Source organism: Rhodococcus sp. 06-462-5 (assembly GCF_002258315.1).
In the GTDB taxonomy this organism is placed as follows: Bacteria; Actinomycetota; Actinomycetes; order Mycobacteriales; family Mycobacteriaceae; genus Rhodococcoides.
Genome location: NZ_NOYD01000059.1, coordinates 1 through 47,679 on the forward strand (window position 1 = coordinate 1; position 47,679 = coordinate 47,679).

Below are 47,679 nucleotides of genomic sequence, written 5' to 3' on the forward strand. Positions count from 1 at the left end.
TCATCATCGTCACGTCAGCGCTGCTGCCGCTCTACCTCAAACTCGGTGTCAGCCCGGTCATTCTGACGGTCGTCGCCGGTCTCGCCAACGGCACGATGAACATCATTCCGTGGGGCGGCCCGACGGTTCGCGCCGCATCCGCTCTCGGAATCTCCCCGTCCGACGTCTTCGTTCCGATGGTTCCCTCGATGATCGTCGGCCTGATCATCGTGCTGCTCTTCGCCGTTCACCTGGGCATCATGGAGCGTCGACGCATCGGCAAGCTGATCTACGAGCCCGAATTGGTGGCTTCCGGTGGCGGCGGCAGTATCCGCAAGGGCGGCAAGGCAACCGGCGGAGCAGGCACCGGCGGATCGGACGACGGCGAATCGGGCCAGTTCTTCGACGGTCTCGACCCCAACCGCGACACCCTGCGCCCGAAGCTGCTGTGGTTCAACGCTGCTCTGACGGTCATCCTCCTCGTCATCCTCGTCATGGACATCCTGCCCATCCCGGTGCTGTTCATGATCGCTGCCTCGATTGCCCTGACGGTCAACTTCCCCAAGGTCAAGGAGCAGGGCGACGCGATCGCACGGCACTCGTCGTCCATCGTCTCCGTCGTCGCCATGGTGCTGGCAGCAGCAATTCTGACCGGCGTCTTCCAGGGCACCGGCATGGTCGAGGCCATGGCCGAGTGGCTGCTCAACGTCATCCCGGCGGGCATGGGACCGTACCTGGCCGTCATCACCGGCATCCTGAGCATCCCGCTGACGTTCTTCATGACCAACGACGCCTTCTACTTCGGCATCCTGCCGGTGCTGACCGAAACGGCAGGCAAGTACGGCATCGACCCGGTCGAGATGGCCCGTGCATCGATCACCGGTCAGCCCGTCCACCTGCAGAGCCCGCTGGTTCCGGCCATCCTGCTGCTCGTCACCCTCGCCGGAGTGTCGCTGGCCGATCACCACAAGAAGGTGTTGTGGCGAGCGGTGGTCGTCTCCCTCGCGATGCTGGCCGTCGGCATCGTCCTCGGCCAGATCCCGTTCGGCTGATCCCCCAACCCATCTCGCGTAGGAGAAACCGTCATGACTGTTGGCGTACTGCACAACAATTCACCCGAGGGCCGCGCAGCACTGGCGGCAGCCGTTCGAGAAGCACGCATCCGCGAGACGGACCTGGTCGTCCTGCACGCACTCTCCGGATCGGCCGAACCGTCCGCCGAGGCCGCCGAGACGCAGGCCGTGTCCACTTCGGTGGAGACCGCTCTGGCCGACATCGACCACGCCGACGCGGTCTCCTGGACCGTGGCAGTGGGTAGGCCCGACCCCGACGCCGTCAACACACTGCTGACACTGGTGGAGGAGCAGAAGTCGGAGATCCTGGTGGTGGGCTCGCGGCACCGCTCGGCGGTCGGAAAGTTTCTGATGGGACAGACGATTCAGCGTCTGCTCCTCGAGATTCCGGTCCCGGTTCTGCTGGTCAAGTCCGGAGCGTGAGTGCTCGCAATCGCGTGACGACAGTACTCGGGTACAGCCTCCGATGGATCGGCCTCGCGGCCGTATCCGTCGGGGGCTGGGCCCTTTTCGCGGCTCTGGGTCTGACGGCACCGTCGCTGTTCGCCGCACTTGTCGTCGCGGTGGTCTTCGCACTGACCGGCATCGGTCCTGCTGCCGTCCCCCGTCCGGCGTCGATGGCTGCGCAGGGCACACTGGCCGTCACCATCGGGTTGATGCTCGACACCGACACACTGGGCGCGTTGGGCGAGAACTGGATTCCCGCAGTTCTCGTCGGTGCGGGGACACTGGTCGTCAGTGCAGGCTGCGGCGCGCTGCTCGCCCTGCATCGCGACGTCGACCCGGTCACCGGAGCGCTGTCCCTGATTGCCGGTGGCGCAACGGGTCTGGTGTCCATCGCCCGAGAACTCGGCGGGGACGAGCGCATCGTCGCGGTGGTCCAGTACCTCCGCGTCGCACTCGTGGTGGTCACGATGCCGCTGATCGTCACGTTCGCCTTCCACACCGACACCGGCGGTGGGGCAGGGGCGTCCGAGCAGTCGACGACACCCTGGTACATCGGTACGGCTTTTCTGATCGCCGTCGTCATCGCCGGAATCGTTCTCGCTCGGCTGATCCGACTGCCCGCGCCCGCCACCCTCGGACCACTGATCATCGCCGGTGCCTGCGAACTGCTCGGCTGGCCCGTCGACATCTCGGTGCCCGCCGTGCTGCTGCCGGTGGCGTTCATCGTCATCGGATGGCAAGCGGGGCTCGCCTTCACCGTTTCCAGCCTGCGGGCCATCGGTCGGATCTTCCCCTGGGCCGCACTGCTGGTTCTCTCGATCGGGTTGATCTGCGCCCTGTTCGGCTGGGCACTGTCTGCGATCACCGGAGTCAGCATGCTCACCGGCTACCTCGCGACCACACCCGGCGGATTGGCAGCCGTACTCGCCGTGTCCGCGACGACAGGATCGGACGTCACCTTCGTCGCGTGCGTCCAGGTGATCCGGCTGGTGTCGATGCTCGTCGCCGCGCCGCTCGCCGCAGCCGCGTACACCAAGCTGGCCGAACGCAAGAAGGCCAGGACGGCGAGCGAATCAACCGTCGGCGCGGGGTAACTCGACTCGGAAGGTCGCGCCCTGCCCCGGGGCGCTCTGCACACGCACCGTGCCGTTGTGCGCCGCCACCAGGGCCGCCACGATCGACAGACCGAGCCCGCTGCCACCGCTCTCACGTGTGCGCGAGGAGTCGGCTCGATAGAAGCGCTCGAAGACGTGTGCGGCCTCGTCCTCGGCCAGACCCGGTCCGGTGTCCTGTACTTCGAGCAGTACCGACGACTGGGTGGTCCCGACGCAGACGATGATGGACGCGGATTCGGGGGTGTGCCGTACGGCGTTTCCGACGAGGTTCGCGAGCACCTGACGCAGCCGCGCGTCGTCGCCGCTGACTTCGGGTATTCCCGGCCCTGCCAACACTTTCAGCGAGATGTCCCGCGCAGGCGAGACCGCCTTGGCGTCGTGCACGGCGTCGGCGGCGACGGTCAGAAGATCGACGCGCCGCATGTCCAGAGGCCGTTGCGCGTCGAGGCGCGCGAGCATCAACAGGTCTTCGACGAGCAGGCCCATGCGCGCCGACTCGCCCTCGATTCGGTTCATCAGCAACGAGATATCGCTCATCGCACCCTGTCGGTACAGCTCGGCGAACCCGCGGATGGTCGTCAGCGGTGTTCGTAATTCGTGGCTGGCGTCGGCGACGAAGCGGCGCATCCGATCCTCGGATGCGCGAGCCGCCTCCTCGGAGGCCGCAGTGGCCGCGAACGCGCGCTGAATCTGCGAGAGCATCCCGTTCAGGGCCGCCGACAACCGGCCGACCTCCGTCTTCTCACTCCACTCGGGTACTCGACGGTGTAGGTCCCCGGCAGCGATGGCCGCGGCAGTGGTCTCCACCTCACGTAACGGTCGCAGACTGCGCCGCACCACGAAGTAGGCGATCACGGCCAGGGCCAGCAACACGGCTGCGCCGATGTAGAACTGAAGTACCACCAGTCTGCTGACGGTCTGCTGATTGGCGCTGAGCGACATTCCCACGGTGGTGGAGCCCTCGTTGTTGGTCACCGTGATCACCCGCCACTCCTTCGACGGGTCGCCCTCGGAACCGACGGTTTTCGGGGCCGCCGACGGCGTGCCCGACAGATCCGGAACATCCTCTGTCACATCGTTGATCGGGCCGCGCACGGTACCGTCGTCGGCGACGAAACGAACGTAGAAGTTGGACGGCGGGCGACTTGGATTGGGCTCGTCGACCGGGAAGGGCGGGCGTTCGTTACCCGGCCTGGCCCAGCCCACGGACGCCTCGATCAGTTGTTGATCGAGGCGACGCATCAGTGACGTCTCGAGCGAGGAGGTCACCGCCACTCCCGACGCCAACAGACCGAGACCGACCAGGAGCAGCAGCGCTGCGACCAGGGTGAAACGCAGCGGCAGACTCCGAATCCGACCTCGAATGCCCGTCACCGTGGCTGGCGCATGACGTAGCCGACGCCCCGCAACGTGTGGATCAATCGGGTGTCGCCCGTATCGACCTTGCGGCGCAGATACGACACGTACGACTCCACCACTCCCACTTCTCCGCCGAAGTCGTAGTGCCACACGTGATCGAGAATCCGCGGCTTGCTCAGTACGGTTCCCGCGTTGACCATGAAGTACCGCAACAGTGTGAACTCGGTGGGCGAGAGCGAGACCGGCTCGCCCGCCTTCCACACCTCGTGGGTGTCGTCGTCGAGTTCGATGTCCGCGAACGCAACTCGGGATGGCTGCGCGTCCTCGCTCTTGCCCGATCGGCGCAGGATCACCCGGAGTCGGGCCACGACCTCCTCGAGCGAGAACGGCTTGGTGACATAGTCGTCCGCACCGAGGGTCAGCCCGGTCACCTTGTCCTCCACAGAATCTCGTGCGGTCAGGAACAGGGCGGGCGCATCGATTCCGTCCGCTCGCAGCCGACGCAGCAGACCGAAGCCGTCCATGCCGGGCATCATCACGTCGAGAATGAGCGCCTCGGGCCTGAAGTTGCGGGCCTTGTCCAATGCCTCGGGCCCGGACGCCGCCGTCGCGACCTCGAATCCCTGGTACCTGAGGCTGACCGACAGCAGTTCGACGATCGTCGGTTCGTCGTCGACGATCAGGACTCGGGCCTCGGGTGTCTCGCTCACGGTGTCCATCATCGCGCGAGATGCTGCTCGTTCGCTGGACTCTCGCTGTGAGGTTGCTGTGAGCCACCTCCGGCACAGCCGGACCCCGAGGAGGCATGATGGCACCACCATGGTCGACGCGAACACCGACACCCGCACCAGGGTTCGGTCTCCCGTGTCATCCATGCACGTATTCGCAACTCTGCTCGTGTTGGGCATCGCGTTCGGTGCCGACGTGGCCCGGTGGGTCGACTCGTCCCCTGCACTGAGGACCGGAGCGACGGTGTACACCGGGATCTTCGTGCAGGCGACGCCGTTCCTGGTGCTCGGAGTGCTCGTCAGCGGAGGCATCGCCGCGTTCGTCTCGCCCGCTGTCCTGCAGAAGGTGGTGCCGAAGAACGCCACCGCTGCCGTCGGAGTGAGCGGACTTGCGGGAATGGCGTTGCCCGGTTGTGAGTGCGGTGCCGTTCCCGTTTCGCGCCGGCTGATGGATCAGGGTGTTCCGACGTCTGCAGCCTTGGCGTTTCTGCTCTCGGCACCGGCGATCAACCCCGTCGTCCTGGTCTCCACTGCGGTGGCCTTCCCCGGCGAGCCGGCGATGGTTCTCGCGCGGTTCTTCGGCTCACTCGCCACCGCTCTGGTGATGGGCTGGCTGTGGACCAGGTTCGGCAAGGCCGAGTGGATCACCGCTCGGCTCGCCGATCGTGAACACCGCCACGGAAACTCGAAGTGGGAGACGTTCCGCGAGTCGGCGCGCGCGGACCTGCTCCAGGCCGGAGCTTTTCTCGTGTTCGGAGCAGCGGCCGCCGCCTTGCTGCATCTGGTGGTTCCGGACTGGGTGTTCGACCATCTCGCCGGTCAGTTGCTGCTGTCGATCCTGGTGATGGCCGTGCTCGCGGTGATTCTCGCGCTGTGCTCGGAGGCCGACGCATTCGTCGCGGCGAGCATGTCGATGCTGCCGCTGCTGCCTCGGCTGGTCTTCCTGGTGGTGGGACCTGCGGTCGACGTGAAGTTGATGGCGATGCAGGCCGGAAGCTTCGGACGCGGCTTCGTGGCTCGCTTCGCCCCGCTGACGTTCGTCGTCGCGATCGTGTGCGCCTCGGTGAGCGGCTACGCGTTCCTGGGGGCCCGATGAAACGCGAGGTGCAGAATCTGCTGCTCCTGCTTCTCGGCGGAGCCACGCTCAAGATCTCGGTGGACGGCACCTTTGTGCGATACGTCAAACCGTCGCTGCATCCGTATCTGCTGACCGCCGGGGTGTTGATCGTCGCCCTGGCGATCGCGTCGATCGTCGCCGACATCCGCCGCGGTGGGCCCGCGGGCGACGGACACGATCATGATTCGCGTCCGTACTGGCTGCTCCTGGTCCCACTCGCGGTCATCCTGTTCATCGCACCGCCCGCGCTGGGAGTCTCGGCCGTCGGCGAGCGATCCGTCACCTCGTCGGCCGATCGTCAGAGGACAGCGTTTCCACCGTTGCCGAACGAGCGCGCGCCCGAGGTTCCTCTGCTCGACGTCGTGCAACGCGCGGTCAGGGACACCGAAGGCAGCCTCGACGGACGGGAGATTCGCGTCACCGGATTCGCCGTCGCCACCGCGAACGGAGGCTCGCCGCGCGCCGACGGAACGAGAGAAGGCCTCGACCTCGCCCGCATTCTCATCATCTGTTGCGCGGCCGACGCCAGGTCCGTTCGCATCCACCTCGATGCAGGTAGCGCAGCTCTCGACGACATTCCTGACGGCACCTGGCTGCAGATTTCGGGAACCGTGGACGCTGCAACGGCGACGGAGGACACCGCGTTCACACCCACGATGACGGTGTCGACGGTCGAGCGAATCGAAGCTCCGGCGAACACGTACGCCTACTGACGCCATGGCCACCGTCCACACGAATTGGTACGATCGTACAAGTCACTTCCGACAATCGGACGAGCGCACCGTACCCGAACAGCGACAAGACGGTGCAAGGAGTGATTTCTCATGGCTTGGCTGATTCTCGTCGTCTCCGGCGTCCTCGAAGCGATCTGGGCGACCGCACTCGGCAAGTCCGAGGGCTTCACCAAACTCGGACCGTCCATCGTCTTCGGCATCGCGGTGGTGCTCAGCATGATCGGACTCGCGATCGCGATGCGATCGTTGCCCACCGGCACCGCCTACGCCGTCTGGGTGGGAATCGGTGCCACCCTCACCGTCGCGTACGCCATGATCACCGGTGCCGAATCCGCCTCGCTGCTCAAGGTTGCGCTTCTGGTCGGCATCGTCGGATGCGTCGTGGGACTGAAGGTTCTTCACTGATTTTCCGGGCTACGAGCAGTTACAGTAAAACGATGAACTGGGTGTCAGCGATCACACTGCCCGCGCGCGCCGGAATTGCCATCGCCGAGCAGGCGATCGGCGTCGCGGAGGTCGCGCTGGCGACCACCAGGATGGCCTTGGCCACCGGTGCGTCGGGCACCGCAGGTGTCGCCTCGCTCGCCAACCCGCGCGGCGGCACGATGCAACTGCTCGCCCAGCTCGGCCAGCTCACCTCCGACGACCGCGCCCTGGGCAACGCCCTCAAGGAAGGCGGGCCACTCGACCGCCTTCTCGCCCAGGGTGGCGTCGTCGACCGCCTCACCTCCGAGGACGGCACCCTCGAGCGACTGCTGTCCCCGGGCGGCCCGGTCGAGCGAATCCTGGCTCCCGGCGGACCCTTGGACCGGCTGCTCGCCGAGGACGGACCGCTCGAACGACTGCTCGCCGAAGGCGGTCTGCTGGACCGCATCACCGCCACCAACGGACCGCTCGAACGACTGACGGCCAAGGACGGCCCGCTCGAAGTGCTCACGCGTCAGGACGGCCTCATCGAGCGGGCCATCGCCGAGGAGGGCATCCTCGAAACGCTTCTCGCCGAGGACGGTGCCGTCGAGCGGCTGACGGCCAAGGGCGGTCCGCTCGATCAGTTGGTCAAGCTTTCGGAAACGCTGACGTCGGTGGCCCCGAACATCGAGCGGATGAGCATCTCGATCGACATCCTGCAGGATTCCGTGGAGATCCTCTCGGCCGCGGTTCACCCGCTGGGAGAGCTGGTCGGCCGACTCCCGAGTCGCTGGCTCAAGAGCGGCAAGCAGTCGGTGCACGAACTGCACTGACCCGTCCGACGGGTACGTCCCGGGCATTCTCGAGTCGGCCGATGTTAGCGCTCACACTGGTCACGCGGGTGCGAAAAAGAAATCTTTGACAATGCCGATGTTATCGCTCACACTTTCGTCTTGATGTGATGCGAACCACACGGGACACCCCGACGGACCCCGCTTCACGGTCTACTCCACTACGCAGGGAGAAACGATGAAGTTTCGACACCTATCCATCGCCGCAGCCGCGGTGGCGCTCACCCTCACGCTCGGCGCGTGTGGATCGAGCACCAAGACCGCGGACCAGGCTCCGGCCGAAGGCGGCAGCACGGCAGGCGCGCTGATCGGCGTGACGATGCCGACGAAGTCCTCGGCTCGATGGATCGCCGACGGCGACAATCTCAAGAGCGCGCTCGAGGGCCAGGGCTACAAGGTCGATCTGCAGTACGCCGAGAACGACATTCCCACCCAGGTGAACCAGATCGAGAACCAGATCACCCAGGGCGCAAAGCTTCTCATCGTTGCCTCGGTGGACGGCACGGCCATCACCACGCAGTTGCAGGAAGCCAAGGACAACGGCATCGGCGTCATCGCCTACGACCGCCTCATTCGCAACTCCCCCAACGTCGACTACTACGCGACGTTCGACAACTACAAGGTCGGCGTCGACCAGGCCACGTCGCTTCTCGTCGGTCTCGGCCTGAAGAACGAGGACGGCACCGACAAGGCCGATGCCCCGGCCGGCCCGTTGAACATCGAGGTCTTCGCCGGTTCGCCCGACGACAACAACGCCACCTTCTTCTTCGACGGTGCCATGGACACCCTGAAGCCGTACCTGGACAAGGGAACTCTGAAGATCGGTAGCGGCGAGTCCGATTTCGAGACGGCTGCGACACTGCGCTGGGATCCGGCCACCGCCCAGAAGCGCATGGAGGATCTGCTCACCAAGACGTATTCCTCCGGCCAGAAGGTGCAGGGCGTGCTCTCGCCGTACGACGGCTTGTCCATCGGCATCCTCTCCGCACTCAAGAGCAACGGATACGGAACAGCAGGGCAGCCGTACCCGATCGTCACCGGACAGGACGCCGAAGTGCCGTCGGTGAAGTCCATCATCGCCGACGAGCAGTACTCCACCATCTACAAGGACACCCGCGAACTGGCCGAGGTCACCATTCAGATGGCACAGTCCATGCTCGACGGTCAGACGCCCGAGACGAACAACACCACGGACTACGACAACGGTGAGAAGGTCGTTCCCGCTTACCTTTTGCAGCCCGAGATCGTCAACAAGGGCAACTACGAGCAGGTTCTGGTCGAAGGCGGCTACTACACCCAGGACCAGTTGAAGTGAGTTCGGAGATGACGAGCCCGATCCTGGAGATGCGTGGCATCACCAAGACCTTTCCCGGCGTCAAGGCTCTACAGGACGTCACTCTCTCGGTGAATCGCGGCGAAATCCACGCGATCTGCGGCGAGAACGGCGCAGGCAAGTCGACGCTCATGAAGGTGTTGTCGGGTGTGTACCCACACGACACCTTCGACGGCGACATCGTGTTCGACGGTAAGCCGTGCGAGTTCTCCGACATCCGGGGCAGCGAGGCCGAGGGCATCGTCATCATCCATCAGGAACTCGCGCTGAGTCCGTACCTCTCGATCGCCGAGAACATCTTTCTCGGCAACGAGCGGTCCAAGCGCGGGTTCATCGACTGGAACCGCACCAATTCCGAGGCCGCAGCCCTACTGAACCGGGTAGGGCTGCGGGAGAACCCCGTCAGCGTCGTCAGCGACCTCGGTGTCGGCAAGCAGCAGCTCGTCGAGATCGCCAAGGCGTTGTCCAAGGATGTGACGCTACTGATTCTCGACGAACCGACTGCGGCACTGAACGATTCGGATTCCGCTCACCTCCTCGACCTGCTACGCGGTCTGCGAGACGAGGGCATCACGTGCGTGATCATCTCGCACAAGCTCAACGAGATCGCGGCCATCGCAGACCGGACGACGATCATCCGTGACGGCCGGACCATCAAGACCCTGGATATGCGAGACCCGGACGTCACCGAGGATCGCATCATCTCGCTCATGGTCGGCCGCGATCTCGAGCACCGGTTTCCGCCGCACGAATCGACCGTGGGAGAGGAAGTTCTGCGTATCGAGGACTGGACCGTCCACAGTCCGACGCAGCACGGCCGGACCGTTGTCGACAAGGCGAATCTCAGTCTGCGCCGCGGGGAGATCGTCGGTCTTGCCGGCTTGATGGGTGCCGGACGCACCGAGTTGGCCATGAGCGTCTTCGGCCGAAGTTACGGCATCGACATCTCGGGGCGACTGTACAAGTACGGCGAGGAAATTCACGTCAAGTCGGTCAACGATGCCATCCATCACGGGATCGCCTACGCCACCGAGGACCGAAAGCGGTACGGCCTCAATCTGATCGACGACATCAAGCGAAACATCTCCACCGCCGCCCTGGACAAGCTGGTGACGGGAGGCTTCGTCGACGACAACCAGGAGTTCAAGGTCGCCGAGGGTTTCCGCAAGAGCATGAACATCAAGGCACCGAACGTCGCCGCCGTGGTCGGCAAACTCTCCGGCGGCAATCAGCAGAAGGTCGTGTTGAGCAAATGGATCTTCAGCGATCCCGATGTGCTCATTCTCGACGAACCGACACGAGGAATCGACGTCGGCGCGAAGTTCGAAATCTATTCGATCATCAATGATCTCGCCGACGCCGGGAAGGCGGTCCTGGTGATCTCCTCCGAGCTCCCCGAACTGCTCGGGCTGTGCGACCGGATCTACGCACTGTCGGCAGGCCGTATCACCGGTGAGGTCACTCGCGAGGACGCGACCCAGGAATCGCTCATGCATCTCATGACCCGTGGAACAGGAGTACTTCGATGAATCAGTTGTCGACCGTGCGGGGGTTGCTCACGCGCAACCTTCGCCAGAGCGGAATCTTCATCGCCTTCGCGCTGATCATCGTGCTGTTCACCGTGCTGACGGGCGGTCAGCTTCTGGTGCCGCAGAACATCAGCAACATGGTGGTGCAGAACTCGTATATCCTCATCCTGGCCATCGGCATGGTCGTGATCATCATCGCGGGCCACATCGACCTGTCCGTCGGCTCGGTCGTCGCGGCCACCGGTGCCATCGCCGGTGTCCTCATGGTTCAACAGAACGTGCCGTGGCCCCTGGCGGTGCTGATCACGTTGATCGTCGGCGGCCTGATCGGTGCCTGGCAGGGCTATTGGGTCGCGTACTTCGGCATACCGGCGTTCATCGTGACGCTGGCAGGCATGCTCGTCTTCCGCGCAGTCACTCTCATCGTTCTCGGCAACCAGGGCATCGGGCCGTTCCCCGGGCCGGTGCGCACACTGTCCAACGGCTTCCTGCCCGGCTTCCTCGGCAACGTGGGACTCGGACCACTGGGTGGGGCTGACATCTTCACGTTGCTCGTCGCCATTGTGGCGGTCGTCGGAATCGTGTTCAGCCAGTGGCGATCTCGCACGGGTCGGCAGAAATACGGCCAGACCGTGGACGCACTGCCGCTGTTCCTGATCAAGATGGCCTTCGCTGCCGCTCTCGTACTCGCGATCGCGGTTCAGCTGGCGCGGTTCAAGAACCTGCCGTACGTACTGATCCTGCTCGCCGTGCTGGTGATGGGCTACTCCACCCTCGCGGGCAAGACGGTGTTCGGTCGGCACGTGTACGCGATCGGCGGCAACATCCACGCCGCCTCGCTGTCCGGCATCAAGGTCAAGCCGGTCACCTTCTGGATCTTCGTCAACATGGGTGTGCTCTCGGCCCTGGCCGGAATCATCTTCGCCGGTCGACTCAACCAGGCCGGACCCACCGCGGGCAACGGCTTCGAGCTCGACGCCATCGCGGCGGCCTTCATCGGCGGCGCGGCAGTGCAGGGCGGCGTCGGCCGCATCGTCGGCGCACTCACCGGCGGGCTGATCATCGCCGTGATCAACAGTGGAATGTCGCTCATCGGCTCGCCGAGTGAGCGCGTTCAGCTGGTCAAGGGCCTGGTACTGCTCGCGGCGGTTGCGTTCGACATCTGGACCAAGCGTCGAGCAGCGAGCGGTAAGGGCAACAAGGGCGACAAAGCCGCGCCCCCGAGCAGCTATCTCGGTGTGCCCGTGCCCGCCGAGATGTTCACCGGAGCCGAGCCGGGCAAGCCTGCGCCCACCACGGCGGTGAACACACCCACCTGACGTGCATGTTCGCGGGCGCCGAAGGACCCGGCATGCTGTGATTGACTTCGACGACGCGAGAGGAGCTGCACGACGATGACGCCGACACGCGGACCCGCCATGACCGACGTAGCCCGGCTCGCAGGCGTGTCCCATCAGACCGTCTCCCGCGTCATCAACGGTCACCCCAACGTGACCGAAGCGACGAGAAACAAGGTGGACCGAGCGATCTCGGAACTCGGCTACCGGCCGAACACCGCTGCTCGCGCTCTGGTCACCGGCCGCAGCAAGACCATCGGAATCGTGGGAACCGGAAACGCACTCTACGGTCCGGTGTCGACGCTCTACAGCGTCGAATACGCAGCCCGCCACGCCGGCTACTCCGTGGTGGTCGGCGTACCCACCTCGTTCGACGAGTCGGCCATCATCACCTGTGTGCGCCGGTTGCAGAAGCAGGGTGTCGACGGCGTCGTCGTCATCGCACCCCTGCGAACCGACGGCGGCGACATCGCCGATCTGGCCGGGGAGCTGCCACTGGTGGCCGTCGAGGGTTCGCCTGCCGGTGATCTGGCCGTCGTCTCGGTGGATCAGATCGCCGGAGCCAGGGCTGCAACCGCACACCTGCTCTCGCTCGGGCACAGCGCCGTGTGGCACGTTGCCGGCCCGCTGGGGTGGTACGAGGCCGGCGACCGCGTCACCGGATGGCGGATGGCCCACGAGGATGCCGGCATAGAACCGCCGGCCACCCTCAGCGGCGACTGGACCGCGAAATCGGGGTTCCGGGCCGGCAGCGAACTGGCCGGGAAAGCCGACGTCACCGCAGTGTTCGCAGGCAACGACTCCATGGCGCTCGGGGTGCTGCGCGCACTGGACGTCCACGGCCGACGAGTACCGCAGGACGTCAGCGTGGTCGGCTTCGACGACGTTCCCGACGCCGAATTCTTCTCGCCGCCCCTGACCACCATCCGCCAGGAATTCACCGACGTCGGCGTCCGAAGCGTCGAAATTCTGCTCGACCAGATCGACACCGGCAACCGGAGCACCAGACGTTCGAGCATCGAGCCGACCCTGGTGCTCCGAGCGAGCACCGGTGCCGCACGTGCATGAAACTTCGTAGCCTGCTACGAATTTCTGTGCACATGGGCCGCAGGCCCCTTACATGCGCAGCTGCAGTTCCACCAGCAAGCGCGCATCGGAGTCGCCGAGATCGAGGTCCAGAATCTGCTCGACGCGTCGAATGCGGTAGCGCAGGGTGTTCGGATGAATGTGCAGTCGCTCGGCGGCAGCCCGAACGTCGCCGAAGCACCCCAGGTACGACACGAGACTCTCGCGCATTCTGGAGTCGTTGGTCGCGTCGTATCGGTCGAGGGCGGCGATGCGCGGGTCCCGCAGCTGTTCGTGATTGGCGATCAGTTCCAGGATTTCGCCCAGCAACACAGACGTTCTCGACTCCTCGAGCGTCGTGACGCGCACTTCGCCGGTGGTGCCGTCGAGCACTCGGTCGACCTCGAATCTGGCCACGGCAACCCCGTCGAGATCGGCGATCGGTGCGGCGACCGCGGCGCGCAACGCCAGCGAGGTACGCGTCTCGATCCGCCCCACGGCATCGGCGGTCCACGCCGCGATCCCGGTGCCCGACGCCACCCCGGGAAACAGTGCGTAGATTCTCTCACCGATGGTGGTGACCAACGAGTCACGGCGAAAAGCGCTGGCGTGCAATCGGACAGACGGTGCCAGGGCGCTGATCTCGAATTCCCCGCAGGCAGCGAATCCGACGACCGCCGCCGATCCCGAGGTGGGGATCGACAGTGCCGACGCGAGCGACGGGACGTCGACACCGCCGCCCCTGGCCCCGAGCAGGCGCTGAATCTGCAGGGCCTCGTTGGTCGGGGCGTTCGCGATGCGGGTGATCAGTCGAGCCGCGACGGCCGAGGCACCGCGCAGTACCGCGTCCGCGTCGGCGGCGAGAGGGGTGGCACCCTCCTGCACCCAGATCGTCCCGAGAGTCGTTGGGCTGCCGGATATCCGACGGATTCCGACGGCGAGGCGTCGACGAATTCCCAGCTCGGTATCGGCCGGTACGTCGATCACGTCGTCGGTGCGGCGGAGTCGGTCGAACACGCCTCGCTCGTGCAGTCTGCGCAGGTAGTCGGCCGGCCCTTCGCGGCCGAGGATCGACAGGGTCCGCAGTTCGTCGGCCGCGTCGTCGGATGCCGAGTACGCCAACACATGTGAGCGCTCGTCCTCGATGCTCACCATGCCCTTCGTCAGCGACGCCACCGTCTGCGCGAGTTCGTAGAGGTCCGTGTCGGCTCCGAATGTTCCGTCGTCGGGACCGTGCGACCGCACCTGATCGAGCACTCCCCGCATCATCGACAGCAGCAGCTCCCATCGTGTCTGCTGGTGCACCGCGACCAATGCGATACCTGTCTCCCGCGCTCCGTGGGACAGCGCAGTCGAGCCGGCAACCTTGGTCAGCACCGCGAGCGGTCGGTCTGCGACCGGGCGCAACGCGAGATCGTCGAACCACCGCACCACATCGGCCTCGGTCACGCCCACCAGCAGCGTCAGATCGGAGGACGTTCCCGGAGGCAGCCGCAGGTCGTCGGCGTCGAGCAGCGCGACGGACTCGACTGCCATGTCCGTTCCGGCCGGTGCGAGGACCAGTTCGACGACGGCGCTGTGTAGCGAGGTCAGCATCGAACGCAGCGACACCGTATTGGCCATACGGACAAGTAGATCACGAATTCTTTGGCCGACGGGCTGATTGAACGACGTGCGGATCGGACTTCAATGAGCAGCACACACCGAAGACGAGGAGCAGCCATGGACGCCGTCACATCCGTCCCCACCCCCACCAACGAGCCGGTCAACACCTACGCCCCGGGGAGCCCGGAACGGGCCCGCTTGCGCAGCCGTCTGGACGAGCTCCGTAGTTCCCCCGTGGAGATCCGTCAGGTCATCGGCGGCGTTCACCGACAGGCCGACGGCCCGGTCGAGAACGTCGTCGAACCGCACAAGCACTCGTCGATCATCGGCAGCTTCACCGGTGCCACCCACCAGGATGTGCGCGACGCCGTCGACGCCGCGACGGCAGCGGCCCCCGCGTGGCGCGAGCTTCCCTTCGACGAGCGCGCCGCGGTGTTCCTGCGGGCCGCCGATCTGCTGTCCGGTCCGTGGCGCGAAAGGATCGCTGCGGCAACGATGCTCGGTCAGTCCAAGTCCGCCTACCAGGCGGAGATCGACGCACCCTGCGAGCTGATCGACTTCTGGCGGTTCAATGTCGCGTTCGCCCGGCAGATTCTCGCCGAGCAGCCGGTCTCGGCTCCGGGAGTGTGGAATCGCGTCGAATACCGTCCGCTCGAGGGCTTCGTCTACGCCATCACCCCGTTCAACTTCACCGCCATCGCAGGCAACCTCCCCACCGCACCTGCCTTGATGGGTAACACCGTGCTGTGGAAGCCCTCGCCCACCCAGGCAGTGGCCGCGTATCTGACGCTCCAGTTGCTCGAAGCCGCAGGTTTGCCACCGGGGGTGATCAACCTGGTTCTGGGCGACGGGCCGATGGTGTCCGAGGTGGCCCTTGCCGATCCGCGTCTGGCCGGAATCCATTTTACCGGGTCCACGGCGACCTTCCAGACGCTGTGGCGCGAGGTGGGCAACAACATCTCGAACTACCACTCGTATCCACGGCTCGTGGGCGAGACCGGCGGCAAGGACTTCATCGTCGCGCACAGTTCAGCGGATCCGGATGTGCTGACCACCGCCATGATTCGCGGTGCCTTCGACTTCCAGGGTCAGAAATGCTCGGCAGCGTCGAGGGCCTTCGTTCCCAAATCGCTGTGGGCTTCGATGGGCGATTCGTTCATCGAGCAGGTCTCGGCACTGAAGTACGGCGACGTGACCGACCTGTCCAACTACGGCGGAGCCGTCATCGATCGAAAGGCGTTCGACCGCAACGCAGCTGCTCTCGACCGAGCGAAGTCCGTCGCCGGCCTGACCATGGCCGCCGGTGGTACCTGCGACGACTCGGAGGGGTACTTCGTCTCCCCCACGGTGCTTCTCGGCGACGACCCCACCGACGAGGCCTTCACCACCGAGTACTTCGGGCCGATCCTCGCCGTCCACGTGTACGACGACGCCAAGCCCGACGCCTATGCCGAGACACTGCGCACCGTCGACTCCGGATCGAAGTACGCACTGACCGGAGCGGTCATCGCCACCGATCGCACCGCCGTCGAACAGGCCCATGCGGCATTGCGATTCGCCGCAGGAAACTTCTACGTCAACGACAAGCCGACCGGCGCAGTGGTGGGACAGCAACCGTTCGGCGGAGCCCGCGCGTCGGGAACCAACGACAAGGCCGGCTCGCCGCAGAACCTGCTGCGGTGGGCCTCGGCCCGCACCGTGAAGGAAACGTTCGTCCCGCCGACCACTCACGGTTACCCGCATCAGGAAGGCGAGGGCACGCGATGACCACGCTGCTGAGCAATCCGCTGCGGCCTGCTCTGCTGGCGGCGGCGCGTTCGCCGAAGCTGCAGGCGACGGTGACACGTCTACGCGCCACCCGGTCCCTCGTCGACCGCTTCGTGGCGGGCGAATCCGAGCCCGCAGCCGTCAGCGCAGTCGATGCCCTGTTGGCGTCGGGCCGGTTCGTTTCGGTGGACTACCTCGGTGAGGACACCACCGACCGAGGCCAGGCGATGGCAACGGTGGACGCGTACCTCTCACTGATACAACGCTTTTCGACGCGAGATGCCGATTCAACCGCACTGGAGATATCGCTCAAGCTGTCCGCGCTCGGCCAGGGAATCGACCGAACTCTGGCGCTGGAGAACGCGCGGACGATCTGTACTGCCGCCGCCGCGGCCGGGGTGTGGGTGACGGTGGACGCCGAGGACCACACCACCACCGATTCGACCCTGTCGATCGTCGGCGAACTGCGCGTGGACTTTCCCGAGCTGGGCACGGTGTTGCAGGCGTACCTGCGGCGCACCGAGGCCGACTGCCGCGACCTGTCCGGACCGAGATCTCGTATCCGACTGTGCAAAGGTGCGTACAACGAACCGTCGTCGGTGGCGTTTCAGAGCGCACGCGAGGTGTCCGACTCCTACCTCCGGTGTCTGCAGGTTCTGATGGACGGCCGCGGCTACCCCATGGTGGCCTCGCACGACCCGGAGATGATCGACGCGGCAGATCGGCTGGCGTCGGCTGCAGGACGGTCGTCCGAGGAGTTCGAGTTCCAGATGCTGTACGGAATCCGCGATCCCGAGCAGCGGCGACTCGTGGACGCGGGACGCAACGTACGCGTGTACGTCCCGTACGGGTCTCAGTGGTACGGCTACTTCATGCGCAGACTGGCCGAGCGTCCGGCGAACCTGATGTTCTTCGCGCGGTCGGTGCTCTCGCGCACGTAGGCGGGTGCACCGCGCCACCCGGTCGCCGCACCGCTCGCTCACCGCACCACCCGGTCACCGCAAACGCGCGCGCGTTTGCCAGATGCGCGCAGAATCTCAACGTTTCGGAGGCGATTCTGCGCGCATTCGACGAATGCGCGCGCGTTTGCGGATCCCAGGAGTCGGCCGCCGCGTTCCACCGTGGATTAGGTTCTGCGACATCGGGGCACCCTGGCTGCATGGCAAATTACAGAGTTATCGATCCGCACGGAACCGTCGTCGCGACCAAGGACATCTCCAGTTCCGAGGACGCGCACGCCTGGTTCAAGGACAGCCGCGCCGACAACGAGGAGTTGGGGTGGCGGCTCGAGGTCGAGCACGACGGCGACTGGGCGTTCTTCAGCGATTCCGAAGGAACCAAAGACTAGTTCGCCTGTGCTGCAACACTTTCGGACGATCCTGAGCTTCGGTCACACCGTCGATCAGGGTCGTCCGTTCTGTTCATCGGGGTCAAGTGAATGGGCACCCGACGAACAGTGGGCAGCCCCTGTACTGGAGCTGCCCACCTCTTGTCGCGGCGATGATCGCCGGAGTATTACCGGTCGTTCGAGGGACGAGCCGTCGGAATCGTGGACTCGAGGTCGGCGACCTGGATCAGACGTGAGACCGAGCGTCCTGCGACGATCGACCATGATGCACCGATGCCTGCCGTGTACTCACGGACTGCATCGAAAACGGTGAGACCTGCGATGCCGAAGAATTCGACATTGGACAGATCGAGGGTGACATGCCTTTTGCTGGACACGCGGCTGCAGACGAAATCGGAGAACATCGGCGCGCTGCGCATGTCGATGTCGCCGTGGACGGCGACGACGAGTGAGCCGTCGGGGCCGTCGTGCGCGGTGAAGATTGCTCCGGTTGCTGCGACGGACACGGACTTCTCCGCGACAGTCACCGGGGTGGTTCGAACTTTGTTGCCTGAAGATTCAACACTCATGGCAGATCCCATCGATCGGTCGAACTGAGGGGGAAACCGATTGACGCAGCGGGAGCAGAATGTTGCCTGACCCGGACGCCGACTTCGCTGCGTTTCCCCGTGACCGGCTGTTAGCTCAACCAGCGCCAACCCTACGGCACTCGCACGCTCGGAGTCCAGCATCTTCTCGAGCAGGCCGCCCACCAGCGGTTCGAACATCGCGCTCAGGCGCGGCCCCTACGCGCGACGGCTGTTTCCCAGGTCGGCGTGGTGTTCTCGCATGGCTCCGATGAGCGCTTCGAACACCCGGTGCGCGGCAGCGAGATCGGCGTCGGGGAGGTCGGCCAACGCGGCGCTCGTGCGCCTGCCGAGGGGGCCGAAGAACCCGCGAGCGACCTCCATCCCGTGCTCGTCGTATCGCAGAATGACTTTGCGTCGATCGGATGCGTCGGATTCGCGGCGAATGTGACCGGAGGTGATCATGCGCTCGACGAGGTAGGTCATCGCCGCCGACGACAGCCCCAGCATCGTGCCCAGTTCTCCCGCGGTCAGCGGCGCACCCTCGACATCGGCGACCATGACGTGGAGAAGCGCTCGAAAGTCGTTGGGCCGCAGGCTGTGCAGAGCACCGAACACTTGGCCGATCTGTTCGGAGACCGACGACAGCGCTCGTAGATCCGCGGAAATCGCGGATTCGAGGTGGTTTCGGTCGGCCATGTCGATGGTAACTCCTTCGCTGCGGTCATCGTCAGACTACTGCCCGCAAGAGATTCAGTTGCTTAATATCTAAGTAAATGAGATTGTTTGACCGTGGACAGCACTCGAACCGTGAACAAGACCGTCTGGGACCGCGTCGCCGCAGCCGTGACGCACCGTAGATCGTGGGTGATCGCGCTCGCCGTCCTCGTCCTCTCCATCGCCGTGATGGGTCTGGTCGGCAGCAACGACTCCGCCGGCCAGTCACCGAACTCGTTGCCGACGTCGGCCGAGTCATACCAGGTGGACGAGCTCCTCTCCCAGTTCCCGGACTCCGACTCCGCACCCGTCATTCTGGTGCTGAGCCGCACCGACGGCGGTGACCTCACACCGGCCGACATCGAGGACGCCGCGGCCGCACAGAATCGCCTGATCGCCGTGGATCGCTCGGTACCGGACGAGCCCGGCCCGCCCCCGATCGTCGCACCCGACGGCAAAGCCGCGATTGCGCTGGTCCAGGTCGATTCCGAGTTGTCGGGCTTCACGCTCAACGAACTGATCACCGAACTGCGGTCCGCTGCAGCCGACGGCCTGTCGCCCGATCTGACCGCTCAGGTCACCGGCGGACCGGCCTTCGGAGCCGACATCGCCAACTCGTTCTCCGGTGCCAACTTCACGCTTCTCGCCGTCACCGCGCTCGTGGTCGCCGTACTCCTCATCGTCACCTACCGGTCGCCCATCCTGTGGTTGGTGCCGTTGGCCGTCATCGGTTTCGCCGACCGATTCGCCACCACCGTCGGCACCGCCCTGGCCGAGGTCACCGGCCTGTCCTTCGACGGGTCCACCTCGGGAATCACCAGCGTGCTGGTCTTCGGTGCGGGCACCAACTATGCGTTGCTGCTCATCTCTCGGTACCGCGAGGAACTGCGACGCGAACCCGATCATCGCCTCGCCCTGCGCCACGCCGTCCGCCAGGCCGGGCCCGCCATTCTCGCCAGCAACGCCACCGTCGTCCTGGCCTTGCTGACCTTGCTCCTGGCAATTCTGCCCAGCACCCGCAGCCTGGGAGCCCTGGCCGCCGCCGGCCTCGTCGTCGCAGCGGTGTTCGTGCTGTTCGTACTGCCGCCCCTGCTGGCACTGTGTGGCCCGAAGCTGTTCTGGCCCTTCGTTCCCAAGGAATCCGACCGTGACACCACCACCGATGGCGTCTGGCATTCGATCGCGGCAGGCGTTGCCCGACGCCCCGTGGCGACGGCCTCGGTGACCATCGTCGCGCTGCTGGCCTGCTGCGCGGCCTTGTTCGGGACGCAGATCGGACTCTCGCAAACCGAGCAGTTCCGCGTCACCGCCGAGTCCGTGGAGGGCTTCGACACTCTCTCGCAACACTTTCCGGCCGGATCCGCCGATCCGATGACGGTCATCGCTCCCACCGCGGACATCGACGCAGTCATCGGTACCGCCGAGGGTATCGACGGAGTCGTCTCGGTCGATCGCGTCGCAGACTCCGACACCGGACTCACCCGCCTCTCGGTGGTCACCGATGCGGCCCCCGCATCCGACGAGTCGTTCGCCGTGGTCGAGAACCTTCGCTCGGCACTCGGCAACGTCGACGGAGCCCGAGTGGGTGGCAGCGACGCCAAGGCACTCGACACCTCCGACGCAGCCGCCCGTGACCGCCTCGTGGTGATTCCCGCGATCCTGGCGGTCGTGCTCGCCGTGCTCCTGGTATTGCTGCGCGCCCTCGTCGCACCCGTGATCCTGGTTGCCACAACGGTATTGAGTGCAGTGGCCGCGATCGGGATCGGCAGCTGGGTGAGCCTGCACGTCTTCGGATTCCCCGCCCTCGACGACAACACTCCGCTGTTCGCGTTCCTGTTCCTGGTCGCGCTCGGCGTGGACTACACCATCTTCCTGGTCACTCGCACCCGCGAGGAGACGCCTCGGCACGGCACCGGATCTGCCATCGTGCGGGCAGTGTCGGCCACCGGAGGTGTCATCACGAGCGCGGGAATCGTTCTGGCAGCCGTCTTCTGCGTGCTCGGCGTCCTACCGCTGATTACCCTGACTCAACTCGGCATCATCGTCGGACTCGGCATTCTGCTCGATACCTTCGTGGTACGCACCGTCGTCATTCCCGCCCTGTTCACCCTCATCGGCCCGGGGATCTGGTGGCCGAACAGGATCGACTCGAGCAAGAACACAACACAAGGAGCGAATTCATGAAGATCCGCAACGCATTCGGCCGCACCGCACTTGTCGCCGCCCTCGCTGCAGGCGCACTGTTGACCGCGGCCCCGGCTCAGGCTCAGCCGGTCGGACCCCTGGGATCGGTCGGCCTGGAGCCGCTGGCTCCGATCCCGTCACTCGATGTCGAGCGCTACCTGGGCACCTGGAACCAGGTTGCCGCGGTGCCGCAGCCGTTCAACCTGATCTGCGCTCGGGACACCCAGGCGAACTATCAGATGATCGACGCATCCAACATTCGCGTCGAGAACACCTGCACCACCTGGACCGGTGGCGAGAACCGCATCGTCGGCAACGCCCGCGTCAACGACACCGTCACCAATGCCCAACTGCACGTGAGCTTCCCGGGAGTGCCGACCCAGGAGAGCCTCGACGGACCGACCAACTACATCGTCGCCTACATCGCCGACGACTACTCGTGGGCATTCGTCGGAAGCCCCAACCGCACGTCCGGATTCGTGCTCAAGCGCACGCCCGACGTCAGCGTCGAGCAGTTCCGCGAGATCCGCAGCGTCGTCGAATCGCTCGGTTACGACTCGAACTTCATCACCACGACGCCCACCCCGGGCGGCGCGACGACGATTCAGCAGCTCTCGACCGTGTAAGTGCGGCGGAGCCGCAGTGGTGCGGTCATGTGCCGTAGCGGGCACATAACCGCACCACTGCCGGAGGCACTCAGCTCGCGCTGAGGATCGAGATCGCGAAGATCAAGCTGTCTCCCGGCTCGATTCCGGCCGCCGGATTGCCGCTCGCATATCCGTCGGCCGAGGTGACCGCCACGGCGACGGTCGAGCCGACGGTCTGTCCGGCGATGGCCTTCTGGAAGCCGGCGACGACTCCGCCCAGTGGGAAGTCGACCGGTGCACCCCGCTCGAAGCTGCTGTCGAACGTCTCCCCGGTGCGTCCGTTGACGCCCATGTAGCAGACGGACACCTCGGCGTCGTCTGCGATGACCGGCCCGTCCCCCACTGTCAGTGTTTCGACCTGCGTCTCGGCGACGCTGAACGGGGTGTCGACGGTGACCGCAGGCGCGGCCGTGTCGGTGGATCCGACGACGGAGATGCTGCCCGAGTCCCCGTCGAGCGTCCACTCGGGGGTGGCTGCGGCGTCGGGTGTCGCCGTGGGGCAAGTGCTCGAGGCGGCCGGGGCACCCGCTTCGGACGAAGCCGAGGACGCAGAGGTCGTCGCCGGGGACGAGGCGTCCGAGTCCGAGCTGCACGCACCTGTGAGCAGGACGAGCGAGATGGAGGCGGCCAGGAACATGGTGCGGGTGTAGGAATGATTCACCGCGCCCACGCTACAAGTACCGCCCCCGATGCCCGTCAGACCGCGGCGCGGAGTACTTCTGCGACCGGGGTGGATGCTCGACCGATCAGGGCCTGCAGGTCCCCGGAATCGGTGTCGAGCTCTCCGCGAGCGATTCCCGCATCTGCGCTGGCCAACATGGTTGCCACGAAGTCGGGCAGTCCTGCGCCCTGCAGAATCGCGGCGTACTCGGACTCGGAAACGTCCTTGTAGACGATGGACTTGCCGGAGATCTCACTGATGACGGCCGCGAGCTCGGCGTAGGTGAGGCGTTCGTCGCCACCGAGCTCGTAGATCTTTCCGCCCTGATCGTCGAGTGTCAGCACGGCGGCGGCCGCGTGCGCGAAGTCGACGCGGGACGCGGCGGCCAGCTTGCCGTTTTCTGCCGCGCCGAGGAGCACTCCGCCCTCGATGGTCTGTGCGAGCGAGCCGAGGTAGTTCTCCCAATACCAGCCGTTGCGCAGGAACACCGCGGGAATGCTGGACGCGGCGAGCCGTTCCTCGGTGGCCTTGTGCTCGGGCGCGAGGCTCACTCCCGACGTGTCGGCGGCGAGCAGGCTGGTGTAGGCGATGAGGCCGACTCCGGCGGCCTCCGCTGCCTCGATCACGTTGGTGTGCTGCGCAATTCGCTGGCCTACCTCCGAACCGGAGACGAGCAGCAGCTTGTCGACGCCTGCGAGAGCCGCCGTCATCGCGGCGGAATCGGAGTAGTCGGCGACCCGAACCACGACGCCACGTTCGGCGAGCGGCGCGGCCTTGTCTGCGTTTCGGACGATCGCCACGATCTCGGCGGGTGCCACGCCACGCTCGATGAGTGCGTCGACGGCGAGTCCGCCGAGGTTGCCCGTTGCTCCGGTTACCGCTGTGGTCATGATCGAGCTCCTGAGGTTGAGGTTTCAAGTACTCACTCACTATGCACTTACTTTTCGTGCAGTGCAACCCCTGAGGTCATCACTCACTTTTTCGCATGCGCTAGCATGGCACCATGCCCGAGGCCACAGAATCACTCGAAGCGTCCGTCTTCGCGCGGGATTGTGCGTCGAGGCAGACATTGCAGAACGCCACCAGCAGGTGGGGCGTGCTGGCGCTCGCGGCGCTCACCGAGGGCGACTACCGATTCAACGCGTTGCGCCGACGAGTCGACGGCGTGAGCGAACGCATGCTCTCGCAGACCCTGCAGACCCTCGAGCGGGACGGCCTCGTGATTCGCACCGTGCAGGGGACCATCCCACCGAAAGTGGAGTACAGCCTCACCCCGCTGGGACGCGACGTCGGTACCCGACTGAGCGATCTCATCGAACTCATCGAGGGCAACATGCCTGCCGTCCTCGAATCACGCGCCGAACACGACGCCCGCTGATCGACCGAGCTCACCCGGGTGGAGTCACCAGGCACCACTCGTTGCCCTCGGGGTCGAGGAGCACCTGAAAGGTTCCGGCCGCGTCGGAGTGCCGGTCGCCTACAACCTTCGCGCCCAGTGCTACTGCCTGCCCGACGGCGTGGTCGATACTCGAGACAGCGACGTCGAGGTGGAGTCGGTTCTTGCCCGACTTGCCCTCTGGGACGCGCTGAAACGCCAGCCGCGTGAACCCGGGGACGTCGACGAAATGCCAGCGGTCGTCGCGCACCGTCGGTTCTCCGCCCAGCACCCCGGCCCAGAACTTCGCCAGCAGTGCCGGCTCCGCACAGTCGAAGACGACCTCGTCCATCCGTCCGATCACGGTCCGATCCTAGAGGCCGCGAGCACCCCAGAGTGCGTTATCTCAGCGTGATACTACCGAGACGCTTCCGTGATGACGCCGAACCCGCGCTGCGTTCGGACCCGTCGAGACTCGATGCCAGGACGTGAGGGTCGTGCGCAACATCGGCCCGGCGACCGACACGCTCGGCACACCGGTGTCGACGCACCGATCTGGGGAGGCATTCACCATGTTCAACACCAAGAGGATTGTCGGCGGGGCGGCAGCATTCGGATTCGCCTGTGCGTTCGCGGCACTGGTACCCGGCACCGCATCAGCAGCGCCGGTCGCCTGCACCACCGCCCCGGGAGGGGCAGATATCGCTGCGATCCTCGGAGGATCGCAGTGCGACAGCTCCGCAGACGTCGCAAGCGCGGCAGCAGGCCTCGGCCTCGAGGGGTGGGGTTCGGCCGAGGCAATGAACAACGCAGCAGCCCTGGCACTCGGACTGAACGGTGGAACCGCCGTCAGCAACGGCAGTTTCGGTGGAGCGCCTGCCGCGATCGCCTTCGGCCCCGGTGCCGTCGCACAGAACACCGCAGCCGGCCTCGGACTCTCCATCGCGGTGGCAGCACCGGGCTCGACCATCACCCTCACCCCGATCGGCGCAGTCTGCGACGGTGCCGGAATTGCCGGCAGCTTCACCACCCTGCAGGGCTGCATCGGCTGACGTGCGCCACGGGGGCGCGAGTGGGCGATATGGATGCCACCGAAGGCCGCGTGATCTACAGTCTGAATGACCTACAGTCTCGGTCACCCACAGTCTCGGAACGCGAGTCGGCAACGACCCGCTGAACAAGGAGTTCGACGGCAATGATGTCCTACCTGCTCTACGACGTTCTGCTCCCCCAACTCGGCCACGACGTCGCGTCGTACTGGGCACACCTGTTGGTTGTCGCCCCGGTCTGACATCCACGACCCGACACGACAAAGGCATCCCCGCTCGGCCACGCAGGCCGGGCGGGGATGCCTCGTTCGAAAGCCGAATCGAATCAGACGGGCTGGGGCAACAGCCGGGTCAGCACATCGGACAGTGTCACGACGCCGACGCTGCGCGCCGGATCGTCCGCCGCCGCCGAACCGTCGACCACCAGTGCCAGGTGATGCCGGGTCTCGCGCATCGACTGCAGGGCAACGTATACCGGCGTCGTCGCCTCCAGCGTGTATGCCGGACGCGTGATCTCGGCGAGGGTCTGCGGAGAGGTCAACGTATCGCGCACGTGCACCACGCCCTTGACCACGTCCGCGTCGCTGACCAGGATCCGCAGATGCCCCGAGCGACGCGAGGCCTCGCGCACGTCGTCGATGGTCGCCGTCGACGGTACCGACGTGGGCTTGCCGAACTGGCGCACCAGGTCACCGACTGTGAGTTCCTGCAGTTCGAGCGCACTCGAGATCTGCGCCTGGTAGCTGGCATCGAGAGCACCGACGTTCACCGAATGCTCCACCAGCTGACGCAGATCGTCCGCGTTCTGGCCCGTACCCACGGTGTCGGCCGGCTCGACGCCGACCCGTCGCAGGCACCAGTTGGCCATGTTGTTCAGCGCCGTCAGCACCGGACGGGTGAGAAACATGAACCCGCGCATCGGGATTGCGAGCATCGTCGCCGACTTCTCCGGATGGGCGATGGCCCAGGACTTGGGAGCCATCTCACCGACCACCAGGTGCAGGAAGGTGACGACGATCAGCGCGAGCACGAAGCCGAGTACGTCGGCGAACCAGTACGGCAGGCCACCGCTCTCGAACAGCGGCGTGAGCCAGTAGTGCACGGCCGGTTTGGTCGTCGCACCGAGACCGAGGGTGCAGACGGTGATACCGAGCTGGGAGCCGGCGAGCAGGACGGTCAGCTCGGACGAGCTGCGCAGAGCTGCCCGCGCAGAGCGTGAATTGGGAGCGGCGTCCTCGAGCCGATGCCGCTTGGCGGCCAACAGCGCGAACTCGACGGCGACGAAGAAGGCACTGGCAGCGATGAGGCCGATCGTGACGGCCAGGAAGACCCAGATGTTGCTCATCGGTGCACACTTTCCTTCGTCTCGGCCGACTCGTCGTCGTGCTCGGGGTCACGCTCGCCGAGCGTCAGGGTCAGCAGGGACGGGACGTGGCTGTCGATCTCCTCGATCTCTAGGATCACGAAGCGAATGGGACTCTCCTCGTCGTTCGCCAGGTCGGCGTTGTCCGGTGGAAGGTCCACTTCGATCCGTTCCCCGACGTCGGGGAGAGATCCGTTGTGCGCGATGGCGAAACCGGCGATGGTCTCGTAATCGCCCTCGGGCAGATCGATACCGATGGCGCGTTCGACCTCGTCGACGTGCACCTCTCCGGCCATGGTCCAGCTGCCGTCGTCGGCACTGACCGGGCTCGGGTCGGACAGGTCGTCGTCGTGCTCGTCGGTGATCTCGCCGACGAGTTCCTCGGCCAGGTCCTCGATCGTGATGACGCCGGTCAGACCGCCGTATTCGTCGATCACACAAGCCAATTGGTTCTTCGTCGAGCGCAACTCACGCATCGCGTCGGGCAGGCTCTGGATCTCCGGGAGGATCAGAGCGTCACGCGTGAGCTCGGAGATCGGGGTCGAACCCGGCACCGTCGCGGAGAGGACGTCCGCGAGATGGACGACGCCGACGATGCCGTCGTCCTCGTCGAGCACCGGGTACCGGGAATGCTCCTGACCCATCAGGGCAGCGACCTCGGCGAGGGTGTCGGTATCGCGGACCGTCGCCGAGCGCGAACGCGGAATCATCGCGTGTTCGACTGTGCGAGTGGGGAAGTCGAGGATGCGGTCGAGCAGCGTCGACAGCTCGTCGGGCAGATCCCCGGTCTCGCGCGAGTCCGAGACGATGTGCTCGAGGTCGCGCAGACTCGCCGAATGCTCCACGTCGTGCACCGGCTCGATCTTGAGCGCCTTGAGCAGCAGGTTCGACGACTGGTCGAAGATGGTGATCAACCAGCCGAAGAGCTTGAGGTAGATGGTGGTCGAGAGCGACAGCCAGCGAGCCACCGGCTCGGGCCGCGCGATGGCGAAGTTCTTCGGGAACAGTTCACCGAAGAGCATCTGCACGAACGTCGCGAACGTGATTGCCAGAACGGCACCGAGTCCGACACCGACAGCCGTCGGCACGCCGACGCCGCCCAGAATTGCGCCGAACGATTGACCGATCAGCGGTTCGGCGACGTAGCCGACCAGCAGGCCGGTGACCGTGATGCCCAACTGTGCACCGGACAGCATGAACGACGTGCGCTTGGTGACGGTCAAGGTACGAGCCGCGACGGCATCGCCGGCCTCGGCGCGAGCCTTCAGACGGGACCGGTCGACGGTCATGTACGCGAATTCCTGAGCTACGAAGTAGCCGGTCGCGACGGTGATGAGAAAAACGACGAGCAGGCCGAGCAAGAGAGTGAGCACTACGCTCATTCGCCGGACACCGCCTCGCACGTAGTAGCCGTAGTGCGGGGAGCCGTGTCCGGCCCGGGTTTATCGCTGTCCATGATTCCTCAGGGTCGTATGGTGGGAAGTTTGTCCGATACTACCGTGCCGTGTCGTGGTCACGGTGCCTTGACGACGAGAACTGGCACCGGGCAGTCGAGCAGAACCCTCTGCACGGTGCTGCCCATCAAGAACTTGCCGACCGCGGATCGACGCTTGGAACCGATGACGACCATTCCCGCACCGACGTCCGCGACGAGGTCGACCAGAGCGCCTGCCGGGTCGCCCCCGTCGGGTTCCACTCGTACGGTGGTCGCGATCCCTGGCAGAGTTCGTTCGACCTCGGCCTGCGCGGCGCTGCGGTCGTCCGCGGACACCGAATCCCGGTCCACCACGGACAATACGATCAACGGAGCCTGACGCAGCTCGGCCTCGGCGGCACCGCGGCGCAACGCTTCCTGGCCCTCCGGTGTGTTGCTCATCGCTACTGCCACTGCGCTCGCTACCGACACGTTCTCTCCCGTTGCTCGTTGTTCGTATCCACCGAGGATCACCTCGGAGAGTTGTGAACTGGACTAATCAGACAAACTGTATCTAACCTGACGCTGTGACACACCACACGAAAGGTCTCTGATGGCGATATCGCCCACACTGCTACGAACGATCGGCGCTTTGGTGGTGGTGGGAGCGGTGACCGTGGCAGGAATCGACGCCGCTCGCAGCGCCAGCGGCTCCGACGCCCGAGCAAAACTGACGCTGATCGCGCCGGCCGCCGCAGGTGGCGGCTGGGACCTCGTCGCCCGCGAATCGCAGCAGGCACTGCGCAGCGACGGCATCGTCAACAACGCCCAGGTCGTCAACGTCCCCGGTGCAGGCGGCACCATCGGCCTGAGCCAGCTCGAGAATCTGAGCGGGCAGCCCACGACCGTCATGATCACCGGCACCGTCATGCTCGGCGGAATCGCGATCAACAATTCCGAGACCACTCTGGCCGACACCGTCCCGATCGCGAAACTGGCCGAGGACTTCGAGGTGTTCGTCGTGCCGAGGGATTCACCGATCCAGAATCTCGAAGACATGATCGAGGCGTGGCGGGCAAATCCCGGAGGACTTCCGATCGGCGGCGGTTCGCTCGGCGGAATCGACCACATCGTCGCGGGCCAGTTGGCGCAGGAAGCCGACATCGACCCGGCCGCAATCAATTACATCGCCTACTCCGGTGGCGGTGAAGTACTCACGTCACTGCTGTCGAACACCGTCGGTGTCGCAGTGAGTGGTTTCAACGACTTTCGCGATCAGATCGAGGCAGGCAATGTGCGCGCACTCGCAGTCGCTGCGCCCGAGCCGCTCGAGGGATTCGACGTGGACACGTTCATCGAACAGGGGTACAACGTCGACCTCGTCAACTGGCGCGGAATCGTTGCCCCGCCCGGCATCTCGGACGAGGACCGACAGACTCTGATCGAGATCGTCTCCGAGATGGTCGAGACCGAGCAGTGGGCCACGGCCGTCGAACGCAACCGTTGGAAGGAATCGGTGCTGACCGGAGACGAATTCGGAGAATTCCTCGACGTGGAGCAGGAACGAATCACCGGAATTCTCGAGGAGTTGGGACTGGTATGACAACGACGACCACCGACACGGACACCACCCGATCGTTCTGGACGGGCCGCAGTGGACTCATCGTTCCGGCGCTGCTCGTCGCACTCGGAGCCTTCCTGGTCTACGGAACCGTCACGATGCAGGTTCCGCCTACCGCCACATCGCCTGGCCCGCAGGTCTTTCCGGCCATCGTTGCAGGAGGCTGCTTCGTCGTCGCCCTCCTGGTCACCATTCAATTGTTGGTCAAGCCCGACGTGATCGACCGCGGAGTCGACGCCGATGGAAAGCCGCACACCGGCACCGTCAGCAACTGGCGCACCCTGTCGATCACCGTCGGATCGGTGGCGGTGTTCATCGCGCTGCTCGATCCGCTCGGTTGGGTTCTTGCCGGAGCGCTGCTCTTCTGGGGTGTCTCGATCGGATTGGGCGGTCGCCGTTACGTGTTCGACGCGGCCGTCGCACTGCTGGTCTCGAGCGCTGTTCAGATTGCATTCTCCGCGGGCCTCGGCCTGACCCTGCCCGGCGGCGTTCTCGCCCAGATCTTCTGACGGAGCTGACTTCACGATGGATTCATTGAGCAATCTGATCGACGGGTTCGGCACCGCGCTGACACCGATGAACCTGGTCTGGGTGTTCGTCGGTGCACTGCTCGGCACTGCCGTCGGTGTCCTACCCGGTCTCGGCTCCGCCATGGCGGTGGCCCTGCTGCTGCCCGTCACCTTCACCCTCGACCCCACCGCCGCGCTGATCATGTTCGCCGGAGTGTATTTCGGCGGCCTGTTCGGCGATTCGATCTCCGGCATCCTGATGAACACCCCCGGCAACAGCACCGCGATCGCCGGGACCTTCGAGGGGCACCGGATGGCCAAGAACGGCCGGGCCCCACAGGCTTTGGCCACCTCGGCCATCGGAGCGTTCATCGGCGGCATCGTCGCCACGACCCTGGTGGTGTTCTTCGCCCCCACGCTCGCATCGTTGGCGACCAACTTCGGCCCGGCCGAGTACCTCGCACTTGCGGTGTTCGCGTTCATCGCCACCTCGGCCGTGGTCTCGGACTCGGCTCTCAAGGGCCTGACCGCACTGCTGATCGGCCTCACCCTTGCCGTGATCGGCATCGACGGCCCCTCGGGCGCTTCACGATTCACGTTCGAGGTACCCGCCCTGTTCGACGGCATTCACATCGTCGTCATCACCGTCGCGATGCTCGCGCTCGGTGAGGTCATCCACATCGCGTCGAAGATCGGTCGGCCCGAGGATCGCAGCCTGATCAAGTCGCAGGGACGCCCCTGGCTGAGCAAGGCCGAGTTCCGCGATGCGATGCCGGCATGGTTGCGCGGCACGGCATTCGGTGTTCCGTTCGGTGTGATCCCCGCCGGCGGTGCCGAAGTGCCGAGCTTCCTGGCGTACGGCACCGAGCGCAGGCTCGACCGCAAGCGCGAGAAGCCGATGTTCGGCAAAGGTGCCATTCGAGGTGTCGCCGGACCGGAGGCCGCCGGCAACTCCACGGCCGGAACGGCAATGGGAGCGCTTCTGGCTCTCGGTCTGCCCACGTCGGCGACCGCGGCCATCATGTTGGCTGCCTTCCAGCAGTACGGCATGCAGCCCGGACCACTGCTGTTCGAGCGCAGCGGCGACATCGTCTGGGCCCTACTGGCCAGCCTGTTCGTGGCGATGATCGTGCTGCTTATCCTCAACCTGCCGTTCGCACCGTTGTGGGCGCAGCTGCTCAAGATCCCGAAGAACTACCTCTACGCCGGCATCTCGGTGTTCGCTGCCCTCGGTGTGTACGCATCGAGTGCCTCGATCGTGGATCTGATCTTCATGCTCGGGCTCGGCATCGTCGGATTCATGATGCGCCGCTACGACATTCCGTTGGCACCGGTGCTGATCGCAGTGATCCTCGGCCCGCTGGCCGAGGAGTCGCTGCGACGCGCACTGGCCGTCAGCGAGGGCGACCCGTCGATCCTGGTCGGCAGCCCGATCACCATCGTGCTGTACGCACTGATGATCATCGCCGTGGTGTTCTCGATCGTCAGCAAGGTCCGCGCCCGCAAGACCGCCGATTTCTAGTGCGCTCCGCGCAGTGGTGTGGTTATACGCCTGCGAAGGCGCATAACCACACCACTGCCGCTAGGCACTGAACGCAGGGTAATCCGTGTAGCCCTTGGCACCATCGGTGTAGAAGGTGCTCGGATCGGGCTCGTTCAACGGCAGATCCTCGCGCCAGCGGTAGGCGAGGTCGGGGTTGGCGATCGCCGGACGTCCGACGACAACTGCGTCTCCGATTCCGTTGTCGAGGAGTGAAAGCGCCTCGTCGCGGGTGGTGATCTCACCGAAGCCACTGTTGACGAGCACCGGTCCGCCGAACGCCTGTCGCAGATCCTGGACGAGCTCGCCCGACGGATCCTTGTGCAGCACACTGAGGTACGCCAGTCCCAGCGGTGCGAGCCGCTCGACCAGGGCACGGTAGGTGGCACGCACGTCGTCGGCGTCCGTCTCGAGCGCATCCTGGATGTTGTGCTCGGGTGAGATGCGAATTCCGACCTTGCCCGCTCCGAGAGCAGCGACCACTGCTTCGACGACCTCGGCCACGAATCGCGCCCGATTCTCCGGCGAGCCGCCGTACGCGTCCTCGCGCTGGTTCGAGGCGGGCGAGAGGAACTCGTGCAGCAGATAGCCGTTGGCACCGTGAATCTCGACGCCGTCCATCCCGGCCGCGATGGCATTCTTCGACGCCTGCACGAAATCTGCGATCACCGAGGGCAATTCGTCTTCACGAAGCGCACGGGGTGTGGGGTACGGCTTCTTGCCCTCGTAGGTGTGGGTCTCCCCCTCGATGGCGATGGCACTGGGTCCGACGACCTCGTGGCCACCCGTCGTCGCCTCGTGCGTCACCCGACCTGCGTGCATCACCTGCGCGACGATCAGTCCGCCGTCGGCATGCACCGCGTCGGCGACGTTGCGCCAGCCGGCGATCTGCTCGTCCGTCACCAGGCCCGGCTGACCCGGGAAGCCCTGGCCGGCGTGGCTCGGGTAGGTGCCTTCACTGACGATCAGCCCCAGCGATGCGCGCTGCTTGTAGTGCTCGACCACCAGCGGACCCGGCACGCCGTCCTTGCCGGAACGCACGCGTGTCAGCGGGGCCATCACCAACCGGTTGTCGAGCTTCAGGTCGCCGAGCGCCAACGGGGAAAACAACTTCATGGATCTCTCTCCTCACGAGTGCGTGCACAGTCTTTGCCACTGTCCACTCCGAACCCGAAAGATCCACCGAGCTATTCCGCCTCGAGATATTGCTCACCCCGAAAACAACAGTGGTGTGGATAAGTGCCCTCCGGGGCATTTATCCACACCACTGCGCTATCCGGTCGTTCCGCAGGCTCCACTCCTGCCCGCAGCGCACTACAGGATGTACAGCATCTCCTGGTACGTCGGCAGCGGCCAGAGATCGTCGGCCACCATCGCCTCCAAGGTGTCCGCTGCAGATCGAACGGCGGCCATCGCGGGCAGCAGTTCGTCCTTGGCGTGTGTCGCCTCGGCGAGGGCCTCGCCGCCGGGGTCGGCTTCGAGAGCGGCCTTCAACGTCGCCAACGCTGCGCGCAGCTCGGCGAGCGGCTCCGACACCGCCTGCAGCGCCGTCATGTCCGCGTCCACGCCCGCACCCTTGAGTGCGCTGACGTTCTGCGCCAACTCGGTCTGGTAACGCACCGCCGCGGGCAGGATGGACGTCTGCCCCATCTCGAGCGTCAGACGAGCTTCGACGAACACGGTCAACGCGTACTGCTCGAGTCCGATCTCGTACCGCGAGTGCATCTCTCGGTGGTTGAAGACCTTGTACTTCTCGAACAGCTCCATGGCCGATTCCGAGATCAGCTCCGGCAACGCGTCGAGCGTCGTCCGCAGGTTCGGTAGGCCACGTGCCTCGGCTTCGATCTGCCAGTTGTCGGAGTAGCCGTCACCGTTGAACACCACCGCACCGTGTTCGGTGATGATCTCCGTCAACAGGTTCTGCACGGCGGTGTCGAAATCGGTGCCCTCGGCGACGGCAGTTTCGAGATTGGTCGCCATGTAGTCGAGAGCCTCGGCCATGATCGTGTTGATCGTGACCATCGGGCCGTTGACGGTCTGCATCGAACCGGGGGCGCGGAACTCGAACCTGTTGCCGGTGAAGGCGAACGGGCTGGTTCGGTTGCGGTCGCCGGGATCGGTCGGCAGCACGGGCAGAGTGTCCGCACCGATCATCATGGTGCCCTTGCCCTTCGAAGACGTGGCCGCGCCCTTGGCGATCTGATCGAACACGTCGGCCAGCTGATCGCCGAGGAAGATCGAGATGATCGCGGGCGGGGCCTCGTTCGCGCCGAGGCGGTGGTCGTTGGTCGCCGACGCCACCGAGGCGCGCAGCAGACCGCCGTACTTGTGTACCGCGCGGATGACGGCGGCACAGAAGACGAGGAACTGCGCGTTGTCGTGTGGGTTGTCGCCGGGAACCAGCAGCGATCCCAGGTCGGAGTTTCCGAGCGAGAAGTTGACGTGCTTGCCGGAGCCGTTGACGCCCTCGAAGGGCTTCTCGTGGAACAGGCACTCCATGCCGTGCTTCTTGGCGATGGTCTTGAACGTCGTCATCAGCAGTTGCTGGTGATCGGCCGCGATGTTTCCGCGCTCGAACATCGGGGCGATCTCGAACTGTCCCGGTGCGACCTCGTTGTGGCGAGTCTTGGCCGGGATGCCGAGCTTGAACAGCTCGCGTTCGGTGTCCATCATGAAGCCGAGCACACGCTCGGGGATGGCGCCGAAGTAGTGGTCGTCGAACTCCTGGCCCTTGGGCGGCTTGGAGCCGAACAGGGTGCGGCCCGCGTTGAGCAGGTCGGGCCGGGCGAGGAAGAAGTGCCGGTCGACGAGGAAGTACTCCTGCTCGGGACCACAGAACGAGACGATGTTCTCGATGTTCTCGTGCCCGAAGAGCTTCAGGATGCGCTCGGCGTGGCCGCCCATGGCCTGCTGAGAACGCAGCAACGGCGTCTTGTGGTCGAGGGCTTCACCGGTCATCGAGACGAACACCGTCGGGATACAGAGGGTGTTGCCGTTCGGGTTCTCGAGCACGTACGCCGGGCTGGTGACGTCCCAGCCGGTGTATCCGCGCGCCTCGAACGTGTTGCGCAGGCCGCCGTTGGGGAAGCTCGAGGCGTCGGGCTCGCCCTGGATCAGAGTCTTGCCCGCGAATTCCGCGAGTGCGCTGCCGTCACCGACCGGGTCGAAGAAGCTGTCGTGCTTCTCGGCCGTCAATCCGGTGAGGGGGTAGAAGACGTGCGCGTAGTGCGTCGCGCCCTTCTCGAGGGCCCAGTCCTTCATCGCCGACGCGACAGCGTCGGCGACCATGGGGTCGAGTTTCTTGCCTTTGTCGATCGTCGCCATCACCGACTTGAAGACCGATTTGGGCAGACGCTTCTGCATGACGACCTTGCTGAAGACGTTCTCACCGAATATCTCGCCCGGCTTCTCGTCTCCGACGAAGCTGACCGCAGGCGGTACATACGCCTCGACGTCTTTGATCGCCTGCAGGCGGACGGTATTTCCACTCATGGCTACCCCTTGACAAGGTGCTGCTCCGCAGCTGGATTTTGCGGAGTCCGACCCGGCGACTGTACGAACGATTGGTGGCGGTCGTGTTTCGTCGCTGTGTCCACTGCGATGCAAAACGGACGGGGAGGCAAAAACGGCGATCGGAGTTTCTTTCCCCGCAGACGGGGGTAACTCCGTAGCCAGCATAAATAACTGAAAGGCGTGTTCCATGACCGACGAGTTGACCGTTCGGCGCGTGATCGACGCTCCCCCCGCCTCCGTGTTCACCGCGCTCGTCAATCCCGAGGTTCAGGCCGCGGTCGACGGCTCGGAAATGCTGCGCGGGGCGATCGACCCGATGCCGCTGGGGGCCGTGGGCGACACCTTTGCGATGGACATGTATCAGCCGGAGCTCGGCGAGTACGTCATGGAGAACACCGTGTTCGTGTTCGAGCAGGACCGACGGATCGGCTGGATCCCTCGCCGTCGAGGCATGGAGCCTCGCGGTACACGGTGGTCCTGGGAGCTCGACGCGGTCTCCGAGGATCGCACCGCGCTGACTCAGGTCTACGACTGGTCCCGGGTCACCGACCCGGAGTTTCGGAAGATGGCCGGCTTTCCTCGGGTGACCGAGAACCAGATAGTCGACACCATGCGCCGTCTCGCCGACCATCTCGGCGTCCGCCTCGAAGACTGAACCACACAGAAAGAGAGAGCTTCATGGTCGACGTCACCAGAACATTCACCGCCGCAGTCGAAATCGAGAAGGCCGCGGCCTTTCTCCGGGACTTCTCCCATGCGACGGCCTGGGATCCCGGGACGCAGAGTTGCACGCAGATTTCCGACGGTCCTGTTGCCGTCGGCACGCAGTGGCACAACGTCTCGAAGTTGTTCGGAATCACGACCGAACTGACCTACACGTTGGTCACCGACGAGCCCCATCACATCGTGCTCGAAGGTGAGAACAAGACGGCAACCAGTGTCGACGACATCACGTTGACCGCCGAAGGACCACGCTCGACGCGAATCGACTATCACGCGAAAGTCGAGTTCAACGGTGCCGCCAAGGTGGCCGGCCCGTTTCTGAAGGCGGGATTCGAGGCGAAAGTCGCGCCGGAGACGGTGGAGAAGATGACCGAAGCGCTCGAGCGACTGGGCTGAGGCCCTACTTGCGCGCGACGACGGTGAAGTTGTCCGCCGAGCTCGCCGGGGCATCGGGTGCCACGATCGAACCGTCGTCGGCGAAGATCTCGGAGATGGTGAACCCGGCATCGGTCACCAGTCGTCGTACGTCCGCCACGGTGGTGAAGTGCATGAACGGAGCGAAATCGTGCGCGGCGAGCGGAGCGACTGCCCACGTTCCCCGATCGACGACTCGAGTGCGCGCAGACCACCAATTGGCAAGGCTCCGAACGACACTCGCGGGATCGAGCAGGCGGCGACCCAGCGACACGACCAGGCGTCTCGGTGAGAAGCGGAATTTCTGGGTAGGTCGGCTGAGCTGAAACGGCTTCTCCCCGAACGACGGTCCGTTGCGGTTGAGAGTGGAGAACACCAGAATTCCGGACTCGCCGAGTACTCGGTGAAATTCTGCGAGTACCCGAACCCGTTCGTCGTGTGTCACGGTGTCGATTCCGTTGTTGCTGAACACCACCAAGCCGAACTCGCCGTCGGTGAAGTCCGCGAGATCGCGTGCATCGGCCACGTGCGCCGGCAGGTCGGGGAAATTTCGTCGAAAACTCTCGATCATGTTCGGTGCGTAATCGATCGCGACGTAGCGATCGCTCAGCAGTCGTAGCAGCGCCGTGGTTCGGCCGCTGCCGACGCCCACATCCAGCACCGGCGTCCCGCGAGCAACCCCGGCAGCCGCGACCAGCGCCGCTGCTTCCCCGCGGTCGAGAAACCCATCGGTGGGACCCGCGTACTCCACGTATGCAGCGGCTACCCGCGCGCTGTCGAACACGTCTCGATTGTGGTCTATGGACATACGATCACCTCCGCTTCACCGACCGCAGACACAGGCGCTCCGCCCCCCCTGGTCGAACGGTACCGGCGAACCCTGAGGTTCGCCTGAGGCCGAGTACGCACCGAGTGTGGCCTCCGCCACCGATGGGCGTGCATCATCGACACATGACAAATTCTCACGACGCATGGCCTCGGCTCGAGGTGGACAGCTGGGTGGACACACGCGACACCGTGCACCTGTGGACCCAGATCGTCGGAAAGACGCGAATGGCGTTGTCGCCCTCGATCAATCACTGGTGGGGCGTTGCGCTATACGTCGACGCGTCGGGCCTGACGACGTCGCTGATGCCGCTCGGCGATCGGGGGCTAGAGATTCGCTTCGATTTTATCGAGCACCGGCTGATTCTCGCCACCACCGACGGTGAGCGACGGAGCATGAAGCTCGAACCGCGTACCGTCGCCGACTTCTACGCCGAGTACCTCGAGTTGCTGTCGCAACTGGGCGTCGACGCTCCGATCGTGGGCGTGCCCGTCGAGTTACCGCACGCCACGCCGTTCGCCGAGGACGTCTCGCATGCCTCGTACGACGCGGCCGCGATCGAGAAGTTCTGGCGATCGCTCGTGAGCGCACATCGGGTGTTCTCGGCCTTCCGAGCCGACTTCCGCGGGAAGTCCAGTCCGGTGCACTTCTTCTGGGGCGCTTTCGATCTCGCGGTCACTCGATTCTCGGGTCGCCCCGCACCACAGCACCCGGGCGGAATACCGAACTGTCCGGACTGGGTGATGCACGAGGCCTACAGCGACGAGGTCTCCAGCGCCGGCTTCTGGCCGGGCGGTGCCGCGGAGGGGGTCTTCTACGCCTACGCGTATCCCGATCCGGCGGGGTACGACAGCCATCCGGCCGTCACTGCCCCGGCGTACTTCGATCGCGATCTCGGCGAATACGTCCTGCCCTACCGGTCGGTGCGCACCGCCGAGGATCCCGATGCCGTGCTTCGGGCCTTTCTCGAACAAACCCACAGAGCGGCCGTCGAGACCGCCCGTTGGGAGTAGCCCTCGACCGCTCCCCCCCATTCGGGGGTATTCGTGGGGTGACCCGGGTCACTACCGTTCGTCGCACTCGGTATCGCACATTTACCCGATACCCGACAAAACGGAGGAACCATGACCACTGTCTCACCCGACGACCCGGGTGTGTCCGCATCGACGCCACCTGCGGTGCAGACCAAGACCAGTGTCCGCCGGGTCGCTGTCGCCAGTGGCATCGGCACGACGATCGAGTTCTACGACTTCTTCATCTACGGCACCGCAGCAGCGCTGGTCTTCCCGACGATCTTCTTCCCTGCCCTCGGCTCCACCGCTGGCACCGTGGCCTCGTTCGCGACGTTCGCGGTCGCGTTCATCGCCAGGCCCGTCGGCGCCGTGCTGTTCGGACACTTCGGTGACCGTATCGGCCGCAAGAAGACCCTGATCTCGACGCTGCTGTTGATGGGTGTGTCCACGTTCGCGATCGGTCTGCTGCCCGGCGCGGAGACCATCGGTGTGGCCGCGCCGATCATCCTGGTGCTGCTAAGGTTCGGGCAAGGGTTCGCGGTCGGCGGCGAATGGGCCGGCGCGACACTGCTCACGGCCGAGTACGCACCGCCCGGCAAACGCGGGTTCTATGCGATGTTCCCCCAGCTGGGACCGTCGGCCGCCTTCATCTTCTCCAGCGCAACCTTCCTTGCGACCGGGCTGCTGCTCGGCGATACCAACGAGACGTTCCTCAATTACGGTTGGCGAATCCCGTTCCTGCTCAGCGCCGTTCTGGTGCTCATCGGCCTGTACATGCGGTTGGCCATCGAAGAGACCCCGGTCTTCCGGGCCAACAAGCTCGCCGAGGAGCAGGCACCGGCCGGCGCGTCTCCGACGAAACTGCCGATCTTCGACGCCTGGCGCATCCAGAAGCGTGAAATCATCACTGCTGCAGGTGCATTGGCATCGCTGTTCGCCTTCTTCTACATGGGGACCGCGTACCTGACGAGCTACGGCACCAAGACCCTCGGATTCGACCGCCCGTTCGTGTTGATCACCGGAATCGGTGCCGCGGTCATCTTCGGAATCGCCATCGCGGTCTCGGCGACCTACTCCGATCGCGTCGGCCGACGGCGAGTGATCATGGGAGCCTGCATGCTCGCGATACCCTGGTCGATCGCACTGTTCCCCGTTCTCGACACCGGGTCACCCGCAGCATTCGTGATCGGCATGTGTGTCACGCTCGCCATCTTCGGAGTGGCCTACGGACCCACCGGAGCCCTGCTCCCCGAGCTGTTCCAGACTCGATTCCGTTACACCGGAGCAGGTTTGGGTTACAACCTCGCCGGAGTTCTCGGTGGCGCGATTCCGCCGATGCTCGCGGCACCGCTCACGGCTGCCTTCGGCAGCATCTCCATCGGCGTCATGCTGGCATTGCTGTCGGTACTGAGTCTGGTGTGCACCAAGCGATTGATCGAGACCAAGGACGTCGACATGGCCTGATCGACCGCAACGACACCGACGCAACAACGAAGCACCGCGGCCACCCGATGATCGGGTGGCCGCGGTGCTTCGTCGGTTCGAGCGGTCGATCTCTAGTCGTCGCCGCGGGGCGGCGGCTGGACATCGACGCCGCCGGAATTGTGCTCCGGCCCGGCCGCGGGATGACCGGCAGGTACGCGGCCACGCGTCTTCGCGGCCTCGCTGTCCTTGGTGGCACCCTCGGCGAACTTACGACGCCAGCTCTCCTCAGGACGGTAGGGGCCCGGCTTCGGCCGAGTCTTGCCGCCCGGGAACGCCAGCCGTGCGATCGTCCGCTGGACCATGCCCCACTGCTGAAAGAACGGTCCGGTGTTGTACGGCAGCTCGTAGCGCTCGCAGATGTCCTTGATCTTCGGAGCGACGTCCGAGTACCGAGTGCTGGGCATATCCGGGTACAGGTGATGTTCCACCTGGTAGCTCAGGTTGCCGCTCATCAGGTGGAACAGCGGTCCGCCGTCGATATTGGCGGCACCGACCAGCTGACGGACGTACCAGCCGCCGCGAGTCTCGTTCTCCACTTCTTCCTGACTGAAGGTGTACGCCTGGTCCGGGAAGTGACCGCAGAAGATGATGGCATTCGACCAGACGTTACGAATGATGTTGGCGGTGAAGTTCGCGGCCACCGTCGACAGGAACGTGCTCTCGACACCACTGAGGCGGCTGTCCAACAGAGCGGCCGTCCGGCGGTTCTTGCCGAACCGAGCCGACCCACGCAGCTTGGACGCCAGACGCGACCTCTTGCTCTCGGGCAACCGGCCACCCGAAGCCAGCTGCGCCAGCGCGAACGCACCGGCGCTGATGATCGGCCAGCCCACGTAGTCCTTGACGAACTGCTTGCGTGCCTTGACGCCGATGCCCTTGAGATCCTCGACGAGATCCTTGACCGGCTTCTCGCCGCGTCGGATGGCTTCGATGTCCAGATCGTGCAGGGCCACGCCCCACTCGAAGAAGGCCATGAGCAGCACGTTGTAGAACGGCTGAGCCAGGTACGCGGGATGCCACTTCTGACGCGGGTCGATGCGCATGATCTCGTAGCCGAGATCCTTGTCCTTACCGCGAATGTTCGTGTACGTGTGGTGCACGTAGTTGTGCGAGTGCTTCCACGAGTTCGCGGTGGAGGCGGTATCCCAGTCCCAGACCGACGAGTGGATCTCCGGATCGTTCATCCAGTCCCACTGGCCGTGCATGACGTTGTGGCCGATCTCCATGTTCTCGAGAATCTTGGCGATTCCGAGGCATGCGGTACCGGCCAGCCAGGCCGGCTTACTGGTGGACCCGAGCAACAGCACTCGTCCTGCGACCAGCAGTTGACGCTGGGCTGCGATCACCGAGGTGATGTACTTGCGGTCCTTCTCACCCAGGCTGGCGTACACCTCGTCGTGAATGGCGTCGAATTCCTTGGCGAGTTCGGCGATCGTCTCGTCACTCAGGTGCGCCAGCGGGTTCACCGGCCCATCGGTATCCGTGACGCGCCTGGTGGTTTCGTCGATAGACATACATTCCCCTGTTCGATGTGTTGATCAGAGTTCGATTTCGATGTCGCCCTCAGCAGTGTTGACACAGATCCGAACCGCTTGCCCCGTAGGTTCGGAGATATCCCCGTTACGTAGGTCACGTAAACGCCCCTTCTTCAGGGTACCTACGCAGGTGTGGCAGATGCCGATGCGGCAACCGAACGTCAGATCCAGCCCGGCTTCCTCGCCTGCTGCGAGAATCGTTGTGCCGCCGTCACATTCGACGTCCTTCTTGCTGTTGAGGAACTTGACCGTGCCGCCCTCACCTGCATCGTCTCCGCCGCCGATGACCGGCTGGAAACTTTCGTGGTGGAACTTGTCGTAGTCCCCCTGGTCTTTCCAGTAGGAACGCAGATCGTCCAGATGTTCACCCGGACCGGAGCAGAATGCTTCGCGATCCCGCCAATCCGGCACCAGCTCGTCCAGTTCGGATGCTTTCATCCGGCCTTCGTCGCTGGTGATCCGCAACTTCACCGTCAACCCGTCGTGTTTGGCTTCGAGCTCGTCGAGCGTGTCGGCGAACATCAACTGCTTGCGGTCGTGCACCGAGTGCACCACCACGACGTCGCGCACCTGATCGTGGTGATCCAGGGCGCGCAACATGCTGATGATCGGTGTGATTCCGCTGCCCGCGCTGATGAAGACCATTTTGTCCGGAATCGGACTCGGCAGAGTGAACTCACCCTCCACCTCGCTGAGGCGAACGATGTCTCCGGTCCTGATCGTTCCCACCAGATACGGCGACACCGTGCCCGACGGCACCAGCTTGGGGCTGACACTGACCAGGCCGTCCACCGGGTCCGGATCGGAGGTGAGCGAATACGCCCGCCAGTGGTAGCGGCCGTCGATCAGTACCCCGAGGCGGACGTACTGCCCGGGTGTGTGACCTGCCCACTCGAATCCGGGACGGATGTACACCGACACGGCCTCCGAGCCCTCCGGTGTCACTCGCTCGACCTTCCCCCGAAGCTCACGGGTGGTCCACAGCGGATTGATCATCGACAGGTAGTCGTCGGGCCGGAGCGGATTGAACAACGATCGGACTGCGCGCAGCATCGTCCGTCTCACAAAAGAAACCTGGGGCTTGGCCCCCCGTTCAGCCATACTCAACGGTAACCCTGTGCGCGGCGCTGCACATCCGAATCGCTCAGACTCGAATGAGACTGCTACACAAGGTGAACAGAACCGAGCAATACCGGCCGGTCAGCGGACTCGCGAGACGCGGTCGCCCAGGGCTGCGCTGACTTTTCCGTACCACCCGAGCGGACGCGCAGACCCGCGTGTCGGCACGTCGGCCAACAGCGCTTCGGCGGTTTCCTCGGCGTCGATCTTGTTGTCGCCGATGCCACCGGTGGCACCTCTCTTGGCCCAACCGACGACGTAACATCCTGGAACCGGAGTGCCGTCGGCGGCGGTGATGCGACCACCCTCGTTACGAATGGTGCCGGTGATGTCGTCGAACGGGATTCCGGGTGCCGGAGTTCCGCGATAGCCGATGGCGAGCAGAACCAGCTCCGTGGACAGAGTGACCGCGTGTTCACCCACACCCACCTCGATCGACTTCACCGAGCCGCTGCCGTGCAGGGCTGACGGCGCTCGGCCGAACGCGAAGACGATGCGCCGGCCCTGAGCAGTAGATCCCAGCTCGACTCGCGTCGCCCCGGCCAGAGCCGATGCGGGAGCGGACAACGGCAGGCGATCGATCGCGTCGACGATTCCGTCCGGACCTGCGACGACGACGTCGACGCCGACGCGGTCGACCAGCGCCTTGCATTCCGAACGGGTGAAGGCCGCGAACTCGGGGCCACGACGGGCGACGATGACGACCTCGTTCACCCTATGGCGACGCAGCTCGGCCAGAGCATGTGGAGCGATCTCGGTTCCGTCGAGTCGGTCCGGGTCGGCCGTGAGGATGCGAGCCGCGTCGAGTGCGACGTTGCCGTTTCCGATGATGGTGACGCGGTCGACGCCGGTGAGATCGATCGCGTCGGCGGGAACGTCGGGGTGTCCGGTGTACCAGCCCACCAGGGTTCGCGCGCTGAGGGATCCGTCGAGGTCGATACCGGGAATCTCGAGGGCGCGATCCTTGTCGGCACCGACGGCGTAGACCACCGAATCGAACTTTCGCGCCAATTCGACGTGGTCGACGTCCTTACCTACCTCGACACCGAGCTTCATCGTCACTCGCGGGTGCACGAAGATCCCACGGAAATGCTCGCTGATGCGTCGGGTACCCAGGTGATCGGGGGCGACCCCGTAGCGGGCGAGACCGCCCGCCGTGGGCAACCGGTCGTAGAACGTGACGTTGGTGCCGGGCACACGCAGCAGGGCCTGCGCGGTGTAGCAGGCAGCAGGCCCGGTTCCGACGATGGCGATGTCGATCGGCGGTAGGTCGTTGACCGTCGCCACCGGGAAGCGGGGCGCGCCCCACTCCGCAACAGCGGGCTTGTCCTTGTAGTAGTCGGCGTTGATGTCGGCGTAGATCTGCTGATCGGGCGTCAATCGCGAGACGCGAGTGATCGCGTCCACCGGGCACGCGTCGGCGCAGGCCCCGCAGTCGATGCACGAGCGCGGATCGATGTAGAGCAACTCCGTCTTGCCGAAATCCGGCTCGTCGGGCGTGGGATGAATGCAGTTGACGGGGCACACCGACAGGCAGGATGCGTCGTTGCAACAGTTCTGCGTGATCGCGAACGGCATGGGTTTCTCAGATGTCCTTCACGGCCTCGAAAAGAGTGGTCAGAGCATGTGCAGACGACGGTAGATCATCTCGGCCGGCTTGGTGACCAAACCGCAGTCGAGGAGAAATGCCATCAGATGCTCGCTCGAAGTACGCATCATCGTGTGGTGATGAGCGTTGTTCTTCGCTTCCTTCACCGCGCGGTCCACGTCGAGGCCCGCTGCTGCGTAGACCTCCTTGTTGACCATGTTCGAGACGATCAGGCGCGCGGCAATCGCGACGACCAACGCGCTGGCCTTGCGGCGAGCCGGGCTCTTCCCCTCGATGTCTTCACGCATCTGAGCGCGCGCGAAGGTCATGTGCCGCGACTCCTCGACGACGTGGATCTTGCTGGTGGTGCGCACGAGCGGCAGCACGTTCTCGCCGCGCATCCAGTCGCGCTGCATGACGTCGAGCACCTCTTCGGCGACGAGGATGCCGCCGTAGGCGATCTCGGCGGACGCGAGAGCCTTGAAGCCACGGCCGAGTTCGATGCTCGACCGACGCGGCAGGTATGCCTTGACACCCATCTTCTGGCACGCGCGGGCGAACATGATCGAGTGACGGCACTCGTCGGCGATCTCGGTGAGCGCGAACTGGAAGTCCGAGTTCGACGAGTCCTTGCAGTACTGATCGCGCAGAACCATCTGCTGCAGGATCATCTCGAACCAGATGCCGGTGCTCATGATCGAGCAGACCTCGTGGCGAGTGAGCGTGATGCGCTGCTCCTCGCTCATCTCGTCCCACAGCTTCGTGCCGTAGAGGGTGCTCCACTCCGGGTTGAGACCGTAGAGGGAGGGATCGAGATCGGCTTCCCAGTCGACCTCCTCGGACGGGTCGTACGACAGCTGGGCGGCGGAATCGAGCAAACGAGCGGAGACGTCCTCGGGCTCGAGAACGTCGTTCCTGGAGAGTGTGCTGGTCATCGCCGTGGTTCCTTCCATCGTCGAAAAGCTGTAAATAACTGTTACGGAGATTACCAGGTACTCGACGACACAGGTAGTCACTCGGGCAGAATTTCTCGAATTCTTTTCGCCGGACCCCTAGAGTTCGAGCGTGCCGAACACGAAGAACCACCGGTGATCGCCGCTCTGCGATCTGCCCTCGACCGCACACCCATGCGTCTGTACGCGGCGGGAATGGTGTCGGCCAACGCCATCGGGGCCGTCATCGTGTTCGTGTTGGCGCGCTTCGTCCTGCCGCTGCCGGTCGGTTCCGAAGAGATCCTGTCGGACCGAAATTACCTGGCGTTCTTCGTGTACCTACCGGTCGCGATCACCATCGGCATCGGGCTCGGACTCCGCGTCGCAGCACCTCTGATTCGGTGGCTGCACACCGGCGGCACGCCAACGGACGAGACCGCGATCGCCGTCGTCCGACTGCCTCTGCGCCAACTCGGCGTCCACGTTCTGCTGTGGGCGCTCGGCGTCGCGGTGTTCGTCTCGGTCAATGCGTCGGCCGGCGCCGCGCTCTCGATCATCGTGGCGATCGCCGTCAGCTTCGGCGGCTTGGCGACGTGCTCGCTGGGTTACCTGGTGGCCGAACGCACTCTTCGCCCGATCACAGCCGCGGTGTTGGAAGTCGGTGCGGTCACCGATTCCGCAGCTCTCGGTGTTCGGCTTCGCGTCGTTCTCATCTGGGTCCTGAGCACAGCGATTCCCGTTCTGGGGTTGGGCCTCATCGGACTCGGCAGGTTGATCGACACCGTCATCCCTCCCGACGTCGATCTGTCCCCCGCGATGGTGTCGCTCTCCGCGGTTGCCCTGGTCGTCGGATTCGGCGGCATGTTTCTGGTCGGCCGCTCCGTCTCGGACCCGCTGCAGCAGGTCAGTAGCGCCATGCAACGCGTCGAAGCCGGGGCGACGGACACCCGTGTCGACGTCTACGACGCCTCCGAGATCGGCCGGTTGCAGAACGGGTTCAACAAGATGGTGGTCGGTCTCGACGAACGCGAGCGACTGCGTTCTCTGTTCGGCAGGCACGTGGGCCACGACGTGGCGCAACGGGCATTGGCAAGCGCTCCACGTCTCGGCGGCGAGAGCCGGACGGTCGCCGTGTTGTTCATCGACCTGGTCGGTTCGACGGCCATGGCCGAGCGAGAATCCGCGGAGGCGGTGGTCGACCTTCTCAATCGGTTCTTCGCAGTGGTGGTCGAGCACGGCGAACGACACGGCGGCTTCGTCAACAAGTTCGAGGGTGATGCCGCACTGCTGATCTTCGGCGCTCCGGTCGATCACCCCGATCCCGCCACGGCGGCACTGCGCACCGCACGCACCCTCGCCGTCGCTCTGGCCGCCGACGGCGGCTTCGAGATCGGTATCGGCGTGACATACGGTTCGGTCATTGCCGGCAACATCGGAGCCGAATCCCGCTTCGAGTACACCGTCATCGGCGACACCGTCAATCAGGCGGCCCGGCTCACCGATCTTGCCAAGGATGACCCCGACACCGATGTGCTGACGTCGTCGATCGTGCTCGATCACGCATCCGATGACGAACGCTCGCACTGGACGACGGGCGAGACGGTGACACTGCGCGGCCGCTCGACACCGACCACTCTGGCTGCGCCTGTGCGGCACCTCTGACGGTCGCTCGGAAGAAAAAAATTCGAAGGTTTCCCGTTCGGTGCCGATGGGGCATACCCCCCGAACCAACTCACCCCACCGCGCATACGCGAGACGTTGACTGGTACAACGTCTCTCGCTCCGAAAGGCAACCATGCCCGCAATTCTGTTCGGCTCGATCAGCACACTCGTCGACACCTCCGAACTGCAGCGCCGCTCGTTCAACGAGGCCTTCGCAGCACACGATCTGAACTGGAACTGGTCCCGTGACGACTACCGGGCCATGCTCGGGTCGAACGGTGGTGCCGACCGCATCGGTGAATACGCGTCCCAGACCGGTACCGAGGTGGACGCCGCGGCCGTGCACGCCACCAAGTCGGAGATCTTCCAACGACTGATCGGCGAATCGGACGTCAAGACGCGTCCCGGAGTCGCCGACACCATCGACAGCGCGAAAGCGAACGGTCTCAAAGTCGGCTTCGTGACGACGACCTCGCGCGAGAACATCGACGCCCTGCTGGCCGCTCTGAGTCCCGAGCTGACGGCCGACTCGTTCGACATCATCGTCGATGCGACCTCGGTCGAACCCGGAAAACCCGATCCCGCCTCGTACGAATTCGCCCTGAAGACGCTGGGAGAGAACGCGTCCGACAGTGTGGCCATCGAGGACAACGCAGGCGGTGTCCAGGCGGCAGCGGCCGCTGGCATCACGTGTGTGGCATTCCCCAACGAGAACACTGCAGGCACCGAATTCGGCTCGGCCACCGAGACCGTCGATGCACTCGATCCGGAGCGCGTCCGAGCTCTGCTCTCAGTCTGACCTTCCATTCAATCCTCCAGGAGTAATCAGTGAGCAATCTTCAGGCCCAGGTCGTTGCCGGGGACAGGTCGTTTCGCGTCGAAGGATACGAGCGCATCGAGTACGACCTGATCTATGTCGACGGGGTGTTCGCAATCGAGAACACCGAATTGGCCGACAGCTACCGGCCGTACGGTCGCGCGCTGATGGTCGTCGACGAATCGGTTCACGACATCTACGGCGACCGGATCAGCGCGTATTTCGATCACCACGAGATCGCACTGACGGTGGTTCCGGTTCACATCGCAGAGACCGCGAAGTCGCTCGAGACGTTCGAGCGCATCGTGGGAGAGTTCGACGCGTTCGGTCTGGTCCGCACCGAGCCGGTACTGGTGGTGGGCGGCGGATTGACCACTGACGTAGCAGGATTCGCGTGCGCCAGCTACCGCCGCAACACCCCGTACATTCGCATTCCCACCACACTGATCGGCTTGATCGACGCGAGCGTGTCCATCAAGGTCGCCGTCAACTACGGCAAGCACAAGAACCGCCTCGGTGCGTACCACGCATCGCAGAAGGTGCTGCTGGACTTCTCGTTCCTCGGCACGCTGCCCGAGGATCAGGTGCGCAACGGCATGGCGGAGCTGATC

Annotated in this window: 46 protein-coding genes and 1 riboswitch; of the genes, 28 read left to right on the forward strand and 18 right to left on the reverse strand. The window is 64.9% G+C overall.

Annotated elements, in window-relative coordinates; genetic code table 11:
* The 3 genes from CH251_RS25625 to CH251_RS25635 form a co-directional block, all read left to right on the forward strand.
* Positions 1-1,031, forward strand: a 1,031-nt coding sequence (locus tag CH251_RS25625; RefSeq protein ID WP_143544992.1) for a citrate:proton symporter, incomplete at its 5' end; no start/stop codon positions are given.
* 33 nt (positions 1,032-1,064) lie between these two features.
* Entirely contained in the window at positions 1,065-1,475 is a 411-nt protein-coding gene (locus CH251_RS25630) for a universal stress protein (protein ID WP_068055827.1), read from the forward strand.
* Positions 1,472-2,593, forward strand: a complete 1,122-nt coding sequence (locus CH251_RS25635; protein ID WP_094615625.1) for an AbrB family transcriptional regulator — start codon at positions 1,472-1,474, stop codon at positions 2,591-2,593. The genes CH251_RS25630 and CH251_RS25635 overlap by 4 nt, the downstream gene beginning before the upstream one ends.
* Here the strand turns inward: CH251_RS25635 and CH251_RS25640 are convergent.
* Together CH251_RS25640 and CH251_RS25645 are read right to left on the reverse strand one after the other, a co-directional pair.
* The gene (locus CH251_RS25640) at positions 2,573-3,958 is read right to left on the reverse strand and encodes a cell wall metabolism sensor histidine kinase WalK (protein ID WP_094615661.1); all 1,386 of its coding nucleotides are present in this window, start codon (positions 3,956-3,958) and stop codon (positions 2,573-2,575) included. The genes CH251_RS25635 and CH251_RS25640 overlap by 21 nt on opposite strands.
* 26 nt (positions 3,959-3,984) lie before the next feature.
* On the reverse strand, positions 3,985-4,695 hold the full coding sequence (locus CH251_RS25645) for a response regulator transcription factor (protein ID WP_179273704.1): 711 nt from the start codon (positions 4,693-4,695) through the stop codon (positions 3,985-3,987).
* Positions 4,696-4,792: 97 nt separating this feature from the next.
* On the opposite strand from CH251_RS25645, the gene CH251_RS25650 reads away from it, so the two are divergent.
* The 8 genes from CH251_RS25650 to CH251_RS25685 all read left to right on the forward strand — a co-directional run bounded on the left by CH251_RS25650 (position 4,793) and on the right by CH251_RS25685 (position 13,078).
* Positions 4,793-5,797, forward strand: a complete 1,005-nt coding sequence (locus tag CH251_RS25650; protein ID WP_094615627.1) for a permease — start codon at positions 4,793-4,795, stop codon at positions 5,795-5,797.
* Entirely contained in the window at positions 5,794-6,531 is a 738-nt protein-coding gene (locus CH251_RS25655) for a TIGR03943 family protein (RefSeq protein WP_094615628.1), read from the forward strand. The genes CH251_RS25650 and CH251_RS25655 overlap by 4 nt, the downstream gene beginning before the upstream one ends.
* Before the next feature lie 36 nt (positions 6,532-6,567).
* Positions 6,568-6,630: riboswitch (guanidine-III (ykkC-III) riboswitch) on the forward strand.
* 12 nt (positions 6,631-6,642) lie between these two features.
* Positions 6,643-6,957, forward strand: a complete 315-nt coding sequence (locus CH251_RS25660) for a multidrug efflux SMR transporter (protein ID WP_094615629.1) — start codon at positions 6,643-6,645, stop codon at positions 6,955-6,957.
* 32 nt (positions 6,958-6,989) lie between these two features.
* Entirely contained in the window at positions 6,990-7,793 is an 804-nt protein-coding gene (locus tag CH251_RS25665) for an ABC transporter (protein ID WP_094615630.1), read from the forward strand.
* A gap of 196 nt (positions 7,794-7,989) precedes the next feature.
* A complete protein-coding gene (gene chvE, locus CH251_RS25670; RefSeq protein WP_094615631.1) occupies positions 7,990-9,126 on the forward strand; it encodes a multiple monosaccharide ABC transporter substrate-binding protein in 1,137 nt (378 codons plus the stop codon).
* An 8-nt stretch (positions 9,127-9,134) separates the two neighbouring features.
* Positions 9,135-10,673, forward strand: a complete 1,539-nt coding sequence (gene mmsA, locus CH251_RS25675) for a multiple monosaccharide ABC transporter ATP-binding protein (RefSeq protein WP_094615662.1) — start codon at positions 9,135-9,137, stop codon at positions 10,671-10,673.
* Positions 10,670-11,992 (forward strand): multiple monosaccharide ABC transporter permease, encoded by a 1,323-nt coding sequence (mmsB, locus tag CH251_RS25680; RefSeq protein WP_094615632.1) that lies wholly within the window; start codon positions 10,670-10,672, stop codon positions 11,990-11,992. The genes mmsA and mmsB overlap by 4 nt, the downstream gene beginning before the upstream one ends.
* Before the next feature lie 75 nt (positions 11,993-12,067).
* Positions 12,068-13,078 carry a LacI family DNA-binding transcriptional regulator gene (locus tag CH251_RS25685; RefSeq protein WP_094615633.1) on the forward strand — a complete coding sequence of 337 codons (1,011 nt, stop codon included), beginning with the start codon at positions 12,068-12,070 and terminating at the stop codon, positions 13,076-13,078.
* A 48-nt stretch (positions 13,079-13,126) separates the two neighbouring features.
* On the opposite strand, the gene CH251_RS25690 is transcribed toward CH251_RS25685, so the two are convergent.
* A complete protein-coding gene (locus tag CH251_RS25690; protein WP_094615634.1) occupies positions 13,127-14,698 on the reverse strand; it encodes a CdaR family transcriptional regulator in 1,572 nt (523 codons plus the stop codon).
* A 99-nt stretch (positions 14,699-14,797) separates the two neighbouring features.
* On the opposite strand from CH251_RS25690, the gene pruA reads away from it, so the two are divergent.
* The 3 genes from pruA (at position 14,798) to CH251_RS25705 (ending at position 17,795) form a co-directional block, all read left to right on the forward strand.
* Complete coding sequence (gene pruA / locus CH251_RS25695; protein WP_094615635.1) at positions 14,798-16,447, forward strand: L-glutamate gamma-semialdehyde dehydrogenase; 1,650 nt, start codon at positions 14,798-14,800, stop codon at positions 16,445-16,447.
* Positions 16,444-17,388: a proline dehydrogenase family protein gene (locus CH251_RS25700; RefSeq protein WP_094615636.1), complete on the forward strand. Its 945-nt coding sequence runs from the start codon at positions 16,444-16,446 to the stop codon at positions 17,386-17,388. Before pruA ends, CH251_RS25700 begins: the two co-directional genes overlap by 4 nt.
* Positions 17,389-17,606: 218 nt before the next feature.
* A complete protein-coding gene (locus CH251_RS25705) occupies positions 17,607-17,795 on the forward strand; it encodes a hypothetical protein (protein ID WP_094615637.1) in 189 nt (62 codons plus the stop codon).
* Positions 17,796-17,962: 167 nt separating this feature from the next.
* On the opposite strand, the gene CH251_RS25710 is transcribed toward CH251_RS25705, so the two are convergent.
* Positions 17,963-18,301, reverse strand: coding sequence for an STAS domain-containing protein (locus CH251_RS25710; RefSeq protein ID WP_256979310.1), 339 nt, complete (start codon positions 18,299-18,301; stop codon positions 17,963-17,965).
* 279 nt (positions 18,302-18,580) lie between these two features.
* Entirely contained in the window at positions 18,581-19,060 is a 480-nt protein-coding gene (locus CH251_RS25715) for a MarR family winged helix-turn-helix transcriptional regulator (protein WP_176459130.1), read from the reverse strand.
* Positions 19,061-19,267: 207 nt separating this feature from the next.
* Here CH251_RS25715 and CH251_RS25720 point away from each other — a divergent pair, with 207 nt between their 5' ends.
* Both CH251_RS25720 and CH251_RS25725 read left to right on the forward strand, forming a co-directional pair.
* A complete protein-coding gene (locus CH251_RS25720) occupies positions 19,268-21,262 on the forward strand; it encodes an MMPL family transporter (protein WP_094615663.1) in 1,995 nt (664 codons plus the stop codon).
* Entirely contained in the window at positions 21,259-21,888 is a 630-nt protein-coding gene (locus CH251_RS25725) for a lipocalin family protein (RefSeq protein WP_094615640.1), read from the forward strand. Before CH251_RS25720 ends, CH251_RS25725 begins: the two co-directional genes overlap by 4 nt.
* A gap of 70 nt (positions 21,889-21,958) precedes the next feature.
* On the opposite strand, the gene CH251_RS25730 is transcribed toward CH251_RS25725, so the two are convergent.
* Both CH251_RS25730 and CH251_RS25735 read right to left on the reverse strand, forming a co-directional pair.
* A complete protein-coding gene (locus CH251_RS25730; RefSeq protein WP_094615664.1) occupies positions 21,959-22,546 on the reverse strand; it encodes an FKBP-type peptidyl-prolyl cis-trans isomerase in 588 nt (195 codons plus the stop codon).
* A 59-nt stretch (positions 22,547-22,605) separates the two neighbouring features.
* Complete coding sequence (locus tag CH251_RS25735) at positions 22,606-23,460, reverse strand: SDR family oxidoreductase (protein ID WP_094615641.1); 855 nt, start codon at positions 23,458-23,460, stop codon at positions 22,606-22,608.
* A gap of 113 nt (positions 23,461-23,573) precedes the next feature.
* On the opposite strand from CH251_RS25735, the gene CH251_RS25740 reads away from it, so the two are divergent.
* Complete coding sequence (locus CH251_RS25740; protein ID WP_094615642.1) at positions 23,574-23,948, forward strand: helix-turn-helix domain-containing protein; 375 nt, start codon at positions 23,574-23,576, stop codon at positions 23,946-23,948.
* A 10-nt stretch (positions 23,949-23,958) separates the two neighbouring features.
* Here the strand turns inward: CH251_RS25740 and CH251_RS25745 are convergent, their stop codons facing one another.
* The gene (locus CH251_RS25745; RefSeq protein ID WP_094615643.1) at positions 23,959-24,309 is read right to left on the reverse strand and encodes a VOC family protein; all 351 of its coding nucleotides are present in this window, start codon (positions 24,307-24,309) and stop codon (positions 23,959-23,961) included.
* A gap of 133 nt (positions 24,310-24,442) precedes the next feature.
* Here CH251_RS25745 and CH251_RS25750 point away from each other — a divergent pair, with 133 nt between their 5' ends.
* The gene (locus tag CH251_RS25750; RefSeq protein ID WP_256979311.1) at positions 24,443-24,997 is read left to right on the forward strand and encodes a DUF6764 family protein; all 555 of its coding nucleotides are present in this window, start codon (positions 24,443-24,445) and stop codon (positions 24,995-24,997) included.
* 322 nt (positions 24,998-25,319) lie between these two features.
* Here CH251_RS25750 and CH251_RS25755 read toward each other — a convergent pair whose 3' ends face one another.
* From CH251_RS25755 to CH251_RS25765, 3 genes are all read right to left on the reverse strand, one after another.
* Complete coding sequence (locus CH251_RS25755) at positions 25,320-26,339, reverse strand: hemolysin family protein (protein ID WP_094615644.1); 1,020 nt, start codon at positions 26,337-26,339, stop codon at positions 25,320-25,322.
* Positions 26,336-27,739, reverse strand: coding sequence for a hemolysin family protein (locus CH251_RS25760; protein WP_094615645.1), 1,404 nt, complete (start codon positions 27,737-27,739; stop codon positions 26,336-26,338). Before CH251_RS25760 ends, CH251_RS25755 begins: the two co-directional genes overlap by 4 nt.
* A gap of 131 nt (positions 27,740-27,870) precedes the next feature.
* Positions 27,871-28,263 (reverse strand): universal stress protein, encoded by a 393-nt coding sequence (locus CH251_RS25765; protein WP_256979312.1) that lies wholly within the window; start codon positions 28,261-28,263, stop codon positions 27,871-27,873.
* Positions 28,264-28,384: 121 nt separating this feature from the next.
* Between CH251_RS25765 and CH251_RS25770 the strand changes: the two genes are divergently transcribed.
* The 3 genes from CH251_RS25770 to CH251_RS25780 are packed head-to-tail and all read left to right on the forward strand — an operon-like array spanning position 28,385 to position 31,423.
* Positions 28,385-29,374, forward strand: coding sequence for a tripartite tricarboxylate transporter substrate binding protein (locus tag CH251_RS25770; protein WP_094615646.1), 990 nt, complete (start codon positions 28,385-28,387; stop codon positions 29,372-29,374).
* Complete coding sequence (locus tag CH251_RS25775) at positions 29,371-29,901, forward strand: tripartite tricarboxylate transporter TctB family protein (protein WP_094615647.1); 531 nt, start codon at positions 29,371-29,373, stop codon at positions 29,899-29,901. The genes CH251_RS25770 and CH251_RS25775 overlap by 4 nt, the downstream gene beginning before the upstream one ends.
* A 16-nt stretch (positions 29,902-29,917) precedes the next feature.
* Positions 29,918-31,423, forward strand: coding sequence for a tripartite tricarboxylate transporter permease (locus CH251_RS25780; RefSeq protein ID WP_094615648.1), 1,506 nt, complete (start codon positions 29,918-29,920; stop codon positions 31,421-31,423).
* A 60-nt stretch (positions 31,424-31,483) separates the two neighbouring features.
* On the opposite strand, the gene CH251_RS25785 is transcribed toward CH251_RS25780, so the two are convergent.
* Positions 31,484-32,557, reverse strand: coding sequence for an alkene reductase (locus tag CH251_RS25785; RefSeq protein WP_094615649.1), 1,074 nt, complete (start codon positions 32,555-32,557; stop codon positions 31,484-31,486).
* A 198-nt stretch (positions 32,558-32,755) separates the two neighbouring features.
* Positions 32,756-34,933 carry a glutamine synthetase III gene (locus CH251_RS25790; protein WP_094615650.1) on the reverse strand — a complete coding sequence of 726 codons (2,178 nt, stop codon included), beginning with the start codon at positions 34,931-34,933 and terminating at the stop codon, positions 32,756-32,758.
* 208 nt (positions 34,934-35,141) lie between these two features.
* Here CH251_RS25790 and CH251_RS25795 point away from each other — a divergent pair, with 208 nt between their 5' ends.
* Positions 35,142-35,609 (forward strand): SRPBCC domain-containing protein, encoded by a 468-nt coding sequence (locus CH251_RS25795; RefSeq protein WP_094615651.1) that lies wholly within the window; start codon positions 35,142-35,144, stop codon positions 35,607-35,609.
* 23 nt (positions 35,610-35,632) lie between these two features.
* Positions 35,633-36,073, forward strand: coding sequence for an SRPBCC family protein (locus CH251_RS25800; RefSeq protein WP_094615652.1), 441 nt, complete (start codon positions 35,633-35,635; stop codon positions 36,071-36,073).
* Between the two features lie 4 nt (positions 36,074-36,077).
* Here the strand turns inward: CH251_RS25800 and CH251_RS25805 are convergent, their stop codons facing one another.
* Entirely contained in the window at positions 36,078-36,899 is an 822-nt protein-coding gene (locus CH251_RS25805; RefSeq protein ID WP_094615653.1) for a class I SAM-dependent methyltransferase, read from the reverse strand.
* 143 nt (positions 36,900-37,042) lie between these two features.
* Between CH251_RS25805 and CH251_RS25810 the strand changes: the two genes are divergently transcribed.
* Together CH251_RS25810 and CH251_RS25815 are read left to right on the forward strand one after the other, a co-directional pair.
* On the forward strand, positions 37,043-37,930 hold the full coding sequence (locus tag CH251_RS25810) for a DUF5996 family protein (RefSeq protein WP_094615654.1): 888 nt from the start codon (positions 37,043-37,045) through the stop codon (positions 37,928-37,930).
* 111 nt (positions 37,931-38,041) lie between these two features.
* Positions 38,042-39,394, forward strand: coding sequence for an MFS transporter (locus CH251_RS25815; protein WP_094615655.1), 1,353 nt, complete (start codon positions 38,042-38,044; stop codon positions 39,392-39,394).
* 92 nt (positions 39,395-39,486) lie between these two features.
* On the opposite strand, the gene CH251_RS25820 is transcribed toward CH251_RS25815, so the two are convergent.
* The 4 genes from CH251_RS25820 to CH251_RS25835 all read right to left on the reverse strand — a co-directional run bounded on the left by CH251_RS25820 (position 39,487) and on the right by CH251_RS25835 (position 44,592).
* Positions 39,487-40,929, reverse strand: a complete 1,443-nt coding sequence (locus CH251_RS25820; RefSeq protein ID WP_094615656.1) for an acyl-CoA desaturase — start codon at positions 40,927-40,929, stop codon at positions 39,487-39,489.
* 24 nt (positions 40,930-40,953) lie between these two features.
* Entirely contained in the window at positions 40,954-42,051 is a 1,098-nt protein-coding gene (locus CH251_RS25825) for a ferredoxin reductase (protein ID WP_179273705.1), read from the reverse strand.
* Positions 42,052-42,150: 99 nt separating this feature from the next.
* On the reverse strand, positions 42,151-43,647 hold the full coding sequence (locus CH251_RS25830; protein ID WP_094615658.1) for an FAD-dependent oxidoreductase: 1,497 nt from the start codon (positions 43,645-43,647) through the stop codon (positions 42,151-42,153).
* Positions 43,648-43,686: 39 nt separating this feature from the next.
* Positions 43,687-44,592, reverse strand: coding sequence for a diiron oxygenase (locus CH251_RS25835; RefSeq protein WP_094615667.1), 906 nt, complete (start codon positions 44,590-44,592; stop codon positions 43,687-43,689).
* Positions 44,593-44,745: 153 nt separating this feature from the next.
* Between CH251_RS25835 and CH251_RS25840 the strand changes: the two genes are divergently transcribed.
* The 3 genes from CH251_RS25840 to CH251_RS25850 form a co-directional block, all read left to right on the forward strand.
* A complete protein-coding gene (locus tag CH251_RS25840; RefSeq protein ID WP_094615659.1) occupies positions 44,746-46,251 on the forward strand; it encodes an adenylate/guanylate cyclase domain-containing protein in 1,506 nt (501 codons plus the stop codon).
* A 133-nt stretch (positions 46,252-46,384) separates the two neighbouring features.
* Positions 46,385-47,050 carry an HAD-IA family hydrolase gene (locus CH251_RS25845; protein ID WP_094615660.1) on the forward strand — a complete coding sequence of 222 codons (666 nt, stop codon included), beginning with the start codon at positions 46,385-46,387 and terminating at the stop codon, positions 47,048-47,050.
* A gap of 29 nt (positions 47,051-47,079) precedes the next feature.
* The coding region (locus CH251_RS25850; protein ID WP_143537946.1) for an iron-containing alcohol dehydrogenase at positions 47,080-47,679 on the forward strand (600 nt) is incomplete at its 3' end.

Excerpts from the sequence above, each read along its gene's own strand:
- CH251_RS25700 (WP_094615636.1), top strand. The coding sequence starts at position 16,444 with ATGACCACGCTGCTGAGCAATCCGCTGCGGCCTGCTCTGCTGGCGGCG.
- CH251_RS25720 (WP_094615663.1), top strand. The coding sequence starts at position 19,268 with ATGGGTCTGGTCGGCAGCAACGACTCCGCCGGCCAGTCACCGAACTCG.
- mmsB (WP_094615632.1), top strand. The coding sequence starts at position 10,670 with ATGAATCAGTTGTCGACCGTGCGGGGGTTGCTCACGCGCAACCTTCGC.
- CH251_RS25845 (WP_094615660.1), top strand. The coding sequence starts at position 46,385 with ATGCCCGCAATTCTGTTCGGCTCGATCAGCACACTCGTCGACACCTCC.
- CH251_RS25795 (WP_094615651.1), top strand. The coding sequence starts at position 35,142 with ATGACCGACGAGTTGACCGTTCGGCGCGTGATCGACGCTCCCCCCGCC.
- CH251_RS25815 (WP_094615655.1), top strand. The coding sequence starts at position 38,042 with ATGACCACTGTCTCACCCGACGACCCGGGTGTGTCCGCATCGACGCCA.
- CH251_RS25685 (WP_094615633.1), top strand. The coding sequence starts at position 12,068 with ATGACGCCGACACGCGGACCCGCCATGACCGACGTAGCCCGGCTCGCA.
- chvE (WP_094615631.1), top strand. The coding sequence starts at position 7,990 with ATGAAGTTTCGACACCTATCCATCGCCGCAGCCGCGGTGGCGCTCACC.
- CH251_RS25730 (WP_094615664.1), bottom strand. The coding sequence starts at position 22,546 with ATGTTCCTGGCCGCCTCCATCTCGCTCGTCCTGCTCACAGGTGCGTGC.
- CH251_RS25770 (WP_094615646.1), top strand. The coding sequence starts at position 28,385 with ATGGCGATATCGCCCACACTGCTACGAACGATCGGCGCTTTGGTGGTG.
- CH251_RS25630 (WP_068055827.1), top strand. The coding sequence starts at position 1,065 with ATGACTGTTGGCGTACTGCACAACAATTCACCCGAGGGCCGCGCAGCA.
- CH251_RS25715 (WP_176459130.1), bottom strand. The coding sequence starts at position 19,060 with ATGGCCGACCGAAACCACCTCGAATCCGCGATTTCCGCGGATCTACGA.
- CH251_RS25755 (WP_094615644.1), bottom strand. The coding sequence starts at position 26,339 with ATGAGCAACATCTGGGTCTTCCTGGCCGTCACGATCGGCCTCATCGCT.
- CH251_RS25800 (WP_094615652.1), top strand. The coding sequence starts at position 35,633 with ATGGTCGACGTCACCAGAACATTCACCGCCGCAGTCGAAATCGAGAAG.
- CH251_RS25825 (WP_179273705.1), bottom strand. The coding sequence starts at position 42,051 with ATGGCTGAACGGGGGGCCAAGCCCCAGGTTTCTTTTGTGAGACGGACG.
- CH251_RS25660 (WP_094615629.1), top strand. The coding sequence starts at position 6,643 with ATGGCTTGGCTGATTCTCGTCGTCTCCGGCGTCCTCGAAGCGATCTGG.
- CH251_RS25775 (WP_094615647.1), top strand. The coding sequence starts at position 29,371 with ATGACAACGACGACCACCGACACGGACACCACCCGATCGTTCTGGACG.
- CH251_RS25655 (WP_094615628.1), top strand. The coding sequence starts at position 5,794 with ATGAAACGCGAGGTGCAGAATCTGCTGCTCCTGCTTCTCGGCGGAGCC.
- CH251_RS25705 (WP_094615637.1), top strand. The coding sequence starts at position 17,607 with ATGGCAAATTACAGAGTTATCGATCCGCACGGAACCGTCGTCGCGACC.
- CH251_RS25820 (WP_094615656.1), bottom strand. The coding sequence starts at position 40,929 with ATGTCTATCGACGAAACCACCAGGCGCGTCACGGATACCGATGGGCCG.
- mmsA (WP_094615662.1), top strand. The coding sequence starts at position 9,135 with ATGACGAGCCCGATCCTGGAGATGCGTGGCATCACCAAGACCTTTCCC.
- CH251_RS25690 (WP_094615634.1), bottom strand. The coding sequence starts at position 14,698 with ATGGCCAATACGGTGTCGCTGCGTTCGATGCTGACCTCGCTACACAGC.
- CH251_RS25650 (WP_094615627.1), top strand. The coding sequence starts at position 4,793 with ATGGTCGACGCGAACACCGACACCCGCACCAGGGTTCGGTCTCCCGTG.
- CH251_RS25805 (WP_094615653.1), bottom strand. The coding sequence starts at position 36,899 with ATGTCCATAGACCACAATCGAGACGTGTTCGACAGCGCGCGGGTAGCC.
- CH251_RS25725 (WP_094615640.1), top strand. The coding sequence starts at position 21,259 with ATGAAGATCCGCAACGCATTCGGCCGCACCGCACTTGTCGCCGCCCTC.
- CH251_RS25740 (WP_094615642.1), top strand. The coding sequence starts at position 23,574 with ATGCCCGAGGCCACAGAATCACTCGAAGCGTCCGTCTTCGCGCGGGAT.
- CH251_RS25810 (WP_094615654.1), top strand. The coding sequence starts at position 37,043 with ATGACAAATTCTCACGACGCATGGCCTCGGCTCGAGGTGGACAGCTGG.
- CH251_RS25645 (WP_179273704.1), bottom strand. The coding sequence starts at position 4,695 with ATGATGGACACCGTGAGCGAGACACCCGAGGCCCGAGTCCTGATCGTC.
- CH251_RS25665 (WP_094615630.1), top strand. The coding sequence starts at position 6,990 with ATGAACTGGGTGTCAGCGATCACACTGCCCGCGCGCGCCGGAATTGCC.
- pruA (WP_094615635.1), top strand. The coding sequence starts at position 14,798 with ATGGACGCCGTCACATCCGTCCCCACCCCCACCAACGAGCCGGTCAAC.
- CH251_RS25760 (WP_094615645.1), bottom strand. The coding sequence starts at position 27,739 with ATGAGCGTAGTGCTCACTCTCTTGCTCGGCCTGCTCGTCGTTTTTCTC.
- CH251_RS25780 (WP_094615648.1), top strand. The coding sequence starts at position 29,918 with ATGGATTCATTGAGCAATCTGATCGACGGGTTCGGCACCGCGCTGACA.
- CH251_RS25835 (WP_094615667.1), bottom strand. The coding sequence starts at position 44,592 with ATGACCAGCACACTCTCCAGGAACGACGTTCTCGAGCCCGAGGACGTC.
- CH251_RS25785 (WP_094615649.1), bottom strand. The coding sequence starts at position 32,557 with ATGAAGTTGTTTTCCCCGTTGGCGCTCGGCGACCTGAAGCTCGACAAC.
- CH251_RS25830 (WP_094615658.1), bottom strand. The coding sequence starts at position 43,647 with ATGCCGTTCGCGATCACGCAGAACTGTTGCAACGACGCATCCTGCCTG.
- CH251_RS25735 (WP_094615641.1), bottom strand. The coding sequence starts at position 23,460 with ATGACCACAGCGGTAACCGGAGCAACGGGCAACCTCGGCGGACTCGCC.
- CH251_RS25790 (WP_094615650.1), bottom strand. The coding sequence starts at position 34,933 with ATGAGTGGAAATACCGTCCGCCTGCAGGCGATCAAAGACGTCGAGGCG.